Source organism: Microbacterium sp. GW821-FHT01D02, from assembly GCF_059422585.1.
The window spans coordinates 904,056-959,561 of record NZ_JBWKXB010000002.1 but is presented as its reverse complement, the minus strand read 5'-3'; the positions used below and the strand labels follow the sequence as shown (position 1 = coordinate 959,561).

Below are 55,506 nucleotides of genomic sequence, written 5' to 3'. Positions count from 1 at the left end.
GCGTCGAGGGTGGTGAAGCGGACCGCCTTGGCCCGACCGTTCTTGAGCACGGCGAGGTTCGTCGGCGTGATGCCGATCCGCTCGGCCAGCTCCCCGACACTCATCTTCCTGCGTGCCATCATCACGTCGATGTCGACCACGACCGGCATCAGATCACCTCGTTGTCGAGCTCGGAGCGCAGGGAGCGCGCCTCGGCGTCGCGATCGATCGCCTGCCGCAGCAGGGCCTTCATCACGACGACGAGCAGCGCCATCCCGGCGAGCACCACTCCGGCACCACCGATCAGCGCCACCATCCCCGGTGCGGTCGTCCCCGGCGCGAGGATCGCGGCCAGGACCCACGTGAGAGCGGCGGCCACGAGGATCGCGCCGATGATCACGTCCACGTACCGGAACGACGACTCCGAGAAGATCGACCCGCGCCGCACCTTGGTCAACAGCATCCACACGCACACACCGAACACCTGCAGCGTGCCGACACCCAGGACGACGATCGACACCAGGACGATCCGCCCCCACAGCTCGTCGTCGGCGAGGTCCAGCCACAGCAGCGGCACGATCAGTGCCTGCACCACCAGCGAACCGAGCAGCGCGATCGCGATCACGATGCGCAGCACGACGATCGTCGCCTTGCCCATGGCTCCACCTTTCATCGAAGAACAACAGGAATCTATCGTTATTCGTTCGATCAGGCAAGACGGATCAGTGGCGCCGGAGGGCACCGCGGAGTCGACGGACGGTGCGTCCGGCGAAGTCCTTCACGCGTCCGCCGGGCCATTCGCGGCGCAGCTCGACCGTCCCGTCGTCGCCCACCAGGACGTGGCAGGTGCGCCCGGCGAGGAAGGGGGAGCGCGCGGCTCGGGCGAGGGCTGCGGGGTCGGCCTCGAGCGGAGCCTCGAAGGTCCAGCCCGCACGATGGACCTTCACCGCGAGAGTTCCGCCGCGGGACTCGTCGCTCGCGTCGAAAGCCTTCAGGGGGTCGACCGCGACGGCGACTTTGCTGAGGTCGCGCAGGCACCGACCGCCGACGTAGCGCTCGCCGCCGGAGACGGTGGTGGGGGAGGCACCCGCGCGGGTCGTGTCCTCGCGGAGGAAGACGTCGACGCGGTCCTCGCGGAGCTCGCGGTCGACGACCAGGAGGCCGTCGGGCAGGCCGTCGAGCGACGACAGGGGCAGCGACGTCAGGCGGGTGGACTTCTTCCTGCCGGCGCTCTTGGCCGCGCTCTTGCCTCCGTCCGACGTCGCGCCGGAGTCCGGGCTCGGAGAGGCGACGCGCGACTCGAACACCAGCGCGTCCTCGCCGTCCCGTGTGAGGGTCACGCGGAGCGTGAGGTGCAGTCCGCCTCCCCGGGACCAGCTGGCAGCGGTCACGACGGCGCGGCAGTCGACCTCGGTCTCGAACTGCGCCAGGCGGAGGAGGTCGTCACGGCGGCCGGCTCGAAGCAGCGCGGCCCGGATCCGGTTCGGGAACCCGAGGCCGGCGTCCACGCCCGGTCCGAACCGGCGCTGGACGAGCGGCGTGACCACGTCGAGGAGCCGGTCGCGATACTCGGCCGGATACCGCACCATCTGGCGCCCGGTCACGCGCTTCAGGATCTTCCCGCGGAACCAGTGGCGGAGCAGGCGATCACGCAACCGCCCCGGTTCGGTGTGGGCCTCGACGACATCGAGCACCGTCTCCAGGTGCGGGAAGTAGGTCTCCGGATCGATGCGCGACGAACTCGCACTGCCCGGCTGCTTGATCCAGGCGTAACAGGGTTCGCTCGCCAGGATCGAGATGGTCGACGCCGCGAAGTACGCCTGCATCACGAACAGGTGGTCCTCGAGACGCACCTTCCCCTCGGGGAAGCGGATGCCGTTCTCGCGGAGGAATGCCGTGCGGAACATCTTGTGCGGGGTGAGCATCTCGAGCAGCGGGTCGGTCCCGAGGGTCGCGTGAGGGACGTCCTTGCGGAAGATCCGAGCGGGGAGGCGTCGGCCGATCCCCACCTCCTTGCCCACGATCACGTCGGAGCCGTTCGCGTCGGCGTAATCGCACAGCTTCTCGAGCGCGCCCGGGAACAGGCGGTCGTCCTGGTCGACGAACTGCACATAGGTCCCGCGAGCGGCGTCGACCCCGTGGTTGCGAGGCATGCCCGGCCACCCGGAGTGCTCGAGCGACAGCACGCGCACGTTCGGCCGGGTGCGAGCGACCTCCGCCAGGCGTGCGCCGGTCGGCTCGCCGGAGCCGTCATCGCAGAGGAGCACCTCGAACGCGGACGGATCGAGGGTCTGCTGATCCAGGGAGGCGATGAGGTCGTCGAACGACGGGCCGGGCCGGAACACCGGGACGACCACGCTCACGCGGATGGGGCCGGACCTGCTCGCACTGCTCGCGGGGGCGGGACCCTCTGCAGGCGTGTTCTGCGACGACGTGTTCTCTGGCATTCGGCCCCCCGGCACTGTGCGCTCCGACAATCCGTCGAGCTAAACACGACTTCCTGTGTGGGGCACCAGGGTTGCGCATCCGCCCGGGCGTGTGCAGGTGGCGGGCGCAGAGAACCCGAGGTGCACAGCGCGGGCGGAAGGAGGAGCGACCGGTCGCGGATCCGCTCGGAGCTCAGGAGGCGACGCGACGCGAATGGAGGTCTGCGGCGTGTGGGCCGACCTCTGCCCACACAGCGTCCAGCGAGAGGTCGAGGATGTCGGCGATCGCGGCGATCGTCGAGAAGGCGGGAGTGGCCACGCGGCCCGACTCGATCTTCCGCAGAGTCTCGGGGGAGATGCCGGCGTCGAGTGCGACGCTCAGCATCGACCGCTCGCCGCGGGCCTGGCGAAGCAGTGTTCCGAGTCGCTCGCCGCGCTCGATCTCGGCGGGAGTGAGCGGCATCCGAACCATCATGCGCCCATTCTAATACCGGGATAGTATTACCGGGATAGTTATTGGTCGGAATGGAAGAAGCCCATGATCGAGATCCTGAACACCGACGAGCTCGCCCGAGCGAGGGCGACCGGCGCACTCGTCGGCGACATCCTCCACGCGCTGAAGCAGCGCGCCGAGGTCGGCGTGAACCTGCTCGATCTCGACCGATGGACGCGGAAGATGATCGAGGATGCCGGCGCCGAGTCCTGCTACGTCGACTACGCGCCGTCGTTCGGCCGCGGCCCCTTCGGGCACTACGTCTGCACGGCCGTGAACGATGCCGTGCTGCACGGCATGCCGCACGACTACCGGCTCGCGGACGGCGACCTGCTCACCCTCGACCTCGCGATCACCCTGCGCGGCGTCTCCGCTGACGCGGCCATCAGCTTCGTCGTCGGTGAGGCCGCCGCGCCGGACGACCTCGCCATGATCGCGGCCACCGAGCGGGCGCTCGCCGCGGGCATCGCGGCGGCGCGCCCCGGAGCCCGCATCGGCGACCTGTCGCACGCGATCGGATCGGTGCTCGACGACGCCGGGTATCCGATCAACCTCGAGTTCGGCGGTCACGGCATCGGCTCGACCATGCACCAGGATCCCCACGTCGCGAACGACGGACGCCCGGGCCGCGGCTACAAGCTGCGACCGGGCCTCCTGCTCGCACTCGAGCCCTGGGTCATGGCCGACACGGATGAGCTCCGCACCGATGACGACGGCTGGACCCTGCGCAGCGCGACCGGATGCCGCACCGCCCACAGCGAGCACACGATCGCGATCACCGAGGACGGGGCCGAGATCCTCACACTGCCGACACGTGCCGGATGACGTCTAGCGGAGCACGAGCCCGATCTCGAACGACCGCCGCCAGGGCAGCGTCAGCTCCTCGATGCGCACGCCGTCGGCCGGCAGCATCGACTCCAGCAGAGCCGTCAGCTCCTCGCGGATGACCCGTTCCGCCGTCGTGACCAGCGCGTCGTCGGCCATCGGGTAGATGTCGGGGAACAGCGAGGGTCCGGTGTCGGTGCGCACGACGGACTGATACGCGAAGTCGTCGAGCAGCCGGGTGAGGAGGGCGACGCGGGTTGCGCGCTCGTCGAACCTCCCGGAGGCGCGTCCGACGACGGCGGCAGCCGCCACCGCGACGACGCTGCCGAGCGTGTTGCCCGCCGTGTTCCACCCGCCGAACGCCTCGAGCCGTCCGAGCAGGTCCGCCTCGGCCAGCGCGCGCACGAGCGCCTCATCTGCACCGTTCGGGAAGCGCACGTCCGCGAGTGCGACGTGCTCCCCCGCATCCAGGCGCTCGCGGACCAGCGCGACCGTACCGGCGACGGCATCGGCATCGACCTCGTCCGGCCGGCCGCGGAACATGTCGTGACGCGCGGGATCGGGGGCGTGCAGCACCAGGGTGACGTCGCCGCCCTCGGTGACCTCGGTCGCTCCGGCCGCACGGATCTGGCGGCTCGCCGATGCCGCGAGCGACATGTTCTCGTACGGCGGGATGCGGGTCATGCCCTCGGCGTCCGCGCACGCGACCGAGAACGAGGCGGTCCCCCCGGCGTCGGCGGCCAGCGCCCTGGCGACCAGCGCCGCCCCGACCTCGTCCGCGCCGGGATACATCAGCACGTTCCGTCCGGAGGGCAGCATCCGCATCCAGTGACGCAGCCATACCTGCTCCGCACTGCCGGCGGCGAAGGGGGCCGTATCGTCGGCGGTGATCGCCAGGAAGTCGAGCGTCGCATCCTCGACGAGTGCCAGCGTCGACAGGTTGACGATGTGGTTGCGCAGTCGTCGCGTCGAGTAGTCCGAGATGATCTCCGCCGGCACCGGCGTCAGTTCCGCCAGCGGCAGCACTTCGGACTCATCGAGCAGGCGATGTGCGTCCCCGCCGAGGGCGTGGATCTCCTTGCCGTGCTCCGTCCAGTACTCCGGCTCCTCGGCGGCGGAGTAGGAGTTGCTGGCTCGGGTCACCAGCGACACCGCTGAGATCGGCAGCTCGGGGCGTCGGCGGCGCACCTCGCGGAGCACATCGAGCCGCTCCAGCACCTCGCGCGTCGTGTCATCGCTCGTCCGGCTCGCGATGAGTCCGCCGTAGAGCAGCATGTCGATCGAGACGACCACGTGCACCGTCGCGGGGTCCGCGGCGCGCTCGAGCAGCCATGCTCCCAGCGCGGCGGCGTCGCCGGCGGTCCGATAGGAGGGCAGTACGTCGGCGGGCGGAACGTCGAGGACCACCCCGGCGACCGCCGCGACGTCACCGGGGAGCCGCACGTTCACCGGTCGGTCGTCGAGCGGGAGCAGGGCGATGCGCGGACGCGCGGTCGTGTCGGACACGGAGGGACTGCCTTTCATCGGGGGCGGGTCGAGGTCGGGTTGGGTCGGGATCAGAGGGACGAGTTCGGTCGGGATTCAGGGGCGTGAGATCGACACGAGGTACGAGTACCGGTCTCCGCGATACACCGACTCGGCGTACTCGATCGGGCGGCTGCGCGCGTCGTACGTCGTGCGCTTCACCAGGAAGGCGGGCGAGAACGGCGGCGTCTGCAGCGCGGCCGCCTGCTCCTCGTCGAGGACGACCGCGTGGATCTCCTGGTCCGCGCGCACGGCCGAGATGTGGAAACGGGTACGCAGGTCGTCGTAGAGGGAGTCGCCCACGATGCCGTCTTCGAGACCGGGCACGGCATCGGCAGCGATCGAGCAGACCTCGAGGCAGATCGGGATGTCGTCGGCGGTGCGGATGCGGCGGATGCGGACCACGGGCGACTGGGGGCTGAGGTTCAGCGCGTAACCGGCCGTCTGGCCGGCGGAGGCGGTGCCGACGTCGACCGACAGCGACCCCGGACGCATGTTGCGCAGATGCATGTCCTCCGAGAACGAGGTCAGCTCGAAGGTCTTGCTGATGCGCGAGGCGCTCACGAACGTGCCCGCTCCCTGCAGGCGGTAGACGAGGCCGTCCCGCTCCAGCTCATCGAGCGCGCGGCGCACGGTCTGACGGTTCACCTCGAGCGACTCGGCGAGGTCGCGCTCGGTCGGCAGCTTCTCGTGCGGGGCCAGTCCCTGCTGGATGACCTCCTCCAGATGCCGCCGCACCCGCTCGTGCTTCGTCACACCCTCGATCGACGACATGTCATCCCCCTCATTTGGACTAACCCAATCTTGACGATTGCCGCCGCATGTGTCAATGTCTGTTCTCAGCGGTTCCGAATTGGTCTATTCCAATCCTTTTGCAAGGTCAATGATGAGCGGAGAACTCCCATGCACACGAAGCAGCACATGCGCCGGCGCGCCCTGATCGCCGGCGCTCTGACCACAGCCACGGTCGTCGCCCTGACCGGATGCGGTGCGGGCGGCGGCGACGCCGACGGCCCCACCGAGATCACGTTCTCGTACCTCTGGGGCGGCGAGGAGGCCAAAGTCCTCGAGCAGATCATCGCCGACTTCAACGGCAGCCAGGACGAGATCGTGGTGAAGGGCGTCTCGAGCCCCGACACCCAGAAGCAGTTGACGTCGATGTCGTCCTCGAACGGGGCGTTCGACATCTCGGACAACTTCGGCAACACCGTCGGCGCCTGGGCGTCGAAGGGCATCCTCGCCCCGCTCGACGACGCGATCGCTTCCGAGAAGATCGACGTCGACGACTTCGTCCCCAGCGCCATGGAGCAGATGACCTACGACGGCAAGGTCTACTCGCTGCCGATCGCCATCCACAGCTTCCAGCTGCTCTACAACACGAAGCTCCTGGAGGAGGCGGGCATCACCCCGCCGACCACCATGGACGAGCTCGCGGCCGCGATCGAGAAGCTCACCGTGGTCGACGACTCCGGAAAGATCACGCAGCTGGGCCTCGGCTCGGCCAACGACAGCACCACGCTGACCACCCTCGGCTACGCGTTCGGCGGCACCTGGGACGGCGAGGACGGACGCACCCCGGCCGACGCCGGCAACCTCGAGGCGCTGCAGTGGTACCAGGACAACGTGGTCGAGCCCGTCGGTGCCGAGGCCATGGCGACCTTCGTCTCCGGTCAGGGCGAATACCTCTCCGCGCAGGACCCGTTCTTCAGCGGCAAGGTCGCGATGATCATCGACGGGGAGTGGCGCTCGGCCAGCGCAGCCAAGGTCGCGCCCGACTTCGACTGGGGCGTCACGGCCATCCCCGCCGCATCCCCCGCGCTGGAGAACAGCACGCAGGTCACCGCCAGCACGCTGTTCATCCCGGCGAACTCGAAGCACAAGGAGGAGGCGGCCACCTTCCTCGCGTACCTCGTGAGCCCTGAGCCGATGGAGAAGTTCGCCGTCGCCCTCGGCAACCTGGCCGGGCGCACCTCGCTCGCCGGCAGCGCCGCCTTCGACAGCCTGCAGGACTTCGACGTCTGGGCGGACGCGGCATCCTCGCCCAACGCGAAGTCGCTCTCGAGCCTCCCGTACAGCGCCGAGTACGCCACCGACCTCGCCACCGCCTTCGACGAGGTGGTCCGCCTGACGGCCACCCCGGAAGAGGCGATCGCGACGGTCGAAGAGCGCATGGCCAACTACTCGACGAAGTGATCGAGGCTCCGTGACCTCTGCAACAGCGCGCCGGGTCCGGCAGGAGAGCACTCCTGTCGGACCCGGCGGTCGCGCCCGACGGCGGCGCACCCGCCGGTCCACGCTGATCGGGCTCGCCTTCGCGTCCCCGTTCATCGTCGGATTCCTGTTCCTCTTCGCCTACCCGATCGCGGCGTCGGCGTTCTACAGCTTCACCGACTTCAACCTCTTCCAGTCCCCGGAATGGGTCGGCTTCGCGAACTACGTGCAGATGTTCAACGACGGCGTCTTCTGGAAGTCGCTCGCGAACACCGCGATCCTCACCGTCTTCGGTGTTCCCCTCGCGATCGGCATCGCGCTCGCCGGAGCCCACCTCCTGAACACCCCCGTCCGCGGGCAGCCGCTGTACCGGGCGCTCGTGTACCTGCCCTCGATCGTGCCCGTGGTCGTCGGCGGCTACCTGTGGCGCTGGCTGCTGAACGCCCAGTACGGCTTCATCAACTACTTCCTGTCGTGGTTCGGTATCGAGGGTCCCGCCTGGCTGCAGCAGCCGGAGTGGACCAAGCCGGCCATCATCCTGATGTCGTTGTGGACGGTCGGCGGGACCATGATCATCTACCTCGCCGCCCTCCAGGAGGTGCCGAAGGAGATGTACGAGGCCGCCGAACTCGACGGCGCGGGCGTGTGGCGCCGCTTCACCAACGTCACTTGGCCGACGGTCTCCCCGGTCACCCTGTTCCAGGTGATCGTGAGCATCATCGGATTCCTGCAGATCTTCACGCAGCCGTACATCCTGTCGCAGGAGCGGCTCAATCAGGCGGGGTCCGGCCCCGGCCAGTCGATGCTGTCGTACGCGATGTACCTGTATCAGAACGCCTTCGTGTTCCTGAAGATGGGGTACGCGTCGGCCATGGCCTGGACCCTGTTCATCGTCACGCTGATCGTGAGCCTGATCGTGCTCGCGACCTCGAGGAAGTGGGTGCACGATGGCACACGCTGATGTCACGGTCCTCCGCAAGCGCCCGCGGCGCGTACGCCGCACGGTGCGACGGGTCCGGCAGCAGGTGTCGGTGGCGCTGCTCGCGCTGCTGTTCCTGTTCCCGCTGCTGGTGATGCTGTCGACCGCGTTCAAGACGCCCGGCGACGTGTTCTCCTCCCCTCCCTCGCTGCTGCCGACCGACTGGACGATGGACAACTTCGCCGAGGCGTTCGAGCAGATCCCGGTGTGGCGCTACCTCGCCAACACGCTGTTCGTCTCGGGGATGAGCATCCTCGGCACGGTCATCTCCTGCCCGCTCGTGGCCTACGCGCTCGCCAAGGTGCGGTGGCGCGGCGCACGTCCGCTGCTCATCCTCGTGCTGGCCACGATGATGCTTCCGCCGCAGGTCACGCTCATCCCGCTGTTCCTCGTCTGGAACGGGTTGGAGGCGACGAACACCTACCTGCCGCTGATCGTCCCCGCGTTCCTCGGGACGCCGTTCTTCATCTTCATGATCCGGCAGTTCCTGCTGGCCGTGCCCGATGAGCTGATCGAGGCCGCACGACTGGACGGCGCCTCGGAGTTCCGCACCTACGCGACGATCGTGCTGCCACTGGCCCGACCCGCGATCGTGACCGCGGCGATCTTCCAGTTCGTCTGGGCGTGGACCGACTTCCTCAATCCCCTCATCTATCTCAACGACCAGTCGACCTATACGCTGTCGATCGGTCTCTACGCCTTCTTCGGTGAGAACGATGTGGCCTGGGGGCCGCTGATGGCCGCGTGCGTGATGTTCACGCTCCCGGCCGTGGCGATCTTCCTCCTCGGCCAGAAGTTCTTCATCGGCGGCGCCAGCGCAGGAGCTCTCAAATGACCCACGGCCCCCTCGAACTCATCACCGGTCGCCTGATCGCGTCCGTGCAGGCGCAGGCCGGAAGCCCGGTGCGCGACACGGAGGTGATCGCCGCGCTCGCCGAATCCGCGCTGCTCGGGGGTGCGAGCGGTCTGCGGCTGAACGGCCCCGGCGACGTCCGGCGGATGCGGGCGGCGACCACCGTGCCCCTCATCGGGCTCCACAAGGTGTGGGGCGGGGTGCGCAACATCATCACGCCCGACGTCGCGCTGGCGGTCGGCCTCGCCGAGGCGGGCGCCGACATCATCGCCGTGGACGCGACGGTGGAGCAGCTGGGAGGGAGCTTCGCGCTGCTGGGGGAGATCGCCGAGGCGACAGGCCGCCCCGTGATGGCCGATGTGTCGACCTTCGACGAAGGTGTGCGCGCCGTGGAGGCGGGAGCGGCGGTGGTCGGCACCACGCTGTCGGGATACACGCCCCAGTCCACGCCCGGAGAGGGGCCGGATCTGCGGCTCGTCGCGACGCTGGTCGAGGCCGGCATCCCCACCATCGCGGAGGGGCGCTATCAGACGCCGGAACAGGTGCGCGCCGCCTTCGACGCCGGAGCGCTCGCGGTGGTCGTGGGCGGTGCGATCACGGATCCGATCGCGATCACCCGGCGCTTCGTCGCGGTCACCCCGGCGGTGCGGACCACGGCATGATCATCGGCATCGACATCGGCGGCACGAAGGTCGCGGTCGCGGGCTTCGCGCTCGACGACGGGCCCGGGCGCGTCCGCGTCACCGAGGCGCACACGTTCCCCACGCCCGCGCGCGAGGGCGGCCCGGCCATCGTCCGCGCCGTCGTCGATGCCGTGCGCGTGGTGCGCGGCGGCGGCGTGGCGGATGCGGTCGGCGTCGGCACCGCGGGGGTCGTCGGTCCGGACGGTGCGATCACCTCGGCCACCGATGCGATCAGCGGATGGGCCGGATTCCGCCTGCAGGACGAGCTCGCGCACGCCCTCGGTGCGCCGGTCACGGTGATCAACGACGTGCACGCGGCCGCGGTCGCCGAGTCGGAGCAGGGCGCCGGGCGAGGGGCGGACGGGATGCTCATGGTCGCGGTCGGCACGGGAATCGGCGGGGCCGTGGTGCTTCCGGACGGACTGCGTCGCGGTATCACCGGGACCGCCGGCTCGGTCGGTCACATGGAGGTCGCGCTGCCGCCCCGTCTCGCCGAGCGACGCTGCCCGTGCGGCGGTCTCGGCCATGTCGAGGCGGTGGCCTCCGGACCGGGTCTGGAGCGGACCTACTTCGAGGAGAGCGGTGTCGCCCTCCCGCTGCGCGAGGTGCACGCGGCGGCCCTGCGTGGCGATGCGCTGGCCGAGCGGGTGATCCTCGACGGCGCCCGCTACCTCGGCCGCGCGCTGGCCGGCGCCAACGCGGTTCTCGACGTGGAGGTGATCGTGGTCGGGGGCGGTGTCGCCGAGGTCGGCGAGCGCTATCTGGCGGAGGTCGGTGCCGCGTACCGGGCGGCCGCCATGCCCGGGCCGTCGAGGGCCCGAGTGGTGTCGGCGCAGCGGGGGATCGAGGCGACGCTCACGGGGGCCGCACTCGTCGCGCGGATCGTCTGATCACCCCGGCCGCGTCCGTGGCGGCGAACGCGGCAGGGCTCTAGCATGGCTGCCATGCCCGAAGTCGTGCCTCGCGAATGGACCCAGATCGACCTGACCAGCCGTCGCGGCGTGTGGGGCCAGCGCTTCACGGCGGGCCTGCTGGTCGCGGCCGGGGCGATCGGCTTCGTCGTCGGCTTCCCCGCGCTGGCCTGGGGCTGGTGGCCCCTGGCCCTGCTCGCGTTCAGCTGTCTCCTCATGGTGGTGCTGGGGATCGGGCTCTGGATCAACGCGAGCCTGAACGGCAGGGAGACGGTCACCCTCAGAGACTCGGGGACCCGGGCAGACGCGCCTGTGGTCGGCGCGTTCGAGACGACGGACGAGGCCGTCCGCTACCAGCTGCGGCTGGAGCTTCCGGCAGTCGGCGGCGATGCCGACGGCGAGCGGCAGTACGTGGTGCATTCGTGCGGCGACCACCGCTGCGTGGCGGCGGGCAGGGCTGTGCCGAACGCCGCGCTGCCCATCCTGATCGACCCCGCGAAGCGCACCTGGGGCGTCATCCACGGGTCGAACGCGTCCTGAAACTCCCACCCCACCTTCAGGATGAACGATATATCGTTGAGTATCGTTCACCACAGCAGGAGGTCATCATGAACAACGCATTCCCCTCCAACCCGTTCGGCGGCGACGGCGGTTCCGGGAGCAACGGCGGACCCGGCGGGCTCTTCGGAGGATCCGGCTTCGGCACGGGCCCCGGCGGTCCGGCATCCGCGATCTTCGAGGCGATGGACCAGCTCCGCAAGTCGTTCGAGTCCCGCCCGTCCGGCGGCTCGCGCATGGCCCGCGGCGACGTCCGCACCGCCGTGCTCTCCCTGCTCGCCGAGAAGCCGATGCACGGCTACCAGATCATCAACGAGATCGCCGAGCGCAGTGGCGGCACCTGGAAGCCGAGTGCCGGCTCCGTGTACCCCACCCTGCAGCTGCTCGCCGACGAGGGCCTGATCGAGGCCGAGGAGCAGAACGGTCGCAAGACGTACTCGCTCACCGAGGCCGGTCGTGCCATCGCCGACGAGACCTCAGATACCCCCGCCCCGTGGGAGTCGTCGTCCGGCAAGGACGGACACCGCGACAACGCCCGGTTCAGTGCCCTCCCCAAGGCCGGTGTCGACCTCGCGGCCGCCGCGGCCCAGGTCGGTCGCAGCGGTTCGCCGGAGCAGGTGCAGCAGACGATCGAGATCCTCGATGAGGCTCGCCGTAGGCTGTACTCGATCCTCGCGCAGGACTGACCGCGCAGTGCGGCATCGAGTGGGGGCCTGCGAAAGGACCACGCGATGACGGATGCTGCGGCACAGGGCGTCCATCGCGCCAGGTACCGCCGCATCCTGTCGTTCGCGGGTCGGGAATTCCTCAAGATCTGGTGGTTCGAGCTCGTCCTCCCGCGCTTCGGGATGAGCAGGATCTCCGAGCGCACGCGTGGGCCGCGGATGCAGAGGTTCGCGCGTCGCTTCCACGTCCTCGCGGTCGAGCTCGGCGGCCTCATGATCAAGGTCGGACAGTTCATGTCGTCGCGCCTCGACGTGCTGCCCCCCGAGATCACGAAGGAGCTCGAGGGGCTGCAGGACGAGGTCCCCGCCGTGCCCACCCCGGCGATCCGCGCGCTCGCCGAAGCCGAGCTGGGCATCCCGCTCGAACGCGCCTACGCGTGGTTCGACGAGACCCCGGTCGCCGCGGCATCCCTCGGACAGGTGCACCGCGCCCGGCTCTCCGACCTCGATGCGGCCGACACCGGGCTCGAGGACGTCGTGGTCAAGGTGCAGCGGCCGGGCATCGACGAGATCGTGGCGGTCGACCTCGCCGCCCTCCGCCGCGTCGCCCGCTGGCTCACCCGGGTGCGCATCGTGGCCGACCGGGTCGACGCGCCCGCGCTGGTCGAGGAGTTCGCCGCGACCAGCCTCGAGGAGATCGACTACCTGCACGAGGCCGCGAGCGCCGAGCGGTTCCGCGAGAACTTCGCCGACGACCCGCGCGTCGACACCCCGGAGATCGTGTGGGAGCGGTCGACCCGTCGCGTGCTGACCCTGTCCGACGTGACCGCGATCAAGATCAACGACACCGACGCCCTCCGGGCCGCCGACATCGACCCGTCCGACGTCGCTGCGGTGTTCGCCGAGGTGATGTTCGACCAGGTCTTCACGCACAGCTTCGTGCACGCCGACCCGCACCCCGGGAACATCTTCGTCACGCCCGTCCCCGCGGTCGCCGGCCAGTCGGGGCGCGGGTTCCGCCTCACGTTCATCGACTTCGGGATGATGGCCGAGATCCCCACGAGCCTCCGCGACGGACTGCGGACCCTGCTCATCGCGGTCGCCGGGCGCGACAGCCGCGGCCTCGTCGCCGCCGCGCAGGAGATCGGGGTGCTGCTGCCGTCGGCCGACACCAACGAGCTCGAACGCGCCCTCACCGCCCTGTTCGCGCGCTTCGGCGGCATGGGCTTCGCGGAGCTCAGCAAGGTCGACCCGAGGGAGTTCCGCGACTTCGCCGAGGAGTTCGGCGACATGGTGCGCTCGCTTCCGCTGCAGCTGCCCGAGAACATGCTCCTGCTCATCCGCGCCGTCTCGCTGACGTCGGGCATGTGCAGCGGACTCGACCCCGCGTTCAACGTGTGGGATGCCGCGGAACCCTACGCCGGTCGACTGCTGCGCGATGAGAGCGGCAACATCGTGCAGGCGTTCGCGAGCCAGGCGATGGGCACGATGAGCACGACCTGGAATCTGCCGGGTCGCATCGACAGGATCATCACCCGGATCGACGACGGCAACGTCTCGTTCGACACCTCGCGCCTGGAGCGTCGCCTCGACCGGCTCGAGGGCATCGCCCGCCGCATCGCCTCGGGCGTGCTCTTCGCCGCACTGCTCATCGGCGGGGCGCTGCTCGTCCCGGCCGTACCGCCGCTGGGCATCACCCTGGTCTGCGTCTCGGCCCTCCCGCTGCTGCACTCCCTGTTCGGCGGGCGCCGCTCGCGCTAGACGCGGCACGCCCGGGAAACCCGGGCCATCCGGCATCCGTCCGGCGCGCCGTGCGCCGACACGCCGCGGATCGCGCGGATCGTCTGGGTTTTCGCCTCCGTGTGCGGCCGCCTGCCGTGACAGGATGGTGTGCCATGGAGACCCCTGACGAGAAGCCCCCCACACGCTCCCCAGGAACGACTCCTCCGCGCTCCCACACGGACGCCGCCGGCACGGGAGCGAACCGCCTTCCGACCAAGGCCACCGAGACAGCGCGCAAGATCGTCCGCGACATCGCCGCCGTCCCGCCGCGCAGTGTGCATCCGGCCCTCGTGCCCGGCGTCTCGGTCGAGGAGACCGGGCGCACCTACCGCACCGACCCGCTTGTTTTCGGCGTGGCGGTCGCCCTGACCCTGGCGTTCATCGCCTGGGGTGTGTTCGCGGGTGACAACCTCGCCGGCACCACCCGCACGGTGCTCGACTGGGTCGTGGAGTACTTCGGATTCTTCTTCACCACCATCGCCACCGTCATCCTGGTGTTCATGCTGTTCGTCGGGTTCAGCCGCTACGGCCGCATCCCGCTCGGCCGCGACGACGAGGAGCCCGAGTTCTCCATGTTCTCGTGGATCTCGATGCTGTTCGCCGCGGGCATGGGCATCGGCCTGGTGTTCTGGGGCGCGGCCGAGCCGCTGACGTTCTTCGAGAACCCGCCGCCCGGCACCGTCGAGGCGAACACCCTCGACGCCATGCACACCGCGCAGGCCCAGGTTCTCTACCACTGGGGTCCGCAGGCGTGGGCGTTCTACGCGCTCGTCGGCGGGGCCATCGCGTACGGAGCCTTCCGCCGCGGACGCACCCCGCTGATCTCCTCGATCTTCGCGCCGCTCCTCGGCGAGGGCCGCACGACCGGACCGCTCGGCCGCACGATCGACATCTTCTCGATCATCGTCACGCTCTTCGGCACGGCCGCATCCCTGGGACTCGGTGCCCTGCAGATCGGCCACGGCGTCGAGATCGTCAGCGGCGCCGGTCCCCTCGGCAACGGCGTCCTGATCGCCGCGATCGCCGTGCTCACCGCCTGCTTCATCGCCTCCGCGGTGTCGGGCGTCTCGAAGGGCATCCGCGCGCTGTCGAACATCAACGCCGTCGTGGCGCTGCTGCTGGCCTTCTTCGTGTTCTTCGTCGGGCCGACGCTGCTCATCCTCAACGTGATCCCGTCGGTCGCGGTGCAGTTCCTCGGCGACCTGCCCCAGATGATCGGCCGCTCCGCATCGCAGGGTGAGGCGGCGCAGACGTTCCTGTCGAGCTGGACGATCTTCTACTGGGCGTGGTGGATCTCCTGGTCGCCGTTCGTGGGCATGTTCATCGCGAAGATCTCGCGCGGTCGCAGCCTGCGCCAGTTCGTCTCGGTCGTGATCGTCGTGCCGTCCGCGATCTCGCTCGTCTGGTTCGCGATCTTCGGCACCACCGCCATCCAGCAGCAGATGGACGGCGCGAACCTCACGGTCGATCCGCCCGAGGAGGTGCTGTTCGGGGTGCTCGAGAACCTGCCGTTCTCGCTGATCACGAGCATCGTCCTCATCCTGCTGATCGCGATCTTCTTCGTCACCGGGGCGGACTCCGCCTCGCTCGTGATGGGCACGCTCTCCCAGCAGGGTCGACCGGAGCCCGCGCGCTGGGTCGCGGTCGTGTGGGGTGTGCTGGTCGGCGTGATCGCCGCCGTGCTGCTCGTCACCGGTGAGGAGGGGAGCGGTCTGCGATCACTGCAGAACGTGACCATCATCGCCGCGCTGCCGTTCGCGATCATCATGACGTTCATGATGATCGCCTTCATGAAGGATCTCCGGCGTGATCCGCTGATCCTGCGCGAGCGCTACGCCCGCGCCGCGGTCCGGCACAGCGTCATGGCCGGTCTCGAGGAGTACGGCGACGACTTCGCGCTCGTACCGGTGGAGTACGACCACTCCGAGGACGACCTCGACTGGATCGACGAGTCGACCGTCGACGACTCGCTCGCCGAGGTGTACGAGGCGGCGACCGAGGCGATCGACATCATCCCTCCCGCTGAGGTGGATGCGGTGGTCGACGCGGCGCTGGAGGACGGCCCGACCGCGCCGGACGACGTCGATCCGAGCGACCCGGCGGAGCCCCGCACGGACTGACCCCCGCCCCGGCCCCTCCGGTCGTTGAGCGAGCGCAGCGAGACGAAACGTCCACCCACGCGTTTCGTCTCGTCGCAGGCTCCTCGCTCAACGACCGAGGTCCTGCATCACACGGGGTCGCTCGTCGTCGTCCCGGCACCCTCCGCGGCGGCGGTGATCCGTGCTGCCATGCCCGCGAAGATCAACCCGTGGAAGGGCAGCACCGCCAGCCAGTACAGCCGTCCGGTGAGGCCCCGCGGGAAGAAGATCGCGCGCTGCTCGTAGCGGGCGCCGGCGCCGTCGGGCACCGCCCGCAGCTCGAGCCAGGCGTCTCCCGGCACCTTCATCTCGGCGCGGAGGCGCAGCAGCGACCCGGCATCCGTCGTCTCGACGGCCTCGACGCGCCAGAAGTCGATCGCGTCGCCGACCCGTGCGGCGGTGCGGCTGCGACGCCCGCGACTCAGGCCCACGCCGCCCACGATGCGGTCCATGAAGCCGCGCACGGCCCACAGCAGCGGTGACGAGTACCAGCCGTTCTCACCGCCGATGCCGAGGATCACGCGCCACAGCTCCGCGACCGACGCCGTGGTCGCGACCGAGCGTGCGTCGGTGAAGACGGTGCGCCCGGCCCACTCCGGGTCGCTCGGCAGGGGATCGCTCGGGGCGCCGGAGACCTCGGAGTCCTGCCAGCTCGTCTCGATCGTGTCGGCCTGCAGCCGTCCGAGCGCCAGTCCGACGGCCCGGCGATAAGGCGTCAGCCCTCCCGCGGGGCGCGGGATCAGCTCGTCGACCGCGTGGTCCTTCATGATGCACTCGTTCTGCAGGGACGCGACGAGCGGTCGGGCGATCGATCGCGGGACCGGGGTGACCAGGTTCACCCAGTGCGAGGCCAGGCCCGGGGTGAGGACGGGGAGGGCGGCGATCGCACGCTGCCGGAGCCCGGCTTCGACCGCGTAGCCGTTCATCATCTGGCCGTAGCGCAGCACGTCGGGGCCGCCGATGTCGACGGCGCGGTTCACGTCGGCGTCCACGCGGGCGGCGCCGAGCAGGTAGTGCAGCACGTCGCGCACGGCGATCGGCTGGATGCGGTTGCGCACCCACTTCGGTGCCGGCATGTACGGGAGCACGTCGGTGAGGTGGCGGATCATCTCGAACGACGCCGACCCCGATCCGATCACGACGCCGGCCTGCAGCACGAGGCTCGGCACGCCGGAGTTCAGGAAGATCTCGCCCACGTGCACGCGTGAGCGCAGGTGCGGCGACAGCTTCACGTCGTCGGGATGCAGGCCGCCGAGGTAGACGATGCGCCGGACTCCCGCCCGGGCGGCGGCCTCCGCGACGGTCGTCGCCGCGCGTTCGTCGCTCTCCTCGAAGCCCTTGCCCGCCGACATCGAGTGGATCAGGTAGTAGACGACGTCCACGTCGTCCATGGCCTCGGCGACGGCATCCGCATCGTCGGCCGACCCCTCGACGATCTCGCAGTCGGCGCCCCAGGGGAAGGATGCCGCGCGCACGGCGTCGCGCGCGAGGACGCGCACCCGGTAGCCGGCGTTCAGGAGCCGCGGGGTCAGCCGTCCGCCGATGTAGCCGGTGGCACCGAGCACGAGCGCGCGGGGTGCGGATCCGTCGTCGCGGGGAACGGCGCGCAGTGCCTCTTCGCGGCCGGTGGGCTGGGTGAGCTCGGTCATGGCACGAGCGTATGGCCGCCCGGGCGGGGGAGGAACGGGGTTGCGGGCGTCGTCGTCGATGGGTAGGCGGGCCCGGGGCGCGCGTCAGCCGACGCGGGTGATCCGCTCGATCGCGATGCGGGCGACCTCGGGATCGTGCGGAGCGGTGTCGAGGGCGCGGTGCAGGGTGAGGCCCTCGATGAGCGCGTCGATCAGGCGGGCGGTCAGCGGGTCGAAGTGGCGCTCGAGGGCGGCGCGGCTGCGCGCCATCCAGGAGCTCGTGAGGTCGCGGTATTCCTCGTCGCGGGCGGCGAGCGTGTACAGCTCGTGCAGCAGCACCAGGTCGCGGTCGGTGCCGAGGACCACGTCGGTGATGAGGGTCACGACGGCGGCGCGCGCCTCGTCGACGTCGGATGCCGCCTGCATCCGCTCCTCGAACTGCGCGGACACCGACTCGGCGTAGCGCGTGAACGCCGCGCGCAGCAGCTCGTCGAACCCGTCGAAGTGATACGTCATCGAGCCGAGGGGGACGCCGGCGGCTGCGGCGACCTTTCGGTGCGAGGTGCCGGCCAGCCCGTGCTCGGCGATCACGTCGAGGCAGCTGTCGATGATGCGATCGCGCCGCGTGGGGTCGTGTCGGGGGTTCGTCGCGCGACGTTCGTCGACTCCGTTCACCACGCACCCCTCTCCACATGTACGATCGTACACATGTCATCCATCGAATCGATTCGACGACCTGCGCCGGACCGGGCATCCCGGCGCGCACGCATCGCTGTCTCCGCCCTGTTCCTGACCAACGGGGCGCTGTTCGCGAACATCCTGCCGCGGTATCCGGAGATCAAGTCCGCGCTCGGGCTCGACAACCTCGGATACGGCTTCGCGATCGCCGCATTCCCCGCCGGGGCGATCGCGGCCGGTCTCCTGGCGGCCGTGCTGATCCGTCGGTTCGGTTCGGCGCGCATCGCGGTCATCGGGACGGTTCTCACGAGCCTCGGGCTGCTGTCGGCGGCCCTCGCGCCGTCAGGGGTGCTGTTCGCCGTCGCGCTGTTCCTCGGCGGCGCGTCCGACGCGATCACGGATGTCGCGCAGAACGCGCACGGACTCCGCGTGCAGCGGCGCTACGGCCGCTCGATCATCAACGGCTTCCACGCGATCTGGTCGATCGGCGCCGTGCTCGGCGGGGCGATGGCCGCGGTCGCGATCGCCCTGCAGCTGCCGCTGGGCGTGCACCTCGGCATCTCCACTGCCGTGTTCGCGACCGTGTCGCTGGTCGCTCTCGGCTTCTGCCTGCCCGGCCGTGACGACGAGGCCGAGGCGGAGGTCACGGCCGAGCCCGCCGAGCTCACCGGGGCGGTGCGCCGCGGGCTGAGCCCCCGGACCGTGATCGCGATCGTCGCGCTGACGCTCATCGCCATGGCCGGAGCGGTCGCGGAGGATGCCGGCAACTCGTGGGCGACGCTCTACCTCGCCGACTCGCTCGGGGCTGCGGCGGCGGTCGCGCCTCTCGGCTTCATCGCCCTCGTCGGGGCGCAGTTCGTCGGCCGCATCATCGGCGATCCGCTCACCGACCGGTTCGGCCAGCGATGGGTCGCACGGGTCGGCGGGGTCATCGCCGCCGTGGGCATGACGCTCGCGCTGGCCTTCCCCAGCGTGCCCGGCACGATCCTCGGGTTCGCGGCGGTCGGCTTCGGCATCGCGACCCTGATCCCGGCGGCGATGCATGCCGCCGACGAGCTCCCGGGGCTCCGAGCGGGCGTCGGGCTCACCATCGTGTCGTGGCTGCTGCGTCTCGGCTTCCTGCTGTCGCCGCCGTTCGTCGGATACATCGCCGAGAACGAGAGTCTGCGAGCCGGACTCCTCGTGGCGCCGGTCGCCGCTCTCGTCGCCGTGCTACTCGCCGGGTTCCTGGGGAAGCGCCGCCCGCGGAGCTGAACTGCAACTTACGGGTTGCTTTTGATGGTCATGAGTGCAACCCTGGGATTGCAGTTGGTCGACCGGCCGGCATGCACGAGATCCCGAAAGGACCCATCATGGTGAGCATGACCCACAACGACGCATCCGTCGTCGACGAGGAGACCTTCTCCGTCCGACGCAGCATCCAGATCGCGGCATCCGTCGACAAGGTGTGGCGCGCGGTGGCCGAGCCCGAGCACGTGTCGCGCTGGTTCGGACGCACGGTGCTCGACGGCGTCGGCGTCGGTGCGACCGGCACGATGACCTTCCCCGACTACGACGTGATCCCGCTGCGGGTCGAGGAGTGCGACGAGCCGCGGCGCATCACCTACCGCTGGAACAACGACGATGCGCTCGGCACGTTGCCCGACGGTATCGACGAGGCGACATCGACCGTCTTCACTTTCACGCTCGAGGAGTCCGACGGCGGCACGCGCCTCACGGTCGTGGAGACCGGCTTCGAGCGCACGTCCGACCCGCGCGGCAACCTCGAGTCGCACCGCACCGGCTGGGACCTGGAGCTCGACAAGATGGTCGTCCTGGTGGAAGGCGAAGCGTGACCGCAGAGACCCTCATGCCCATGTTCGCGGCGCTCGCGGACGAGACGCGCTGGAGCATCCTGGAGGCTCTCGGCGAGGGGGATGCGTCGGCATCCGCCCTCGCCGGGCGCCTTCCGGTGTCGCGACAGGCGATCGCGAAGCACCTCGCCGTCCTGCAGGAGGTCGGCCTCGTCGAACCCGTGCGGGTGGGGCGCGAGGTGCGCTTCCGCGTGGTCGGTGCCGAGCTCTCCGCCACGGCGGCGAAGCTCGACGTGATCGGCCGCGAGTGGGACCGTCGCCTCGCCGCGATCAAGGAGATCGCGGAGGGGCTGTAGGCCTCAGAGGGCGGTGTAGCCGCCGTCGACCAGGTGGTAGCTGCCGGTGATGAAGCTCGCGGCGTCGCTGGCGAGGAACGCGACGAGGTTCGCGACCTCGTCGGCCTGACCCAGGCGTCCGATCGGGTGCTTGCTCACGAGGAACTCCTTCGCCTCATCGCCCATGTTGGCGAGCAGCGGGGTGTCGATGAAGCCGGGGCCCACCGAGTTCACGCGGACGCCCTTGGCGGAGTACTCGAGCGCGGCCGACTTGGTCATGCCGACCACGCCGTGCTTGGCGGTGACGTAGGCCGGGGATCCGGCGAAGCCGACGCTGCCGAGGATCGACGCGATGTTCACGACCGATCCGCCGCCGTTGGCGAGGATCGAGGGGATCTGCGCCTTCATATTGCGGAACACCGCGTTGAGGTTGATCGCGATGACCTTGTCCCACGCCTCGTCCTCGTACTCGGCGGTGGGGGCGGATGCGCCGCCGATGCCGGCGTTGTTGACGCCGATGCGCAGCGGGGCGAGCGAGTTCGCGAGCTCGATGGAAGACGCGATCCAGGCTGCATCGGTGGCATCGCCCACCGAGGCCTCCGCCGTGCCGCCGGCCGCGCGGATCTCTTCGACGACCGCGTTCGCGTGCTCGGCGTTCAGGTCGTTGACCACGACGGATGCGCCGTTCTTCGCCAGCAGGAGGGCGGTCGAGCGTCCGATTCCGCTGCCCGCTCCCGTCACGATCGCCGAGCGGTTCGAGACGTCGTACTGAGCCACGAGGGACTCCACTTCCGGGCGGGCACGGTGCCGGGAGATCTTCTCGGACGGTCCGTCCTTCCCTCCACCCTACGCCCGAAAGGGCGGGGTGGATTCACCTGAATGGACCTCTTGACAGGTGTTCTCCGCGGGCATAACGTACAACCAAATGGTTGCACAAAGAGAACTGAGCGAAGCGGAGGTCGACCGTGTCTTCCATGCACTGGCGACGTCGACCCGGCGCGACATCCTGCGTCGGACGATCGAGCGGGAGCAGTCCGTCTCGACCCTCGCCGCCGACTACGAGATGTCGTTCGCCGCGGTGCAGAAGCACGTCGCCGTGCTCGAGGCCGCGAACCTCATCGTCAAGCGCGCCGAGGGACGCGAGCGGCTCGTCCGCGCGAACCCCGAGATGATCGCCCGCGCCCGGGCGCTCCTCGCCCGATACGAAGAGCTGTGGCGGTCGCGCATCGCCCGGCTCGACGACCTGCTGGCCGAGACTCCTCGGTCCGGCTCATCCGACAACAGCGATACCGACAAGAACGAGCAAGGAGACTGAAATGCCTGTCACCGACGTCACCACCGATGCCGAGAACCTCACCATGACCGTGGTCGCCGACTTCGCGGCTCCGATCGATCGCGTCTGGAACGCGTACACCGACCCGGAGCAGCTCAACCGCTTCTGGGGTCCTCCCGGATGGCCGGCCACCTTCACCGCCTGGGATCACACGGTCGGAGGGCGCGCCGTCTACTCGATGAACGGTCCGCGCGGCGAGAAGTCGTCCGGCGCCTGGGAGTTCGTGTCGATCGACGCGCCGAACGGCTTCGAGGTCATCGACTCCTTCGTCGACGACGAGGGCAAGCCGCTCGAGGGTTTCCCCGCGCAGCGGATGTCGTTCGCGTTCGAGCCCACCCGCGAGGGCACCCGCATGGTCACGACGAGCCACTTCGACTCGGTCGACGCGCTGGAGCAGGTCGTCGAGATGGGCCAGGTCGAGGGCATCAAGATGGCGATGGCGCAGCTCGACACCGTGCTGCAGGACCTCCGCGAGTACGCGCAGGGCAAGGGAACCAGGGTAGAGCTGCTGGACGACACCCACGTGCGCATCACGCGTCTGGTCGAGGGGCCGCGCGAGCTGGTCTGGCGCGCCCACTTCGAGCCCGACCTGATCCGCAAATGGATGCTCGGCCCCGACGGCTGGGAGATGACGGAGTGCGTCGCCGCCACCGAGGTGGGGCAGTCGTACCGCAACTCCTGGGCGCCGGTCGGCGACACCGAGGGGCAGCCGTTCGGATTCGAGGGCGAGGTGCTCCTGGTCGAAGCCCCGCGCCGCGCGGTCACGACCGAGCGCATGCAGGGCATGCCGACCGAGACGCTCAACGACCTGAACCTCTACGAAGAGGACGGCGCGACCCTCGTCACGCTGCTCATCGAGTACCCCGACAAGGAGACGCGCGACATGATCCTCGCCACCGGCATGGCCGACGGCATGGAGTCCTCGTTCGCCCGCCTGGAGCGGGAGCTGCTCACGGTCTGACGCCGTCGCCGCATCCGCTGCATCGGCACCGCCGACGCCGGGCCGGGCAGATCTCCTCGGAGACCGCCCGGCCCGGCGTTTTCGTCCGCACGGGCGGGGCCGAGTCGCCGTCCGCCGACGCGGAACCCGCCGGGCGGGATAAAGTGGCGACACGATGAGGATCACGCGCCGCACTCTGCTCCTCGGCGCCGGAGCCGGCGTCGCCTCGGTGCTTCTCGCCTCCTGCACCCCGGAGCCCGCGCCCACCCCGACGCCCACCCGCACGCGTGAGCCCGAGCCGCCGCCGGGTGTGCCGGCCCCGGCCGCCAGCATCCGCAGCACCTGGACCAGCGACCCGTTCGCCCTCGGCGCCGCCAGCTTCACGCCGGTCGGAGTCCTGGGCGCGACCCGCACCGCCCTGGCACGACCGATCGACGACCGGCTGTTCTTCGCGGGGGAGGCGACCGACGAGGATGCTCCCGGCACGGTGCGCGGCGCGATCAGCTCCGGCACGCGTGCGGCGGAGGAGCTCATGGGCCCCGGAGTCCCGGGGGAGCGGGTGGCCGTGGTCGGCGCCGGCCTCTCGGGTGCGACCGCCGCCGCGCTGCTCGCCGCCCGCGGCATGCAGGTCACGGTGTTCGAGGCGCGGGACCGCGTCGGCGGGCGCGTGTTCTCCCGCGTCGACGACGCGTGGCCGGTGCCGGTGCAGCTCGGAGCCTGGCTCTTCGGCGAGGATGACGCCGACGTGCTCGACCGCCTGACCAGCGGCGAGGTCGGCATCCTCGACCTGGCGGGCGAACTGTGGCGCACACCGGACGGAGACATCGATCCGGTCGACCCGAAGCCGTTCACCGCAGCCCTGACCGCGGCGCAGGCCGCTCCGGAAGATTCCTCGGTCGCCGACGCGTTGACCACTGCCGGTATCGATCCGGCCGATCCCGGGACAGCTGCGCTGCTCGCGATCCTCGCCGCCCGCACCGGTGCCGACGCGGACGAGCTCTCCAGCTGGTTCTCCCCGCCGCTGCCCACGGGAGACCCCCGGGCCGCGGGCGACAGTCTCACTCCCTTCGTCGAGCACGCGCTCGACGGGGTGCAGGTCGGCCTCAGCTCGCCGGTTGCCCGAGTCGCGTACGACGACACGGGCGTGAGCGTGCGACTCGGCACGGGGGAGGCTCTCTCGTTCGACCGCGTCGTCGTGACGGTGCCGCTGGGCGTGCTGCAGGAGCGCAGCATCGAGTTCGACCCGCCGCTGCCCTTCGCCAACCGCGGCGCGATCTCGGCCCTCGGCATGGGCGCGATCGAGACCGTCTGGCTGCGGTGGGACGAGCCGTTCTGGGACAGCGAGGAGTCGATCTGGCACGCGGTCGGCGGCCACGTCATGATCCCGACCTGGATCAACCTGCGCCCGGCGACAGGGGAGAACGTGCTCGCGGGCATCGTCGGAGGCGCGTCGGCCGCGGCTTTCGCGGAACTCGACGAGGATGCGGCGCTCGACGCGGCGCTCGCCTCCCTCTCGATCTATGTCTGACCGCGCCCGCCGCGGGTGCGCAGGGGCACCGGGCCGCTAGGCGCGCACCGGGGTCTTCTCCCGCGCGCCCTCCGGCTCGCGATCTCCGTCCACCGTGGGGTCCTCCTCCGGCGGGCCGGGCGTCTCGTCGGCGTCCGCGCGCAGCCGTCTCGGCAGCGGCATCCGACTGATCAGCACCAGCAGAGAGGCGACCGCCGCGAAGGTGCCGAGCGCGATGCCGGACGAGACCAGGAACTCCAGCGGCCCGCTCACCTGTCGCGGGTCGAGGAAGTAGTACGGGTACCAGCCGATCAGCGGCCCGCGGATCATGGTGGCCACGCCCCAGAGGATCGGGTACGCGAGCGTCACCGGAACCACGCGCCACGGCACGGACCGGTGCCCCGGCGCCAGCGCCCAGGCCGCGACCGTCACGGCCGGCAGCCAGAAGTGCAGCACCTGATCCGACCAGGGCACGTCGATGCGGATGCCGCGGACCCCCGCCTGCCAGACGAGGATCGCGAACACCAGCCCGGCCGTGATCGTCCACGTCAGCACGAGCGCCAGCGCCACGGTGAGCCAGCGCGGATCCCTGGCGCGGCGCAGGGCGATGATGCCGGCGACCGTCAAGAGCACCACGAACGCGATGTTCGACTGGTTCGTCAGGTAGGCGAAGAAGTTCTGGCTCGCGACCGTGTGCGAGGCGAGCCCCCAGCTGAGCCGGTGGATGAGTGCCACCAGGCAGACGGCGGCCGCGCTGAGGCGGAGCAGGCCGAAGACCGTGCGGGCCTTCACCGCCGCGTCACCGCCCATTCCCTCATCCGCCGAGTCTACGGATCCGGCGCTGCACGGAGCCTCAGATCAGGCGGCGGAGCGCCTCTTCCAGCGTGACACCCTGGGCTTCTGCGCGGTCGCGCAGTCGGGCGTGCTCGTCGCTGGAGAGCGGCAGGCTGAGGACGATCGGGTCGTCCTCCGGCGCATCGAGGCCGTCGAGCAGGTCGGAGGCCTCGGCCCACAGCGGCTCCGCGAGCGAGGATGCCGCGGGGGACGGCGCGGATGCCGCAGCCGCGGCGACCGATGCGCCGGACCCGCGCGCCTGACCCGACACCGCGGCGGGTGCGGACGCGGCGACCGGTGCGGAGGCCGCCACCGCAGCGCCGGCATCCGTCCCGAGGGTGAAGCCCGGCCCCCGGCGCGGCTCCTGCTTCGCCTGGTACGCCTTCGCGGCGGCGTTCGCACGTTCGTCGGCGGCTTCGTTCAGCGGGTGCCCGGCGTGGCCCTTGACCCAGGAGAACTCCACGTCGCGCCCGCGGATCGCCTCGTCGATGCCCTCCAGCAGGTCGCGGTTGAGCACGGGGCCGCCGTCGGACTTGCGCCAGCCCTTGCGCTTCCAGCCCGGCATCCACTTCGTCACGGAGTCGATCACGTAGCGGCTGTCGCACTCGATCAGCAGCTTCTCGTCGGTGCCGGCCGTCGCGCGCAGCAGTTCGAGCACGGCACGCAACTCGCCCTGGTTGTTGGTGCCGTGCGGGGAGCCGCCGGCCGCCCAGTTGTCGTCGTCGATGTACCAGGCCCAGCCGTTGGGGCCGGGGTTGCCCAGGGCGGAGCCGTCTGCGGCGGCGGTGATCGTCATCCCTCCACCGTAACGGTGGGGGAACCGCTGCCCCGTCGCCGGGCGCGGACGATCGCTCAGTCGTCCGCGGGCTCGTCGTCTTCCGGCTCGGTGTCGGCTGTCGACGCGGCCTCCGGTGCGGGAGGCGCCACCGGGAACAGCACCGAGCTCAGGTCACCGCTGGCTTCTGCGCCGAGGCCGATCGACAGCGGGTCGACGACCGGGGCCGTGTCGAGGACCTCCGACTCGGAGCGCTCGAGCGGCTCAGAGGGCAGCACCCACTGGTTCTCTTCTTCTTCCGACTTCTGCTGGAACAGTCCCATGGGTTCCATTGTGAACCCGCGCTCGCCGGGGAGCGCCGGATTCACACGGGATTGATCGGATGCGTCGCCCGCGCCTGCCGTCAGGCGGAAGCCGCGCGCACCGCTTCGACGAGCGCGCGCCACGGGCCGTCGAGGGCGGAGTCGGGCAGCTCGCGCTCCCGGCGCTCCGACGGTGTGCGGGCACGGATGCTCCACACGAACCGGTCGGCGCCGGCGTCGGCATCCAGGTCCTGGTCCCAGGGGCAGCGGTCGATCAGGTCGATCCACTCCACCGCCTCGTCGGGTGCCGCCTCCACGCGCCACTGACGGCGGATACCGGCGATCCCACCGGTGCGCACCACCGCGATCACGACCTGCGTGTCAGTCGGTGGAGGGGACTCGCTCATCTCCATAGACTCCCACGGTCGCCCAGGCGCGTCGAGCCGCGTCGGCGGTGGCGGCGTCGATCGCGGTCGCGGCGGCGACGGTGGCATCGGCGAACTGCGTGAAGGTCGCGGTGCTCGACAGGCCGCCGGTGAGTGCGCGGTACCAGACCGTTCCGGCTCGCTCCCAGGCCTCGCCGCCGAGGTCGATCGCGAACAGGGCGAACGCGCGGTTGGGGATGCCGGAGTTGATGTGCACCCCGCCGTTGTCCTCCGTCGTACGGACGTAGCCGCTCATGTGGTCGGGCTGAGGGTCTTTACCGAGCTCGTCGTCGTCGTACGCGGTGCCGGGCGCGATCATGGAGCGCAGGGCCGCGCCCTCGACCGCGTCGGTGAAGATCTCCGCGCCGATGAGCCACGTCGCCTGGTCGGCCGTCTGTCCGAGCGCGTACTGCTCGGTCAGGGCGCCGAACACGTCGGCGATCGACTCGTTCAGCGCGCCGGGCTGTCCCTGGTACTCCAGGTTCGCGGTGTGCTGCACGACGCCGTGCGCGAGCTCGTGCCCGATCACGGTGAGCGAGCCGGTGAAGTGCTGGAAGACCTCGCCGTCCCCGTCGCCGAACACCATGCGCTCGCCGTCCCAGAACGCGTTGTCGTAGTCGACGCCGTAGTGCACGGACGCGTCCAGCGGTGCGCCGGCATCGTCGAGGGAGTTGCGGGCGAAGGCGGCGAGCAGCATCTCGAACGTGGCCCCGAGACCGTCGAAGGCCTCGTTGACCGCGGTGTCCTCCACGGGCGCGTCGTCTTCGCCGCGGACCACGGCGCCCGGGAGCTGCTGCGTGTTCCCGGCATCGCTGATCGTGCGGTTCGGCGCGTCCGACAGCTGCGCCACGAGGTCGCCGTTCTCGTCGATCGACAGGTCGATCCGGGCGCGGAACGGCGGACGGCCCGCGGTGAGCGTCTGCCGTGCGGCGGCGGCCGCCTTGGGGAAGCGACCCGACTCGGCCAGTCGCGCGAGCAGATAGGACGGAACCACTCCATGACGTCGTGCGGATGCTGTGCTGCTCATGGTGCGACCCTACGCCGGGCTGCCGACGTTCAGGCCGACCGGCCATGGGCGCATGGAGCGCTCTCGACTTGATAACGAGAATCGTTCTCAATAAGGTGAGATCGTCATGAACCTTCGCTCCCCTCGCGCCGCCTCCGCATCCCGCACCGCCTCTGTCGCCGCCGCGGTCGGGCTGCTGCTGGGGATCACCGCCTGCGCGCCGGCCGCTCCCACGGCACCGGCGACATCGGCCGCTCCCGACGCGCACGGCATCGACGCGGGCGACGCCGCCGAAGTCGCCGCCCCAGCCCTCGCCCTCGTCATCGCGGACGGTCGCGGCGAGCTCACGCTCCTCGACCTCGACACCGAGGAGCGCTCGACTCTCGCGCCGGCACGCGAGGATGTCACCGGCCTCTTCGGCGACGGCCGCCTCGTCTACCGCGCACACGACGCGGAGGGCGGCACCGCGGTCGAGGTGATCGACTCCGCGCGCTGGACCGTGCCGCACGGCGATCACACCCACTCGTTCCGGGGCGGCCCCCGCGCCCTCGGCACCCTCGAGGGCGAAGGAGAAGTGCGGGTCGTCGCAGGGGCGCAGCGGGCGACGGTCACCTTCGCGAGCGGAGAACTGGTCCTGCTCGTCCATGACGCTCTCGCCGATGGACTGGATGCCGCCCCGCGCGCGACCGTCGATGCGTCCGGCCCCGTGGCGTTCCTCGCCGACCATCGTCTCGTGCCGACAGCCGGCGCCGGGATCGAACTGCTCGACCCCGCGGGCTCCCCGGTTCCCGGCGCTGTGACTCCGTGCACCAACCCCTCCGACGCCGACCTCACTCGTGTCGGCGTCGTGTTCAGCTGCACCGAGGGGGCCGTGCTCTTCACCCGCGAGGTCGGCGGCGCCATCGCTGCCGAGACGATCCCGTATCCCGCGGCGGTCGCCCCCGTGACCAGCCTCGCCGGCCGCACCGACCGCCCCGACCTCGCCGGAGTCGCGGGCGAGCAGGGTGCTGGGCTGCTCGATGTGCGACAGCGACAGTGGATGCTGCTCCCCTCGGATGTGCCCCTGCTGCGCGCGGCCGCCCTCGGCGACGACGACAGTCGCACGGTCGTGATCGATGCCGACGGCCGCGTGCGGGTGCTCGCGTCGGACGGCGAGGTGCTGGCCCGCACGGAGCCGCTGCTGGCGGCATCCGTCGGCGACCCCGCCCTGCGCGAGAGCGTGCAGCTGCTCGTCGACGCCCAGCACGCCTACGTGACCGACCCGGCGACCGGGGTCGTGCACGAGATCGACCACCGCGACGGCACCGTCACCCGAACCTTCGCCGACCTCGACCCCCGGTTCGTGCAGCAGGTCGGCTGAGCCCTCGACGACTCCGGTCGTCGTCGCGCATCCCGCGCACCCACCCAGAAGAAAGAGAGACGATCCATGTCCCGACCCCGCAGCCGCCTCGCGATCGGCGCCCTCGGCGTGATCGCCGCCGTGGCGCTCGCCGGATGCGCGAACTCAGGTCCCGCCGCCGAGAACACCGCAGGTTCCCCGCCCGACGACCATCACGAGGGCGACACCCGCATCGCCGTGACCTACGACGGCGGAGTGCTCGTGCTCGACGGCGAGACCCTCGACGCCGTCGGGCGGGTCGAGCTCGGCGGCTTCCTGCGCGTCAACGGCGCCGGCGACCACGACGGCCACGTCTTCGTCACCGCTGAAGACGGATTCCACGTGCTCGACTCCGGCCTCGCGTCCGGCACGGTCGAGTTCACCGGCGAGGTGTTCGAGGCCGAAGCGGCCGGTCACGCCGTCCCGCACGCAGGGCGCACGGCCCTGTTCGACGACGGCACCGGCGAGGTGCGGATCTTCGACACGGATGCCGTCGGCACCGGCACGCTTCCCGAGGCCGACACGATCACCTCCGAGGCCGCGCATCACGGGGTGGCACTCGAGCTCGCCGACGGCAGCATCCTCGCGACGATCGGCACGGCCGAGGCGCGCAGCGGAGTCCGGCACCTCGCGGCCGACGGCACCGAGCTCGCCCGCAACGAGCAGTGCCCGAGCGTGCACGGCGAAGGGGCGCTCAACGGCGAGGTCGTGATGTTCGGCTGCGAAGACGGGGTGCTGCTCTTCGACGCGGGGGCCTTCACCAAGATCGACGCGCCCGACGAGTTCGGTCGCACCGGCAACGCGTACGTGAGCGACGCCAGCGCGATCGCCTTCGGCGACTACAAGACCGACCCCGACCAGGAGGGATACCTGCTGTCGCAGCTCGCGCGCATCGACACCGCGGCGCAGGCGATCTCGATCGTCGACCTCCCGGAAGGTGTGGAGTACACCTGGCGCGGGGTCGGGCGCGACGCGCACGACAACGTCGTGGTGCTCGGGGCCGACGGCAGCCTGTCACTGCTCGACGAGTCGGGCGAGCTCGTCGACACCTGGGATGTGATCGACCCGTGGGAGAGTCCGACCGAGTGGCAGCAGCCGCACCCGGGCCTGCACGTGGTCGGCGACATCGCCTACGTGACCGAGCCGGCGAAGGAACGCATCCTTGCGGTCGACCTGCGCACCGGTGAGGTCTCGGCCGACGCGACGCTGGATGTCGTGCCGAACGAGTTCGTGGTGGTCGGCGCCGCTGGGCACTGAGCGAGAGAAGGAGGGCGGGGCCGCGCGCGGGCTCGCCCTCCTTCGTGCGGGGCTCAGTCCTGTTCGATGCTCAGCACGGTCGTGCGCATGCCGTCGGCCTCGTACTGCACCGGCATCCCGGGGTGGTCGACCGAGAACCAGAAGACGCCGTCATCGGTGTCGTAGCGACGGCACGTGAGCTGCCCGAGCGGCGTCGTCAGTGCCACCGTCGACACGCTCGTCGTCCCCGCATCGAACGCGGCGTGGCCCTGCAGCTCGGCCCACGTCACGCGGTTCGAGACGACGGCGTTCGGGTCCTCGACGGCCCAGCGATCGAGGGTCGCGCCCTCGTCGTCGGTGTCGCGGAAGCGGTTGACGTGCTCGCCGAGAGGGCCGTCCGGGCCTTCCAGCAGCAGATGGATCACCTTGCCCGTTCCGGTGGCGTCGCGGATCTCGGCGGCGGTGAAGGGGGTCGGCAGGAGTCCGGGGCCGAGCAGATGCGGATCGGTTTCGGTCATGCACCCAGTCTGCGCCCCCGGGCAGCGCCGACGGTATCGCCGGCATGAGTCGTCGCGCGGCGCGAGGGGGATGACACCTCTCCCGTCTGGGGCTATCTTTGTTTGACTACCGAAACAAGATGATTCGAGGACACCGTGGCGCCGGCTACCCAGACCGTACATTCCGAGGGTGAGATCTTCCGGCTGGTGCGCACCGGAGCGGCGCAGTCCCGCGCCGACCTCGCCCGCCTGACCGGGCTCTCCCCGTCGACCGTCGCCCTCCGGGTGGAGGAGCTGATCGCCCACGGATACATCGAGGAGAACGGCGAGGGCGAGTCGCGCGGCGGCCGACGACCTCGCGTGCTCACGGTGAAGGCGGGCGGCAGCGTCGTCGCCGGCGTCGAGCTCGGCGAGCAGCACGCGACCGTCGCGCTGTTCGACCGCCGGGCCGAGGTCGTCGCATCGACGGTCGCCCAGGTGTCCCTCCTCGACGGCGTCGAGAGTGTCGTGAGCCAGGTGTGGGAGTGCGCGCAGGGTCTCGCGAAGGACAACGGCGGACTGCGGCTCGAGGGCATCGCGATGAGTCTCCCCGGACCGGTGGACTCGCGCACCTCGCGCCTGCTCGCACCGATGCGGATGCCGGGCTGGAACGGCGTCGACGTCGGCGAGGTCCTCGGCTCGGTCACGGGGCTGCCGTTCCTGATCGACAACGACGCGAACGCCATGGCCGTCGGCGAGTTCATCGAGCGGGGCGGCGAGCAGGAGCAGCTCGTGTTCGTGAAGGCCGGGAGCGGCATCGGCTGCGGCATCATCCTCGAGGGCGCCGTCTATCGCGGGTTCCGCGGGGTGGCCGGCGACATCAGTCACGTGGCGCTGCACAACGCCCCGCCCATCATCTGCTCGTGCGGACGCGTCGGCTGCCTCGACGTGGTCGCGAGCGGGGCCGCGATCGTCGACGCCTTGAAGGAGGCGGGCGTGGCCGTGGAGTCGCTCGACGACGTGCTCGCGCTGGCGCAGGACGCGCACCCCAAGGCCACGTCGGCTCTCCGGGAGGCGGGCGCACGAACGGGCGAGGTGCTCGCGACCATCATCAACTTCTTCAACCCGCAGGCGCTCGCGCTGGGCGGGCGCCTGGCCACGGCCGACGCGTTCGTGGCGGGCGTCCGCCAGGCGCTCTTCACGCTCTGCCTGCCGATGTCGACGGATGCGCTGGAGATCGGGGTGAGCCGGGCCGGTGCGCTGGCGGGGGCGCGCGGTGTCGCCTGGGAGCTGCTGGAGCGGATGCTCGACCCTGCGAGAATCGATGAGGAGCTGCGCAGCGCCGCCTAGTAATTTCGGCAATCGGCTCAAGTTTGTACCGATTCGGAACAAGTTGCCTGGTTTGCTTCGACGTGCGATCTAGACTCGGAGCATGACCGAGACCTCCACGCTCCCGCGCATCGCCATCGCCGGCATGGCCATCGAGTCCAGCACCTTCTCGCCGCACCGCGCCGGCGAGCGGGACTTCCTCCGCCTGGAGGGCGAGGACCTCGTCACCCGCTACGACTCGCTGCGCGACGGCGAGATGCGCGGCCGCGCGGAATGGCTGCCGGTCTATTACGCCCGGTCGATCCCCGGCGGTGCGGTGCTGCGCGAGGTCTACGACAGCATCAAGGCGCGGATCTGCGACGGGCTGCGGGCGCTCGTCGCCGACGGCGAGAAGCTCGACGGGCTCTTCTTCGACATCCACGGCGCGATGAGCGTCGTCGGGCTGGACGACGCCGAGGGCGACCTGATCACCGCGATCCGCGAGGTGATCGGATCCGACGTCGTGGTCTCGGCCTCCATGGACCTGCACGGCAACGTCTCGCGCACCCTGATCGAGAACGTCGACATCATCACCTGCTACCGGTTGGCCCCGCACGAGGACACGTGGGAGACCCGCGACCGCGCGATCCGCAACCTCGTCGAGGCGCTCGAGAGCGGCGTCACGCCGCGCCGCGCCTGGGTGCGGGTGCCGATTCTGCTCCCCGGTGAGAAGACCAGCACGCGCGTGGAGCCGGCGAAGAGCCTCTACGCCCGCATCCCCGAGATCGAGTCGCGCCCCGGCGTCACGGACGCGGCGATCTGGATCGGCTACGCCTGGGCCGACGAGCCGCGCTGCCACGCGACGGTGGTCGTGACCGGCACCGACGACGAGGCGACCGCGGCCGCGGCGGCCGAGCTCGGCCGCGCGTTCTGGGACGTGCGCGACGAGTTCGAGTTCGTGGGCCCTCCCGGCACCCTCGACGAGGGCGTCGCGGCCGGTCTCGCCGCCACCGACACCCCGTACTTCATCAGCGACTCGGGGGACAACCCCGGCGCCGGCGGCACGGGTGACGTCACCTGGACCCTCGCCCAGCTGCTGCAGAAGCCCGAGCTGACGGCCGATGACGCGCCGGTCACGCTCTGCGCCTCGGTGTTCGACAAGGGCGCCCTCGACATCCTCCGCGGCCACGCCGTGGGTGAGCGGGTCTCGGTCGAGGTCGGCGCGCGCGTCGACAGCGGTCCGCACGGGCCCGTGCTCGTCGAGGGCGTGCTGCACAGCCTGCACGAGGGCGACGTGGATGCCGGCGGGATCGCGGTGATCCGCGTCGGCGGTCTGCACGTGATCGTCACCGAGTTCCGCAAGGCGTACCACGACGTCTCCGACTTCACCTCGATCGACCTCGACCCGACGGCGGCGCAGATCGTCGTCACGAAGATCGGCTACCTCGAGCCGGAGCTCTACGCGATCATGCGCGGATGGACGCTCGCACTCACCCCCGGCGGCGTCGATCAGGACCTGGAGCGCCTCGGGCATCACCGCATCCAGCGCCCGATGCATCCGTTCGACGCGTTCGAGGTCGCGCCCGATCTCATCGCCGAGATGGTCGGCTGAGGCACCTGCCCTGCTTTTCGCTGGAATCGAAGGAAGTTAGTTACTTAAACGTAACAAGAGCGACTTCTGTCCCTGACTTTGTTCGGGCATGATTCAAAGTACGTCATAAATCGGACGAACGCTTCGGGTGACGGGGCGTTGAACAAGGAGGTTTACATGCGATCTCAGTCGCTGCGCCGCCGGCTGCTCGCCCCCCTGGGTGCGCTCGCCGTCGCGACGCTCGCCCTCACCGCCTGCCAGGCCGGCACCTCGGGCGACAACGGGGCAGGCGAGAAGGACACCGTCAGCTTCGCGCTCCAGGTCGGCACCGGACCCAACTGGATCCTGCCGATCTCGTCGCCGGACAAGATGGCCACCCACAACAGCGCCATCAAGGCGACGATGTGGCCGCGTCTGTTCGAGTACAACGGCGTCGACGGGGAGATGGGCTGGGACGAGCTGGCTTCCGCCGCCAAGTCCTACGAGTTCTCCGAGGACCGCAAGACCATCACGATCACGCTGAACGACCTCGACTGGTCGGACGGCGAGCCCGTCACCTCGCGCGACGTGGAGTTCTGGTACAACCTGGTGCGCTTCAACGGCGAGAAGACCGGTGGCTACTCCGCCGGCCTGATGCCGGACAACATCACCGAGTTCACCACCATCGACGACAAGACGTTCTCGCTGACGATGGACAAGGTCTACAACGAGGAGTTCCTCCTCGGCAACCAGCTCAGCCTCATGTACCCGATGCCGCAGCACGTCTGGGACAAGACCAGCGCGGACGGCGAGATCGGCGACCACGACCGTGACGCCGCGGGTGCCGCCGACGTCCTCGACTACCTCTTCTCCGAGGCCGAGGACATGAAGACCTACGCGACCAACGACCTGTGGAAGACCGTCGCCGGTCCCTACACGGTCAAGAGCTGGTCCGACTCGGGTCTCGTCGAGCTCACCGCCAACGAGAAGTACACCGGCGAGGACAAGCCGAAGATCGACAACGTGCGGTTCCTCCCCTTCACCTCGGCCGACGCCGAGATGAACGTGGTGCGCTCGGGCGACGTCGACTACGGCTACGTCACCAGCTCGCAGCTCACGAACGAGAAGCAGTTCACCGACCTGGGCTACAGCATCGAGCCGTGGGCCGGCTGGTCGATCACGTACATGCCGTACAACTTCGCCAACCCGGAGAAGGGCTCCTTCTACAAGCAGCTCTACGTGCGCCAGGCGCTGCAGCACGCCGTCGACCAGGAGACCATCTCCGAGGTCGTCTGGCACGGCGCGGCGACGCCGGACTACGGTCCCATCCCGCAGACGGCCGACTCCAGCGGTCTGTCCGACGTGCAGAAGGACAACCCGTACCCGTTCGACCTGAAGAAGGCCGAGAAGCTCTTCACGGACAACGGCTGGGTCAAGGGCTCGGACGGCACGCTCGAGTGCGCCGACGCCGGTGCCGGTGCGGGCCAGTGCGGTGAGGGCATCGCCGCCGGTTCGAAGGCCGAGATCGTCGTCACCACGCAGAACGGCTCGCAGGAGACCGACAACATGATGGCGGAGATCCAGTCGTCGCTCGGCAAGATCGGCGTCAAGATGACGATCGACTCCAAGCCGCTGGACACCGTCCTCACGCAGGCGCAGGAGTGCAAGACCGGCAGCGCGTGCACGTGGGAGCTCGTCTTCTTCGGCACCGCGGGCAGCTGGTACTTCCCGCCCTACGCCACCGGTGAGCGCGTCTTCGCGAAGGACACCAAGTGGAACGCGGGCCAGTACGACAACCCCGAGGCGGAGGAGCTCGTCCAGGCGATGGCCTTCTCGACCGACCCGGAGATCGCGAAGAAGTACTCCGAGTACCTCGCGACCGACCTCCCGGTCATGTGGATGCCGAACCCGGTCTACCAGGTCTCCGTCGTCCGTGACGGACTCGACATCGCCCACCAGGACCCGGGTGCGTCGTTCCTTCCGCAGCGTTGGTCCTGGACCAAGTAACAGGCAGGTGACATGAGCGTGGTGGAAGCAGCGCAGAACGCGCAGCAGCAGAAGAAGGAGAGGGCCGGCGGCCCGCGGTTCTGGTGGTACCTGTTGCGACGGGTCGGCCAGGGCGGGATCGTCATCCTCATCGTGACGCTGATCGTGTTCGCGCTGCTCCACCTCGCCATGCCGCAGGGGCCGGCCGCCGGCATCCTCGGCATGCAGGCCTCGCAGGAGCAGATCGACGCCTTCAACAAGGAGAACGGCTTCGATCTGCCCCTGTGGCAGCAGTACTTCCACTTCCTCGGGCAGCTCGTCCAGGGCGACCTCGGGGACTCCTTCAAGCTGAACCGACCGGTGGCGGACGCCATCGGCCAGCGTCTCCCGAAGACGCTGATCCTCGCCCTGATCTCGATGCTGTTCGCCCTGATCATCGCGATCCCGATGGGCATCTTCCAGGCCGTACGCCGCGGCAAGGCCGCCGACTACGCGCTCACCACCTGGAACTTCATCGTCTACTCGACGCCGTCGTTCTTCCTCGGCCTGATCCTCGTGATCGTGTTCGCGCAGTGGCTGCGGCTCGTCCCGGCCCAGGCGCCGCAGGGAGAGACGGTGGGCGACGTGCTCGCCAACCCGGCCGGCCTCGTGCTGCCGGTGCTCACCGCGGCACTCGGCATCATCGCGACCTTCTCGCGCTACATGCGCTCGGCCACGATCGACAACCTCTCCGAGGACTACGTCCGCACGGCGCGTGCGAAGGGGACCTCGGTGCCGGTGGTGATCACCCGCCACGTGGTCCGCAACTCCCTGACCCCCGTGATCGCCATGCTCGGCTACTACCTGCCGGTCATGTTCGGCGGCATGATCGTCGTCGAGTCGCTCTTCAACTACCCCGGCATGGGCCTGCTGTTCTGGACCTCGGCGCAGACCTCCGACTACCCCGTGCTGATCGGCTGCATCCTGGTGATCGCCCTCGCGACCGTCATCGGATCGCTCCTCGCCGACATCATCCAGGCGCTGCTCGATCCGCGCACCCGAGAGGAGCTCTCGTGAGCACGACGACCATCGTGATGCGCACGCTGACCCCGCGTCAGCGCGGCATGCGCCGCTTCCTGCAGAACAAGCTCGCGGTCTTCGGCATCGTGACGATCGTGCTGTTCCTGCTGTTCTGCTTCCTGGGGCCCCTGATCCACCCGACGGACCAGATCCACACCGACCTGCGCAGCACGATGCTGCCCCCGGGAAGCCCGGGCCACCCTCTCGGCACGGACGACGTCGGATACGACGTGCTCGGACGGCTCATGATGGGCGGTCAGATCTCGATCCTGATCGGACTCGCCGCGGGCATCCTCGCCACCGTCATCGGCACGCTCTGGGGCGCCATCGCCGGATACGTCGGTGGTGCCGTCGACACCGTGATGATGCGCGTCGTGGACGCGGGCATCGCGATCCCCGCGACGTTCCTGCTGCTGATCCTGTCCGCGATCCTGCGCCCGAGCGTCCCGCTCATGATCTGCGTCATCGGCCTCGTCTCGTGGCTGGTGCCCGCCCGTCTGGTGCGCGCCGAGTCGATCTCGCTGAAGTCCCGTGAGTACGTGCTCGCGCTGCGCGCCATGGGCGGTACCCACTCCCGCGCGGTGCTCAAGCACATCGTCCCGAACACGGTCGGCACGATCGTCGTGAACGCCACCTTCCAGGTCGCCGACGCCATCCTGCTCGTCGCCTACATCTCGTTCCTCGGGATGGGCCTGCAGAAGCCGGCCACCGACTGGGGCGCCATGCTCACCAGCGGCATCACCTACACCTACGCGGGCGCCTGGTGGCTGATCTTCCCCGCCGGATTCTGCATCGTGCTGACCGTCTGTGCCTTCAACAGCATCGGCGACGGCCTCCGCGACTTCTTCGACGTGAAGGGGCGTGCCGCATGAGCGACGCACTGCTGTCGATCTCCGACCTCCGGGTCACGTTCCGCACCGAGGACGGCGCGGTCGAGGCCGTCAAGGGCATCGACCTCGAGGTCAAGCCCGGCGAGGTGCTGGCCCTGGTCGGCGAGTCCGGCTCCGGCAAGTCCGTCACGGCCATGGCCATCCTGAAGCTGCTGCCGAAGTCGGCGACCGTCACCGGATCGATCCGTCTCGCCGGCCGCGAGCTGCTGCCGCTCCCGGAGAGCGAGATGAACGCCGTGCGCGGCGCCGAGATCTCGATGGTGTTCCAGGAGCCGATGACCGCGCTCAACCCGAGCATGCGGATCGGCGACCAGATCACCGAGGCGATCCTCAACCACCGTCAGATCTCGAAGGCCGAGGCGTGGGAACGCGCCGTCGAGATGCTCCAGCGCGTGGGCATCCCCGATCCCGCACGGCGGGCGAAGAGCTACCCGCACGAGCTTTCCGGTGGTCAGCGCCAGCGCGTGGTCATCGCGATCGCGCTCGCGTGCGAGCCGCAGCTGATCATCGCGGACGAGCCGACCACCGCGCTCGACGTGACCGTGCAGGCCGAGATCCTCGACCTCATCCGCCGCCTCGCGGCCGAGTCGGGCACCGCGTTCCTCCTCGTCACGCACAACATGGGCGTGGTCGCCGACATCGCCGACCGGGTGGCCGTGATGTTCCGCGGCACGATGGTCGAGGTGGGCGACACCCGCACCGTGCTCACCGCACCGCGCGAGGACTACACGAAGAAGCTCCTCAGCGCCGTGCCCTCGCTGCCGGACATCGCGAGCGTCGTCGAGCGGGACGAGGAGCCGGAGCCGGCGGCCGCCGTGCTGGAGCTCGATGCCGCGAGCGTGACCTACCGTCGCGGAGGGCGCCCGTTCCTCGCGCTCGACGGCGTCAGCCTGCGCATCGCCCCGGGCGAGATCCTCGGCCTGGTCGGTGAGTCGGGGTCGGGCAAGTCGACCCTCGGCCGTGCGGCACTCGGACTCCTGCCGCTGTCCAGCGGTGGCATCACGCTGTTCGGCGAGAAGGTCGGCCGTGGCGGCGTCTCCGGACGTCGGGAGCGCGAGCTGCGCGGTCGTGTCGGCGCCATCTTCCAGGACCCGGGTTCGAGTCTCGACCCGCGCATGACGGTCGGCGAGGCCATCGCGGAACCGCTCCTCGTGCAGCGCCGGCGCTTCCCGACGAGCGGCAGTCAGCGTCGCGCCCGGGTGGCCGAGCTGCTGGAAGCCGTCGAGCTGCCGAGCACCTACGCCTCGCGGTACCCGCATGAGCTCTCCGGTGGCCAGCGCCAGCGCATCGGCCTCGCCCGCGCCATCGCCCTGGAGCCGGAGCTGATCATCGCCGACGAGCCGACCTCCGCGCTCGACGTCTCGGTGCAGGCCGCGGTGCTGGAGGTGCTGCGCACCCTGCAGGCGAAGATGCACTTCGCGTGCCTCTTCATCAGCCACGACCTCGCCGTCGTCCACGAGATCTCCGACCGGGTGGCCGTGATGCTGAAGGGCGAGATCGTCGAGACCGGATCCGCCGACGAGGTGCTCCTGGCTCCGCAGCATCCGTACAGCCGGCGCCTGCTGGCGTCTGTTCCGGTGCCGGACCCCGACAAGCAGGCTCTGCGGCGGGAGGCCCGCGCGGCCGCGCGGGTGGCCACCCCGTGACCCGGGGCGAGCCGACCCGATCGACCAGGAGAGTGCAGGAAGGCGCCCCCGTCGTGCTCGGGCTCGACGTCGGGGGCTCGAGCGTCAAGCATCTGCTCGCGTCCGCGCGCGCATCGCTGGACACCCCGCCGAAGCCCCTCGATCGGGGCCGACACGCGACGCCCAAGTCGTCTCCCGTGGAAGGGCTCGCCGCCATCGCGTCGTCGCTCCGCGGTGATGCCGACCTCGAGCGCGTGGTGCTGTCGATCCCCGGACTCGTCGACGAGGCGGCCGGCGTGGTCGTGCGCTCGACCAACATCCCGGCGCTCGACGGCCGACCGCTGGGCGCACAGCTCAGCGCCGAGCTCGGCATCCCCGTCGACGTGATCAACGACGGGCATGCGGCCGCCGTCGCCGAGGCCTCGTGGGGTGCGGGTGCGGGCGTCGACGACGTCTTCGTGCTCGCGCTGGGCACGGGCATCGCCGGCGCGCACGTGGCGCACGGACAGGTCGTGCCCGGAGCGCATGGCTCGGCGGGGGAGCTCGGACACATCACGATCGAACCCGAGGGGAGCGTCTGCTCCTGCGGGCGCCGCGGCTGCCTCGAGACCATCATCGGCGCTCCCGCCCTGCGCAGGGCATGGGTCGCGGTCGGGGGCACCGGCGGGCCGGAGGGGCTGCTCGCGGCGCACTCCGCGGGGGATGGCGCGGCCACGGCCATCGTCGAACGGGCGTCGTCGGCGCTCGCGGAGGCGATCCTCACCCTGTGCGCGCTCGTCGATCCGGGCTGCATCGTGATCGGCGGCGGACTCGCCCAGGCGCCGCATCAGCTGGTGACCCTCGCCGAGCGCTACGTGGGCGAGCGGGCCTCGTTCCACCGGGTGCCGCCCATCGTCCCGGCCACGCTCGGCGAGTGGGCCGGCGCGAACGGCACGGTCCTCACCGCCCTCCGCCGCCGCTGACCCCCCACCCCTACTTCCCCCCCCCCACCCCCACCCCCCCCCGGTCGAGAGCACGGGATCTCGCCGAGTGCACGGCTCTCCGACGTCGATGCGCCGTGCGCTCGGCGAGATGCCGTGTACTCGGCGCCAGCGCTGGCACCGTGTGACGGCGGATGCCCAGGACACTCGCGTAAAATCGGCACAATGACCGACGCGCCCCTCGAACCCACCGACCCGGGTGCCGGTATCGACCCCGACGATCTCGCCACGACGCTGCGCGTGCTGGCCGAGCTGCATGAGATCGACAACGAGCACCCGGACTTCGTCGCCGTGCGCCATGCGACCGCGGCGATGTTCAAGGCCGTCAAGCGCGTGCGTCGCAAGGAGATCCGCGACGCGATCGCCGAGGCCGACAAGGCCGTGGTCGCCCGCACCGCCACCGGGGCGCCCGACCGCATCGACGACGAGACTCGAGGCAACGACCTCGCCACCAGCGTGGTGGACGCCCCGATCGCGGGCGAGCTGCTCAAGCCCCGCAACTGCTACATCTGCAAGCAGCCGTACACGCAGGTCGACGCGTTCTACCACCAGCTGTGCCCCGACTGCGCGCGCTTCAGCCACGGCAAGCGCAACGCCCGCACCGACCTGACGGGCAAGCGCGCCCTGCTCACGGGTGGCCGCGCCAAGATCGGCATGCACATCGCGCTGCGGCTGCTGCGCGACGGCGCCCACACCACGATCACGACCCGCTTCCCGCGCGATGCCGTGCGGCGCTTCTCGGCTCTGCCCGACTCGGCCGACTGGCTGCACCGGCTGCGTGTCGTCGGCATCGACCTGCGCGATCCGGCCCAGGTGATCGGTCTCGCCGACTCGGTCGCGGCTCAGGGCCCTCTCGACATCCTGATCAACAACGCCGCGCAGACCGTGCGTCGCTCGCCCGGCGCTTACTCGCTGCTGGCGGATGCCGAGCTGCAACCGCTGCCCGACGGACCGCTGCCCGAGATGGAGACCTTCGGTCACACGGCCGACCCGCACCCGCAGGCGCTGCAGGCATCCGTCGACGCGCATCCGCTGCTGTCGGTCGCGGCCCTCGGCGGCACGGTCGCCGAGCAGGGCGGACAGGCCCTCACGGCCGAAGACCTCGCGCGGCTCGCCATGGCCCCCGGGTCGTCGTCGCTCGAGAAGCACGCCGACGGCACCGCGATCGACGCCGGCGGACTCGTGCCGGATGTGAACCGCGTCAACAGCTGGGTGCAGTCGATCGAGCAGGTCGACCCGCTGGAGATGCTCGAGGTGCAGCTCGCGAACACCACGGCGCCCTTCCTGCTGATCAGCCGCCTGCGCGCGTCGATGGCGGCGTCCGACTCGCACCGCAAGTACGTGGTGAACGTGTCGGCCATGGAGGGGCAGTTCTCCCGCCGCTACAAGGGTCCGGGGCATCCGCACACGAACATGGCCAAGGCCGCGCTCAACATGCTCACCCGCACCAGCGCGGGCGAGATGCTCGAGAAGGACGGCATCCTCATGACCGCCGTCGACACCGGCTGGATCACCGACGAGCGTCCGCACTACACGAAGGTGCGCCTCGCCGAGGAGGGCTTCCACGCCCCGCTCGACCTGGTCGACGGCGCCGCCCGCGTGTACGACCCGATCGTGCGCGGCGAGGCCGGCGAGGACATCCACGGCGTCTTCCTGAAGGACTACGAGCCCAGCCCCTGGTGACGCTCGCGGGTCAGCCCAGCGGGCCGTACCGCACGATGCCGCTCGGCACCTTCCCTCCGAAGAGGGCGTCGACCGTGACGAGCGCGAACCCGCGATCGCGGAGACCGGCGACGACCCGGTCGAAGACGCGCGCCGACCCGGCCTGGATGTCGTGCATGAGCATGATGGTCGACACGGCGGGCCGCTCGATCGCGTAGCGGGCCAGGTCGTCGTCGGCGGGCTTCTCCCAGTCGCGGGTGTCGACGCTCCACAGGATCGCCGGCTCGGCGGCGATCTCGATGACGTCGGCGTCGACGAACCCGCCGGGCGGGCGGAACGTGCGCACCGGCTGACCGGACAGCGTGCGCAGCAGTGCGGCCGTGCGGCCGAGCTGGTCTTCGATCTGCTCGTCCGTCAGATCGGTCAGGTACGGATGGCTCCACGTGTGGTTGCCGACCTGGTGTCCTTCTGCCGCGACGCGTCGGACGGTGTCAGGGTGCTGCTGGGCGTTCTGGCCCAGCATGAAGAACGTCGCGGCCGACTGCTCGTCGCGCAGCACGTCGAGGAACTGCGGGGTCAGCGTCGAGGGGCCGTCGTCGAGCGTGAGCGCCATGCACGGGACCAGATCGCACGGGATGCGCTCGAAGCCCGCTCCCGCGGAGGGCGTGCCGACGAAGTCCCCCTCCGCGCGGGTGATCGCCTGCGCGAAGGGAGTGAGCGCGCCCGCGGCCCGGGCGGCGCTCAGCGCGACGGCCGACGGATGCTCGGGCGACCGCTCCCGCCATCCGGCCAGGCCGTCGAGCTCGGGGGCCGACAGGTCCGCCGGAACGGGGATGACCAGTTCGCCGGCGTTCAGGTCGCTCGACAGCAGGGCCTCGCGGAGGACGTCGAGCTGGGCGTCGGTGGGCACGTCGACGGGAACGAGGCTGAGGCTGCCGGCGTCACGACGCAGGGTGTCGATGTAGGCGGGCCACAGCGACGCCACGTCCGTGAAGAGCTCGGCCTCCGTCGCGACCTCGCCCGTGGCGACATCCGTATAGATCGTGGTCGTGGTATCCGCCGCCCCGTCGGTCGACGCCGAGACGATGCGCAGCCGTTCGCCGAACAGCGATCCGCGGGCCAGGACGATCTCGCAGACGACGACGGCCCCGGTCCGGTCGCCGAGGATGTCGGCCGCGGGGGCGGTCGTCGCTCCCGGGGAGCATCCGCGGTCGCCGAGGCCGGCACCGGTCTCGTGCGCCGTCGGGCGGTAGGTGTGGCCGCTGAGGCGCGACTGCGTCGTGACGGCCTCGCGCACGACCGCTTCGACCGCCGTGTTGAACGGCGAGGTCCCCGGCAGCGCGGCCCAGCGCGCGTCGATGCCGACCTCGTCGTTCCGCAGTCGCATGTCGACGGTCGGCGACTGCTCCGGTCCGGGTGGGGCCGCAGCCGGCACGATCGTGCCGCTGACGGACCACTGGCGCGGCTTCCAGCCGCTGACCGGTTCCGGTGCGCATGCCGAGAGCACGAGCGCCGCCCCGAGGACCGCGGCGAACAGGCGGGCCGACTTCGGTGCGTTCATCGCGTCACCTCGACCGTGGCCAGGAGGTCGGCGAGTTCCGCATCGTAGGCGGGCGACGGGGTGGCGCGGAAGGTGAGGATGACCGGGCCCTCGGCGATGGCGCCCACGACGGTCTCCTGGTCCACCACGCGGGCGTGCAGGACCGTTCCGACGCCGGCGGTGCCCGGGGACAGCGTCTCCTCGCTGGTGGGTCCGAGTGGGCCGGGGGCCACGCGGAGGAGGGCCTCCGGCACATCGGAGCCGGAGACGAGGGACAGCTCGACGGTCATGAGGCGATCGGGGCTGCCGGCCACTCCGCGGGACTCGTCGCCGAAGTGGCTGCGCCACGACCAGCCGCCCGGCAGCAGGAGCGTGGCCTGTGCGGTCTCGTTCGTCAGGCGGACCGTGCGCTGCTCCGCGGAGACCGTGGGGGTGAGGCCTCGGACGACCACCGGCACGACCATCACCGCGAGCAGTCCGAGGGTGACCAGCACGGTGATCACGACGACCGGAAGCAGTCGCCGTCGTGGCGGATGCGGCCGCGGCGGGGACACCGTGTCGGTCGGCAGGGAACCGGTCATGTCGTACGGAGCCTTTCTGCGAGAAGGGTGCCGATCCCTCGCAGACAGCGGCCCCCCGACCAGCTTCGAGCCTACTCCGGAGTGCGCCGCGCACCCCGAGGACACAGCGCGCTCGGGTACAGCGCCCCGGGCAGGAGAGCCGCGGTCAGACGGTGCGGTGCTCCAGGTTCGCGGACGCCCATCGCCCGAGCTGATCGAGGATCGGCAGCAGTCCGCGGCCGCTCGGGGTGAGGGCGTACGACACCGTGATCGGCGGACCCGCGTCGACCGTGCGAGCCACCAGGCCGGTGTCGGCGAGTTCCGCGAGACGGTCCGAGAGCACGGTGTCGCTGATGCCGGCGACCGCGCGGCGCAGCGCGACGAAGGTGGAGGGACCGCTGCCGAGCGCGGACACGATCATGCCGTTCCACCGTTTGCCGAGCACGCTGAAGGCCAGTGTGACGGCGGCGTCGCACATCTGGATCTCTTCGTGGACCTCGGCCATGACCCCATCCTACCCGTGCTACGTTAACCGATGTCGCTAAGAAAAACCTAGCGACTACGAAAACGAGAGGTAGGCCCATGTCCCTGTTCCGCCTGGATGCCAGCATCCTTCCCGCGTCGTCCGCCAGCCGTGAGCTCGCGGACCTCGTCGAGGCCGAGTGGACCGCATCCCACCCCGACTCGACCGTCACCCGCCGCGACCTGGCGAGCGACCCGGTCCCCGCGACCGCGTGGGCGGATGCCGTGACCGGCGGTTTCGTCGACGAGGCCCAGCGCACCCCCGCGCAGAACGACGCCCGCGCGCTCGCGACCCGGTTCGCGGACGAGCTGATCGGCGCCGACGCGCTGCTGTTCGCGGTGCCGCTGTACAACTACGGCGTCTCGCAGCACTTCAAGACCTGGTTCGACCTGGCCTACACCGACTCGCGCATCGACCCGTCCGGTACCGCGCTGCAGGGCAAGCCCGCGACCCTGGTCACCGTGCTCGGCGGCAACTACGCGCCGGGTTCGCCCAAGGAGGGCTGGGACCACTCCACCGGCTGGCTGCGCCGCGTGCTGGCGGATGTGTGGGGCCTCGACCTCCGCGTCGTGCAGCGTCCGTTCACGCTCGTGGGCGTGAACCCCGCGCTCGACGCGTTCGCCGACACCGCGCGCGAGCTCAAGGAGAACGCCGAGACCGACGCCCGCACCTTCGGCCGCGAACTCGCCGCGACGCGCGAGCCCCGCGTGGCCTGAGACCCGGCATCCGCCCCCGGACGGCGTCAGCCCAAGGGGGGCGGGTACGGATGCGGCAGCCACACCGTCACGATCAGCCCGCCGTCCGCGCGCGGGGTGAGCACCAGGGTGCCGTTGTGCGCCTGCGTGATGCGGTCGGCGATGGCCAGGCCGAGACCCACCCCGGCATGGTCGTCGTCCCGCGTGCGCTCGGACCCGCGCTGGAACGGCTCGGTGAGCATCGCGGCGCGGTGGGAGGGGATCACGTCGCCGGTGTTCTCCACGACCAGCGCGACCGCGTGCGGCATCGCGTACGTGCGCACCGCCACCGCACCGCCGGACGGCAGGTTGTGCACGATCGCGTTGAGCACGAGGTTCGTGACCAGCTGCGGCAGGAGCGCCGCGGACCCGAGCACGGGAGCCGGGGCACCGCCCACCTCCATGGCGACGCCGCGACGGTCGGCGAGGGGGAGCAGGCTCTCCACCGCCCCCTCCGCCAGGAGCGAGAGGTCGACGATCTCGCGCGTGAAGGTGCGGCGATCGGCACGGCTCAGCAGCAGCAGCGCCTCGGTCAGGTCGATCGCCCGGGTGTTCACCTCGCGCAGACGGGAGATCAGGGCATCGACGTCGCGGTCGGGATCGTCGCGGGCGACCTCGAGCAGGGTCTGCGAGATCGCGAGCGGGGTCCGCAGCTCATGCGAGGCGTTCGCGGCGAACCGCTGCTGCTCGGACACGTGCGACTCCAGCTGCTCGAGCATCGAGTCGAAGACGTCGGCGAGCTCGCGGAACTCGTCACGCGGCCCCTCCAGCGAGACCCGGTGCGACAGGGAGCCCTGCGCCGCGAGCCGGGCGGCATCGCCGATGCGCTCCAGCGGTGCCAGCATTCGTCCGGCGAGCAGCCATCCGACGCCGAGCCCGAGGGCGAGCAGGACCACCATGACCATCGCGGCGACCGGCACGAAGGCCCGGATCAGGTCACTGCGGTTCGGCACGAAGAACTCGGTGACGGGGATCTGCACGTCCGGCACGTATCGGAGCAGATACGCGGCCACCGCGGCGAGCAGCAGCCCTCCCGACACGACGACGACCGCCGCGTAGCTCAGCGTCAGCTTGAGACGGGCGCTCATCCCGCGGCGGCGCCTACGCATCGGCATCCGTCCCGATCCGATAGCCGACGCCGGGGACGGTGAGGATCAGCCACGGCTCGCCCAGGCGCTTGCGCAGCGATGACACCGTGATGCGCACCGCGTTCGTGAACGGGTCGGCGTTCTCGTCCCAGGCGCGCTCGAGCAGCTCCTCGGCGCTGACCACCCCGCCCTCCGCGTCGACCAGCACCTCCAGCACGGCGAACTGCTTGCGGGTGAGGGCGACGTAGCGGTCGTCGCGGTACACCTCGCGGCGGAACGGGTCCAGCCGCAGGCCCGCCATCTCCAGGACCGGCGGGCGGCTGCGCTGTCGACGACGGTCGAGCGCGCGCAGACGCAGCACCAGCTCCCGCAGCTCGAACGGCTTCGTCAGATAGTCGTCGGCGCCGATCTCGAAGCCCGACGCCTTGTCGTCGAGGCGGTCGGCCGCGGTGAGCATCAGGATCGGGATGCCGCTGCCGGAGGCCACGATCCAGCGGGCGATGTCGTCGCCGGAGGGGCCGGGGACATCGCGGTCGAGCACGGCGATGTCGTAGGCGTTGATGCTCAGCAGCTCGAGGGCGGTGTCGCCGTCGCCGGCGACATCGGCCGCGATCGCCTCCAGCCGCAGACCGTCCCTGACTGCGTCGGCGAGGTAGGGCTCGTCCTCGACGATCAGTACACGCATGGCTGCGATCCTACGCAGTGCGGTATATCGGGAGCGTATGGAAAAGCGCATACGCCCCGGCAACCGACGCTCTTCTTCACTGGGAGCATGAACACCAGCACCATCCCCCTCCCGCCGCGGAAGCGTCGTCGTCGCCGGTTCACCGTCGTGGTCGTCGCGCTCGCGCTGGCCGTGATCGTCGTCTTCGCGGTGCAGCAGTCGCTCTCCGCGGCTTTCGCCGATGTCCCTCGGGGCCTGCCGTCGCCGGGGTCCGGACAGGCGGCGGCCGGCGAGATCACGGGACCGGTCTCCGCCCCGAGCGAGGCCGACGGCGTGATCCGCGACGGCGACCAGCCCACCGTCTTCGACGTGGACCGGGTCGCCGTCGGCAACCTCGACCCGGCACTGCTCGCGGCGCTGCAGCGAGCAGCCGGCGATGCCGAGCACGACGGCATCACGTTCCGCGTGAACAGCGGATGGCGCACGCCCGCGCTGCAGGAGCGGATGCTGCAGGACGCGATCGTCCAGTACGGATCGGAGGCGGAGGCCCGGCGCTGGGTGGCCACCCCGGAGACCTCGGAGCACGTGACGGGCGATGCGGTCGACCTCGGCCCGTTCCCCGCGCTCGACTGGCTGGCGCAGCGGGGCTGGCGCTACGGCCTGTGCCAGATCTACGCCAACGAGTCCTGGCACTACGAGCTGCGGCCCGAGGCGGTCGACGACGGCTGCCCCGAGATGCTCCCCGACCCCACCGCCGACCCGAGGACCCAGCGATGACCGCTCTTCTCGCACCCGAGCGTGCGACCCTCTCCCGCCTGCACGCGCCGACGCTGTGCACCCTCCCGGATGCCGTGGCGGAGAACGTCCGTCGCGTGCGGACGGTGACCTCCGCGCGCATCATGGCCGTGGTCAAGGCCGACGGCTACGGACACGGGGCCGTCCCCGTGGCCAGGGCCGCGGTCGCCGCCGGTGCCGAGTGGCTCGGCGTGACCGACGTCGCTGAGGCCACCGCGCTCCGCGAGGCCGGACTCGCGGTGCCGATCCTCTCGTGGCTGAACCCGGCGGGCGTCGACGCGGCGACCGCGGCGGAGCACGACATCGACATCGCGGTCGGCTCGGCCGAGGAGCTGCGCCAGCTGGTCGCGGATGCCGAGGATCCGGTGCGCGTGCACCTGCATCTGGACACCGGCATGGCCCGGGGCGGGAGCCCGCTCGACGAGTGGCCCGAGCTGTTCGCGGTCGCGAGGGCGGGTCGCGGCCGCGTCGAGGTGGTGGGGGTGATGGGGCATCTGCCCCGGGCGGACGAGGGCGACCCCGAGGCGAACGCGGCCGCCGTGCTGCGGATGCGGCAGGGGAGGGACGCGGTGCTGCGGGCAGGGCTCGGTCCGGTGCTCGTGCACCTCGCCGCCACGTCCGGCGCACTGACCGACCCGGCGACGCACTTCGGCATGGTGCGGATCGGCGCGGGACTCGTGGGCATCGACCCCTCGGAGCGGACCGTGCTGACCGGAGCCTCCCGGTGGACGGCGCCCGTCGTGCACAGCGCGCTCGTGCCCGCGCGGACGGCGGTGGGTTACGCCGGCGCCTACGTCACCGACCGGGAGACGCGCCTCGTCGTCGTCGGCGTCGGGTACGCCGACGGCATCCCGCGCGAGCTGGCACCGGAAGCCGGAGTCGAGATCGGGGGGACGCGGCATCCGATCGTGGGGAGGGTCTCGATGGACCAGATCGTGGTCGACACGGGGGAGGCGGGGTTCCCCCGCGGCACGATCGCGACCGTGTTCGGGCCGGAGGGCGGCGCGGTGCCCTCGGTGCAGGAGTGGGCCCGGTGGGCGGACAGCATCCCGCACACCATCGTCACCGGCATCGGAACACGCGTGCAGAGGAGTGTGGCATGACGACGAACGTCCTGGTCATCGGCGGCGGACAGAACGCCGAGCATGAGGTGTCGCTGGCCTCCGCGGCCGCCGTCGCCGCAGCCCTCCGGATGGGGGACCACGAGGTCACGACCGCGACCATCGACCGCGACGGCATCTGGCGTGTCGACGGTCGCCCGAACGGGGCATCGGCCGCCGAGTCGCTGGCGCTCGCCCTGCCGCTGCTCACCCGCACCGACGTGGTCTTCCCGGCCGTGCACGGCACGCTCGGGGAGGACGGCGCGCTCGCGGCGCTGTGCGCGCTCGCCGGGGTGCGCGTGGTGGGCTCGGGGCTGCGCGCCGGGGCCATCGGCATGGACAAGTGGACGACCAAGCTCGTGGCGGACGCCGTCGGTCTCGGCACCGCCCGGGGGCGTCTGGTCGCCGCGGACGACATCGGGGATGTGGAGTTCGACGGCGCGGTGGTGGTGAAGCCGGTCTCGGCCGGATCGAGCCACGGGGTGAGTCTCGTGAGCGAGGAGGGCGAGCTGCTCGCGGCGCTGCGGGAGGCGGCGCGCTTCGACCGCCGCATCCTGGTCGAGGAGGTCGTGCGGGGGCGGGAGATCGACGTGGCGGTGCTGCGCGAGAAGGGCGGCATCCGATGGGCGGCCCCGCCGCTGGAGATCCACGCGACCGGCTTGTTCGACACGGCCACGAAGTACGACGGCAGTGCACGGTTCACGGTCCCGGCCGAGCTCGATGCGGCGGAGGTCTCGTCCCTCAAACGAGCCGCGATCGCCGTGTTCGACGCCCTCGGCTGCGACGGGGTCGCACGGATGGACTTCTTCCTCACGGACCGCGGTCCGGTGCTGAACGAGGTCAACACGATGCCGGGGCTGACGGCCGCGTCGCAGGTGCCGCGGATGTTCGCGGCTGCGGGCGTGACGTACGTCGACCTCGTGTCGCGGCTCGTGCGCGCGGCGTCGTGACCGGCGCGGAATCGTCGCGCGTCGGGTGGCCCGACGTCGCGAAGGGCATCTGCATCATCCTCGTGGTGCTGTGGCATGTGGTCACGAAGGTCGCGATCCACATCCCGGGTGCAGGGCCGGTGACCGACGCCTGGGCGATGCTGAACGCCCAGCTGCTGCCGCTGCGGATCCCGCTGTTCTTCCTGGTGTCCGGGATGTTCGCGGCGCGGGCGGTGCTCGGCCGGGACGCGACTTCCTGGCGGCGGCGGGCGGGACGGCTCGCGCTGCTGTACATCGTGTGGGTGCTGATCCAGACGTTCGTCCTGGCGATGACGCCGGACTTCGACACCGCCAGGGCGACCGACGGGTGGGAGCTGCTCGCGCAGCTCACGATCAGTCCGACGAACCTCTGGTATCTGCTCGCGCTCGCGGCGTACCTCGCGATCGGGCGGCTCACCCGGGGGCTCCCGACCGTGGCGGTGCTGGCGGTCGCGTTCGTCATCGCGGCGGTCGCCGGGGCCGGGGTGATCCCGGATCTCGGCAATCTGTGGCAGCTGGTGCAGAACCTGTTCTTCTTCCTCGTCGGGCTCCGACTGCGTGCCGTGATCGAGCGGTTCACGAGGAGCGTGGGCATCGGCGGGGCACTCGCGCTCGCGGCCGTCTACGTCGGGGCGCTCGCGGCCGTGGCGGCGCTCGGCATCCGCCTCCTGCCGGGGGTGTGGCCGGCGCTGGCGCTCGTCGCCGTGGCGTTCGGGGTGGCGCTGAGCGTGCTCCTCGACCGGCACGCGGGGGTCGTCGCGCGACCCCTGCGCTGGATCGGCCGGCGGACCCTGCCGATCTACGTGCTGCACATGATGCCGCTGGCGTTCGTCGGCGCGGGGCTGGAGGCCGTCGGATGGCGGCCGACGCCGGTCCTGGAGGGCATCGGCCCCGTGGTGCTGACCGCGGTCGTCATCGCGACCTGCCTGGCCGTGCACGCGCTGCTGGTGCGCTGCGGCCTCGGGGCCCTGTTCGACCCGCTGCGGGTCACGGACCGTCTGGGGCGGGGCCATCGCCGCACGGCCGAGCCTCGCGCGTGAAGGCCTCGACAATCGGCCCGACGCGGCGGATGCTGGAACCATGGCGGCCTTCACAGCGGACAACGCATTCAGCGGATTCAGCGTCGACGACATCGACGCGGCGAAAGAGTTCTACGGCACGACCCTCGGGCTCGACGTCGGAGTCAACGCGATGGGGTTCCTCGACCTGCGGCTGCCCCGCGGCGGATCGATCCTCGTGTACCCGAAGCCGAACCACACGCCCGCGAGCTTCACCATCCTGAACTTCCCGGTGGCGGATGTCGACGCCGCGGTGGACGAGCTCATCGAGCGCGGCGTGCAGACCAAGATCTACAGCGACGACGAGTTCCCCTCCGATGCGCGCGGCATCGTCCGCGGCAACGGCCGGGGCCCGGACATCGCCTGGTTCCGCGACCCCGCGGGGAACGTGCTCGCTGTGATGCAGGCCTGACGCGGGGCGTGAGTTTCCGTCGATGAAGGGGTACGCGCTCGCGTCTACGACCCAGCCGGTCGCCGTCAGCCGTTACGAACTGACAGATGACGCGCAAAAAGCGCTTCCCGATGAAGACGTGATCACCCGGGCCTTCGCCGACGAGTTGTCCCGCAGCGCCTAGGATCCGAGCGGAGTCGGAGCGCTACAGCCGATCCACTCCGGTCACGGTGACGACGGCCTGGCCGGCCTCGTCGGAGGCGGCGAGGTCGATCGTCGCGGAGATGCCCCAGTCGTGGTCTCCGGCGGGATCGTCGAAGATCTGCCGGGCGGTCCACGCGGTGGTGCCCTCGGTGAGGATCAGCAGCTTCGAGCTGCGGGCGTCCGCACCGGTGAGGATGTCGTCGTGCTCCGCGAAGTACCCGTCGAGCGCGTCCGACCAGGCATCCGCCCCGAAGCCCGGATCGAGCTCGGCGAGAGCGGCGACGTCTTCCCGCGCGGCGAGCTGCACGCGACGGAACAGCTCGTTGCGCACCAGGATGCGGAAGGCGCGGATGTTGCTCGTGAGCCGCTTGGGGGCGGGGGGCACGATCGGCTCGTCGGGGGCGTGCGGGTCGAAGCGGCCGTTGTCGGTTCCCGCGACCAGCTCCTCCCACTCGTCGAGCAGGCTGGAGTCGACCTGGCGGACGAGTTCGCCGAGCCACTCGATGAGGTCGCGCAGATCCTCGTCCTTGAGCTCCTCCGGGATGGTCTGCGACGCCGCCCGATAGGCGTCTGAGAGGTAGCGCAGCACCACGCCCTCGGAGCGGGCGATCTTGTAGTACGCGACGTATTCCCCGAACGACATGGCCCGCTCGTACATGTCGCGCACGACGGACTTCGGATGCAGCTCGAAGTCGCGGATCCACGGCTGCGCGGCGCTGAACGTCTCGAACGCGGCGCTCAGCAGCTCGTCGAGGGGCTTCGGATAGGTGATCTGCTCGAGCAGCTCCATCCGCTCGTCGTACTCGATGCCCTCCGACTTCATCGCGGCGACCGCTTCGCCGCGGGCGAGGAACTCCTGCTGGCTGAGCACGGCGCGCGGGTCGTCGAGGGTCGACTCCACGATGGAGATCATGTCCAGGGCGTAGGAGCCGGTGCCGGTGCCGGCGGCCGGATCCGGGTCGAGCAACTCGAACGCGGCGAGGGCGAACGGTGACAGCGGCTGGTTGAGGGCGAAGTTCGGCTGCAGGTCGACCGTGAGGCGGATATCGCCCTCGGGCCTCTTCTCGACGATCCCGGATTCGCGGAGCGTGCGGTAGATGCCGATGGCGCGCAGAGCCAGTTCACGCTGTCGCTTCCGCGGTTCGTGATTGTCATATACCAGTGAGCGCATATTGGCGAAGACGTCGCCGCCGCGGGCGATCACGTTGAGCATCATGGCGCTCGTGATCTGCATGTGCGAGGTCAGGGTCTCCGGCACCGCATCGATGAGTTTGCGGAACGACGGTTCGCCCCACGACACGAAGCCGTCCGGTGCCTTCTTGCGCACGATCTTGCGCTTCTTCTTCGGGTCGTCGCCGGCCTTCTTGACCGCCGCGACGTTCTCGCTCTCGTGCTCCGGCGCCTGCGCGACGACCGTGCCCGCGGTGTCGTAGCCGGCGCGGCCGGCGCGACCGGCGATCTGATGGAACTCGCGGGCGTTCAGCTGCCGCATGCGGGTGCCGTCGAACTTGGTGAGCGCGGTCAGGAGCACGGTGCGGATCGGCACGTTGATGCCGACGCCGAGGGTGTCGGTGCCGCAGATGACGCGCAGGAGTCCGCGCTGGGCGAGCTGTTCGACCAGGCGACGGTACTTCGGCAGCATCCCGGCGTGGTGCACGCCGATCCCCGCGCGCAGGAAGCGCGAGAGCGTCTTGCCGAACGCGGTGGTGAACCGGAACTCGGCGATCAGTGCCGCGATCTCGTCGCGCTGCTCGCGGGTGGCGACCTTGGTGCTGGAGAGCGCCTGTGCCCTCTCCATCGCGGCGGCCTGCGAGAAGTGCACGACGTAGATCGGCGCCTGGCCGGTGTTCAGCAGGTCGTCGATCGTCTCGTGGATCGGCGTCGTCTCGTAGAAGAAGTGCAGGGGGACGGGGCGCTCGACGCCGGTGACGGTCGCCGTCTCGCGGCTCGTGCGGCGGGTGAGGTCGGCGGCCAGCTCGGTGACGTCACCCAGGGTCGCCGACATCAGGATGAACTGCGCCTGCGGCAGCTCCAGCAGCGGCACCTGCCACGCCCATCCGCGGTCGGGGTCCGCGTAGAAATGGAACTCGTCCATCACGACCTGGCCCACGTCGGCGTCGGTGCCCTGCCGCAGCGAGAGGTTCGCGAGGATCTCGGCGGTGCAGCAGATGATCGGGGCGTCGGCGTTGACCGAGGAGTCTCCGGTGACCATGCCGACGTTCTCGGCGCCCAACACGTCGACCAGTGCGAAGAACTTCTCGCTGACGAGGGCCTTGATCGGAGCGGTGTAGTAACTCCGGCGTCCGGCGACGAGGGCGCTGAAGTGCGCGCCGATCGCGACGAGCGACTTCCCGGTGCCGGTGGGCGTCGAGAGGATCAGGTTGTTGCCGGAGACGATCTCGATGACCGCCTCGTCCTGCGCGGGGTACAGGCTGATGCCGGTGGACTCCGCCCATTCGACGAACGCGAGGTAGACGGCATCCGGATCCGCGGCGTCCGGAACGAGGGCGGGGTCGAGCCGCGGAGTGGAAGTCATGATCCCTCGATCATCCCATCCGGGGGCGGCGCCGACCTGCGCCCCCGTTCAGGCGGTCGCAGCGCGCAGGGCGATGCGGATCATGTCGCCGAAGGTCTGCTCGCGCTCCTGGGCCGTGGTCTCCTCGCCCGTCACGATGTGGTCGCTGACCGTGCAGATCGCGAGGGCGCGTCGACCGTAGTACGCCGCGAGCGTGTAGAGCCCGGCGGCCTCCATCTCGACACCGAGGATGCCGTGCTGCACGAACGGCTCCGTGAGCTCGGGGCGGGTGCTGTAGAACTGGTCGCTCGAGAACAGCTGCCCCACATGCACGGCCGACTCCAGGGGCTCGGCCTCGCTCGCCTCGACCGCGGCGCGCAGCAGCGAGAAGTCCGCTACGGGCGCGTAGTCGAGTCCGTGGAAGCGCACCCGGTTGATCCCGGAGTCGGTGCTCGCGCCGTTCGCGATGATGATGTCGCGGATCTTGACCCGCTCGGTCAGGGCTCCGCACGAGCCCACCCGGACGATCGTCTGCACGTCGTAGGAGTCGAACAGCTCGTTCGCGTAGATCGCCATCGACGGCTGGCCCATGCCCGAGCCCTGCACCGAGACGCGGTGCCCCTCCCAGGTGCCGGTGAAGCCCAGCATGCCGCGCGTCTCGGAGTACAGCTCCGCCTCGTCGAGGAAGGTCTCGGCGATCCACTTCGCCCGCAGCGGGTCGCCGGGGAACAGGACGATGGGGGCGATCTGGCCGGGCTCTGCGGCGATGTGCGTGCTCATGGCCTCAGCGTAGCCAGCCTGGTCATGCGCCGCCCGAGGGCTCATCCCGGAGTCCCGGTGAGCCCCAATGCGGTGATGAGCTCGTACGCGGCGGAGCGCGCCTGCACGATCACGGTGCCGATCTGCACCCCGGTGGCCGACACCGACAGGAGCAGCTGGCCGTAGGGGGCGAGGATGAAGCTGAGCAGTGACGTCTGGCTCTCGGCGATCGACACCGAGACGACGGCGGACAGGCTCGGCGCCCCGCCGCCGGGGATGATCTCTGCCTCGGCTCTGGCGACCCCGAACAGCGAGCCGTTCATCGCCGCCAGACGGTCGCCGGTCTCGCGCACGACGCCGACCGAGGCGATCTGGAGCCCGTCCGCGGTCGACAGCACGGCCGCGGTCATCTCGGGGAACCGCTCCTCGAGATGGCGCAGTCGCGTCGCCGCGGCCTGCCCGACCACACCCGACCAGACCGTCCAGTCGGCTGCGAGGTCGGGATGCATGAGTGCCGGGTCGGTTCCGGGCGTGGAGTCCTTCGAGATACCCGATGCATCGGGTCGGATGGGTGCTGTCACGACTCTTCCTCCGGAAGGTCAAGGGCCACGCAGGCGACGCGCATCACGCAGGCGCGGTCGCGGGCGTCGGCGGTGAGAACGCGGGTGGAGGGGATGCCGTACCGATCCAGCAGGCAGGCAAGAGATCGCCGCACGGCGTCGAGGTCGTCCTCGGCGCAGTGGCTGACGGCGATCACGAGACGGTGGCCGTCTTCCGCGAACCGCGGGATCCAGTCGCCGGCGTCGGCGACGAGGTTCTCGCGGTCGGCGCGCAGCCAGAGCAGGATGCGCGTG

General features: G+C 70.5%; 57 protein-coding genes (2 of these 57 running past the window's edge). 33 read left to right on the top strand and 24 right to left on the bottom strand.

Features of this window, described 5'->3' with window-relative positions:
* The 4 genes from AC07VM_RS13375 to AC07VM_RS13360 form a co-directional block, all read right to left on the bottom strand.
* On the bottom strand, positions 1-149 hold the 5' portion of the coding sequence (locus tag AC07VM_RS13375; protein ID WP_494911672.1) for a helix-turn-helix domain-containing protein. Its footprint begins 85 nt before the window's first position; the window shows 149 of its 234 coding nt (coding positions 1-149); the start codon lies at positions 147-149; the stop codon falls past the left edge of the window.
* Entirely contained in the window at positions 149-637 is a 489-nt protein-coding gene (locus tag AC07VM_RS13370) for a DUF2975 domain-containing protein (protein ID WP_267416888.1), read from the bottom strand. The genes AC07VM_RS13375 and AC07VM_RS13370 overlap by 1 nt, the downstream gene beginning before the upstream one ends.
* A 64-nt stretch (positions 638-701) precedes the next feature.
* The gene (locus AC07VM_RS13365; RefSeq protein ID WP_494911670.1) at positions 702-2,426 is read right to left on the bottom strand and encodes a glycosyltransferase family 2 protein; all 1,725 of its coding nucleotides are present in this window, start codon (positions 2,424-2,426) and stop codon (positions 702-704) included.
* Between the two features lie 172 nt (positions 2,427-2,598).
* On the bottom strand, positions 2,599-2,877 hold the full coding sequence (locus tag AC07VM_RS13360) for a helix-turn-helix transcriptional regulator (protein WP_267418503.1): 279 nt from the start codon (positions 2,875-2,877) through the stop codon (positions 2,599-2,601).
* Between the two features lie 66 nt (positions 2,878-2,943).
* Between AC07VM_RS13360 and map the strand changes: the two genes are divergently transcribed.
* Positions 2,944-3,723 carry a type I methionyl aminopeptidase gene (gene map, locus AC07VM_RS13355; RefSeq protein WP_494911668.1) on the top strand — a complete coding sequence of 260 codons (780 nt, stop codon included), beginning with the start codon at positions 2,944-2,946 and terminating at the stop codon, positions 3,721-3,723.
* 3 nt (positions 3,724-3,726) lie between these two features.
* On the opposite strand, the gene AC07VM_RS13350 is transcribed toward map, so the two are convergent.
* The gene (locus tag AC07VM_RS13350) at positions 3,727-5,229 is read right to left on the bottom strand and encodes a DUF4127 family protein (RefSeq protein ID WP_494911666.1); all 1,503 of its coding nucleotides are present in this window, start codon (positions 5,227-5,229) and stop codon (positions 3,727-3,729) included.
* A 75-nt stretch (positions 5,230-5,304) separates the two neighbouring features.
* Positions 5,305-6,021, bottom strand: coding sequence for a GntR family transcriptional regulator (locus tag AC07VM_RS13345; protein ID WP_267416893.1), 717 nt, complete (start codon positions 6,019-6,021; stop codon positions 5,305-5,307).
* A gap of 129 nt (positions 6,022-6,150) precedes the next feature.
* Between AC07VM_RS13345 and AC07VM_RS13340 the strand changes: the two genes are divergently transcribed.
* The 9 genes from AC07VM_RS13340 (at position 6,151) to AC07VM_RS13300 (ending at position 16,009) form a co-directional block, all read left to right on the top strand.
* Positions 6,151-7,440 (top strand): ABC transporter substrate-binding protein, encoded by a 1,290-nt coding sequence (locus AC07VM_RS13340; RefSeq protein WP_494911664.1) that lies wholly within the window; start codon positions 6,151-6,153, stop codon positions 7,438-7,440.
* Between the two features lie 10 nt (positions 7,441-7,450).
* Positions 7,451-8,419, top strand: coding sequence for a carbohydrate ABC transporter permease (locus AC07VM_RS13335; RefSeq protein WP_267416895.1), 969 nt, complete (start codon positions 7,451-7,453; stop codon positions 8,417-8,419).
* Positions 8,406-9,272: a carbohydrate ABC transporter permease gene (locus AC07VM_RS13330; RefSeq protein WP_494911662.1), complete on the top strand. Its 867-nt coding sequence runs from the start codon at positions 8,406-8,408 to the stop codon at positions 9,270-9,272. The genes AC07VM_RS13335 and AC07VM_RS13330 overlap by 14 nt, the downstream gene beginning before the upstream one ends.
* Entirely contained in the window at positions 9,269-9,952 is a 684-nt protein-coding gene (locus AC07VM_RS13325; protein ID WP_494911660.1) for an N-acetylmannosamine-6-phosphate 2-epimerase, read from the top strand. Before AC07VM_RS13330 ends, AC07VM_RS13325 begins: the two co-directional genes overlap by 4 nt.
* Positions 9,949-10,863 (top strand): ROK family protein, encoded by a 915-nt coding sequence (locus AC07VM_RS13320; RefSeq protein ID WP_494911659.1) that lies wholly within the window; start codon positions 9,949-9,951, stop codon positions 10,861-10,863. The genes AC07VM_RS13325 and AC07VM_RS13320 overlap by 4 nt, the downstream gene beginning before the upstream one ends.
* A gap of 54 nt (positions 10,864-10,917) precedes the next feature.
* Positions 10,918-11,424 carry a hypothetical protein gene (locus AC07VM_RS13315; protein WP_267416900.1) on the top strand — a complete coding sequence of 169 codons (507 nt, stop codon included), beginning with the start codon at positions 10,918-10,920 and terminating at the stop codon, positions 11,422-11,424.
* 68 nt (positions 11,425-11,492) lie between these two features.
* Positions 11,493-12,128: a PadR family transcriptional regulator gene (locus AC07VM_RS13310; protein WP_494911657.1), complete on the top strand. Its 636-nt coding sequence runs from the start codon at positions 11,493-11,495 to the stop codon at positions 12,126-12,128.
* 45 nt (positions 12,129-12,173) lie between these two features.
* Positions 12,174-13,868 carry an ABC1 kinase family protein gene (locus tag AC07VM_RS13305; RefSeq protein WP_494911656.1) on the top strand — a complete coding sequence of 565 codons (1,695 nt, stop codon included), beginning with the start codon at positions 12,174-12,176 and terminating at the stop codon, positions 13,866-13,868.
* A gap of 134 nt (positions 13,869-14,002) precedes the next feature.
* Positions 14,003-16,009 carry a BCCT family transporter gene (locus AC07VM_RS13300; RefSeq protein ID WP_494911654.1) on the top strand — a complete coding sequence of 669 codons (2,007 nt, stop codon included), beginning with the start codon at positions 14,003-14,005 and terminating at the stop codon, positions 16,007-16,009.
* 107 nt (positions 16,010-16,116) lie between these two features.
* Here the strand turns inward: AC07VM_RS13300 and AC07VM_RS13295 are convergent, their stop codons facing one another.
* Both AC07VM_RS13295 and AC07VM_RS13290 read right to left on the bottom strand, forming a co-directional pair.
* Positions 16,117-17,676 (bottom strand): SDR family oxidoreductase, encoded by a 1,560-nt coding sequence (locus AC07VM_RS13295; protein WP_494911653.1) that lies wholly within the window; start codon positions 17,674-17,676, stop codon positions 16,117-16,119.
* A gap of 84 nt (positions 17,677-17,760) precedes the next feature.
* Entirely contained in the window at positions 17,761-18,330 is a 570-nt protein-coding gene (locus AC07VM_RS13290; protein ID WP_494911651.1) for a TetR/AcrR family transcriptional regulator, read from the bottom strand.
* Positions 18,331-18,363: 33 nt separating this feature from the next.
* Here AC07VM_RS13290 and AC07VM_RS13285 point away from each other — a divergent pair, with 33 nt between their 5' ends.
* From AC07VM_RS13285 to AC07VM_RS13275, 3 genes are all read left to right on the top strand, one after another.
* On the top strand, positions 18,364-19,587 hold the full coding sequence (locus AC07VM_RS13285) for an MFS transporter (RefSeq protein WP_494911649.1): 1,224 nt from the start codon (positions 18,364-18,366) through the stop codon (positions 19,585-19,587).
* A 107-nt stretch (positions 19,588-19,694) separates the two neighbouring features.
* On the top strand, positions 19,695-20,168 hold the full coding sequence (locus AC07VM_RS13280) for an SRPBCC domain-containing protein (protein WP_267416908.1): 474 nt from the start codon (positions 19,695-19,697) through the stop codon (positions 20,166-20,168).
* Positions 20,165-20,482, top strand: a complete 318-nt coding sequence (locus AC07VM_RS13275) for an ArsR/SmtB family transcription factor (protein ID WP_324170124.1) — start codon at positions 20,165-20,167, stop codon at positions 20,480-20,482. The genes AC07VM_RS13280 and AC07VM_RS13275 overlap by 4 nt, the downstream gene beginning before the upstream one ends.
* A gap of 3 nt (positions 20,483-20,485) precedes the next feature.
* Here AC07VM_RS13275 and AC07VM_RS13270 read toward each other — a convergent pair whose 3' ends face one another.
* The gene (locus AC07VM_RS13270) at positions 20,486-21,238 is read right to left on the bottom strand and encodes an SDR family NAD(P)-dependent oxidoreductase (protein WP_267416909.1); all 753 of its coding nucleotides are present in this window, start codon (positions 21,236-21,238) and stop codon (positions 20,486-20,488) included.
* A 148-nt stretch (positions 21,239-21,386) separates the two neighbouring features.
* Here AC07VM_RS13270 and AC07VM_RS13265 point away from each other — a divergent pair, with 148 nt between their 5' ends.
* From AC07VM_RS13265 to AC07VM_RS13255, 3 genes are all read left to right on the top strand, one after another.
* A complete protein-coding gene (locus AC07VM_RS13265; protein ID WP_267416910.1) occupies positions 21,387-21,776 on the top strand; it encodes an ArsR/SmtB family transcription factor in 390 nt (129 codons plus the stop codon).
* Between the two features lies 1 nt (position 21,777).
* Positions 21,778-22,755, top strand: coding sequence for an SRPBCC family protein (locus AC07VM_RS13260; protein WP_494911646.1), 978 nt, complete (start codon positions 21,778-21,780; stop codon positions 22,753-22,755).
* 154 nt (positions 22,756-22,909) lie between these two features.
* Positions 22,910-24,262, top strand: a complete 1,353-nt coding sequence (locus AC07VM_RS13255) for a flavin monoamine oxidase family protein (protein WP_494911644.1) — start codon at positions 22,910-22,912, stop codon at positions 24,260-24,262.
* Between the two features lie 36 nt (positions 24,263-24,298).
* On the opposite strand, the gene AC07VM_RS13250 is transcribed toward AC07VM_RS13255, so the two are convergent.
* The 5 genes from AC07VM_RS13250 to AC07VM_RS13230 form a co-directional block, all read right to left on the bottom strand.
* Positions 24,299-25,051 (bottom strand): Pr6Pr family membrane protein, encoded by a 753-nt coding sequence (locus AC07VM_RS13250; RefSeq protein ID WP_494911643.1) that lies wholly within the window; start codon positions 25,049-25,051, stop codon positions 24,299-24,301.
* A 43-nt stretch (positions 25,052-25,094) separates the two neighbouring features.
* Complete coding sequence (locus AC07VM_RS13245) at positions 25,095-25,871, bottom strand: ribonuclease H family protein (RefSeq protein ID WP_494911641.1); 777 nt, start codon at positions 25,869-25,871, stop codon at positions 25,095-25,097.
* 56 nt (positions 25,872-25,927) lie between these two features.
* Positions 25,928-26,173 (bottom strand): hypothetical protein, encoded by a 246-nt coding sequence (locus AC07VM_RS13240; RefSeq protein WP_267416914.1) that lies wholly within the window; start codon positions 26,171-26,173, stop codon positions 25,928-25,930.
* Between the two features lie 80 nt (positions 26,174-26,253).
* Positions 26,254-26,559 (bottom strand): protealysin inhibitor emfourin, encoded by a 306-nt coding sequence (locus AC07VM_RS13235; RefSeq protein WP_494911638.1) that lies wholly within the window; start codon positions 26,557-26,559, stop codon positions 26,254-26,256.
* Positions 26,534-27,604, bottom strand: coding sequence for a M4 family metallopeptidase (locus tag AC07VM_RS13230; RefSeq protein ID WP_494911637.1), 1,071 nt, complete (start codon positions 27,602-27,604; stop codon positions 26,534-26,536). The genes AC07VM_RS13235 and AC07VM_RS13230 overlap by 26 nt, the downstream gene beginning before the upstream one ends.
* Positions 27,605-27,710: 106 nt before the next feature.
* On the opposite strand from AC07VM_RS13230, the gene AC07VM_RS13225 reads away from it, so the two are divergent.
* Positions 27,711-28,943 (top strand): hypothetical protein, encoded by a 1,233-nt coding sequence (locus AC07VM_RS13225; protein WP_494911636.1) that lies wholly within the window; start codon positions 27,711-27,713, stop codon positions 28,941-28,943.
* A gap of 66 nt (positions 28,944-29,009) precedes the next feature.
* Positions 29,010-30,218, top strand: a complete 1,209-nt coding sequence (locus tag AC07VM_RS13220; protein WP_494911635.1) for a hypothetical protein — start codon at positions 29,010-29,012, stop codon at positions 30,216-30,218.
* A 53-nt stretch (positions 30,219-30,271) separates the two neighbouring features.
* Here the strand turns inward: AC07VM_RS13220 and AC07VM_RS13215 are convergent, their stop codons facing one another.
* Positions 30,272-30,715, bottom strand: coding sequence for a hypothetical protein (locus AC07VM_RS13215; RefSeq protein WP_494911633.1), 444 nt, complete (start codon positions 30,713-30,715; stop codon positions 30,272-30,274).
* 135 nt (positions 30,716-30,850) lie between these two features.
* On the opposite strand from AC07VM_RS13215, the gene AC07VM_RS13210 reads away from it, so the two are divergent.
* The 8 genes from AC07VM_RS13210 (at position 30,851) to AC07VM_RS13175 (ending at position 41,774) form a co-directional block, all read left to right on the top strand.
* Positions 30,851-32,023 carry an ROK family transcriptional regulator gene (locus AC07VM_RS13210; protein WP_267416921.1) on the top strand — a complete coding sequence of 391 codons (1,173 nt, stop codon included), beginning with the start codon at positions 30,851-30,853 and terminating at the stop codon, positions 32,021-32,023.
* Between the two features lie 82 nt (positions 32,024-32,105).
* Positions 32,106-33,593: a M81 family metallopeptidase gene (locus AC07VM_RS13205; protein WP_494911632.1), complete on the top strand. Its 1,488-nt coding sequence runs from the start codon at positions 32,106-32,108 to the stop codon at positions 33,591-33,593.
* A 156-nt stretch (positions 33,594-33,749) separates the two neighbouring features.
* The gene (locus AC07VM_RS13200; RefSeq protein ID WP_267416923.1) at positions 33,750-35,558 is read left to right on the top strand and encodes a peptide ABC transporter substrate-binding protein; all 1,809 of its coding nucleotides are present in this window, start codon (positions 33,750-33,752) and stop codon (positions 35,556-35,558) included.
* A 12-nt stretch (positions 35,559-35,570) separates the two neighbouring features.
* Positions 35,571-36,593, top strand: coding sequence for an ABC transporter permease (locus AC07VM_RS13195; RefSeq protein WP_494911631.1), 1,023 nt, complete (start codon positions 35,571-35,573; stop codon positions 36,591-36,593).
* A complete protein-coding gene (locus AC07VM_RS13190; protein WP_267416925.1) occupies positions 36,590-37,468 on the top strand; it encodes an ABC transporter permease in 879 nt (292 codons plus the stop codon). Before AC07VM_RS13195 ends, AC07VM_RS13190 begins: the two co-directional genes overlap by 4 nt.
* On the top strand, positions 37,465-39,132 hold the full coding sequence (locus tag AC07VM_RS13185) for an ABC transporter ATP-binding protein (protein ID WP_494911630.1): 1,668 nt from the start codon (positions 37,465-37,467) through the stop codon (positions 39,130-39,132). Before AC07VM_RS13190 ends, AC07VM_RS13185 begins: the two co-directional genes overlap by 4 nt.
* A 32-nt stretch (positions 39,133-39,164) precedes the next feature.
* Positions 39,165-40,073 (top strand): ROK family protein, encoded by a 909-nt coding sequence (locus AC07VM_RS13180; RefSeq protein WP_494911629.1) that lies wholly within the window; start codon positions 39,165-39,167, stop codon positions 40,071-40,073.
* 183 nt (positions 40,074-40,256) lie between these two features.
* Positions 40,257-41,774, top strand: coding sequence for an SDR family NAD(P)-dependent oxidoreductase (locus AC07VM_RS13175; RefSeq protein WP_267416928.1), 1,518 nt, complete (start codon positions 40,257-40,259; stop codon positions 41,772-41,774).
* A 10-nt stretch (positions 41,775-41,784) separates the two neighbouring features.
* Here the strand turns inward: AC07VM_RS13175 and AC07VM_RS13170 are convergent, their stop codons facing one another.
* The 3 genes from AC07VM_RS13170 to AC07VM_RS13160 all read right to left on the bottom strand — a co-directional run bounded on the left by AC07VM_RS13170 (position 41,785) and on the right by AC07VM_RS13160 (position 44,358).
* The gene (locus AC07VM_RS13170) at positions 41,785-43,314 is read right to left on the bottom strand and encodes a polysaccharide deacetylase family protein (RefSeq protein ID WP_494911628.1); all 1,530 of its coding nucleotides are present in this window, start codon (positions 43,312-43,314) and stop codon (positions 41,785-41,787) included.
* A complete protein-coding gene (locus AC07VM_RS13165; RefSeq protein ID WP_494911627.1) occupies positions 43,311-43,874 on the bottom strand; it encodes a hypothetical protein in 564 nt (187 codons plus the stop codon). Before AC07VM_RS13165 ends, AC07VM_RS13170 begins: the two co-directional genes overlap by 4 nt.
* Positions 43,875-44,019: 145 nt before the next feature.
* Positions 44,020-44,358 carry a winged helix-turn-helix transcriptional regulator gene (locus AC07VM_RS13160; RefSeq protein WP_494911626.1) on the bottom strand — a complete coding sequence of 113 codons (339 nt, stop codon included), beginning with the start codon at positions 44,356-44,358 and terminating at the stop codon, positions 44,020-44,022.
* Between the two features lie 77 nt (positions 44,359-44,435).
* Here AC07VM_RS13160 and AC07VM_RS13155 point away from each other — a divergent pair, with 77 nt between their 5' ends.
* Positions 44,436-45,092: an FMN-dependent NADH-azoreductase gene (locus tag AC07VM_RS13155; RefSeq protein ID WP_494911624.1), complete on the top strand. Its 657-nt coding sequence runs from the start codon at positions 44,436-44,438 to the stop codon at positions 45,090-45,092.
* Between the two features lie 26 nt (positions 45,093-45,118).
* On the opposite strand, the gene AC07VM_RS13150 is transcribed toward AC07VM_RS13155, so the two are convergent.
* Together AC07VM_RS13150 and AC07VM_RS13145 are read right to left on the bottom strand one after the other, a co-directional pair.
* Positions 45,119-46,198 (bottom strand): sensor histidine kinase, encoded by a 1,080-nt coding sequence (locus AC07VM_RS13150; RefSeq protein ID WP_494911623.1) that lies wholly within the window; start codon positions 46,196-46,198, stop codon positions 45,119-45,121.
* Positions 46,199-46,211: 13 nt separating this feature from the next.
* Positions 46,212-46,883: a response regulator transcription factor gene (locus tag AC07VM_RS13145; protein ID WP_267416934.1), complete on the bottom strand. Its 672-nt coding sequence runs from the start codon at positions 46,881-46,883 to the stop codon at positions 46,212-46,214.
* 87 nt (positions 46,884-46,970) lie between these two features.
* Between AC07VM_RS13145 and AC07VM_RS13140 the strand changes: the two genes are divergently transcribed.
* Genes AC07VM_RS13140 through AC07VM_RS13115 form a run of 6 tightly spaced genes read left to right on the top strand, consistent with a single transcriptional unit; the run spans position 46,971 to position 51,358 of the window.
* Positions 46,971-47,639, top strand: a complete 669-nt coding sequence (locus AC07VM_RS13140; protein ID WP_494911622.1) for a M15 family metallopeptidase — start codon at positions 46,971-46,973, stop codon at positions 47,637-47,639.
* Entirely contained in the window at positions 47,636-48,760 is a 1,125-nt protein-coding gene (gene alr, locus AC07VM_RS13135; RefSeq protein ID WP_494911620.1) for an alanine racemase, read from the top strand. The genes AC07VM_RS13140 and alr overlap by 4 nt, the downstream gene beginning before the upstream one ends.
* Positions 48,757-49,707: a D-alanine--D-alanine ligase family protein gene (locus AC07VM_RS13130; RefSeq protein WP_267416937.1), complete on the top strand. Its 951-nt coding sequence runs from the start codon at positions 48,757-48,759 to the stop codon at positions 49,705-49,707. Before alr ends, AC07VM_RS13130 begins: the two co-directional genes overlap by 4 nt.
* Positions 49,704-50,765, top strand: a complete 1,062-nt coding sequence (locus tag AC07VM_RS13125; RefSeq protein ID WP_494911618.1) for an acyltransferase family protein — start codon at positions 49,704-49,706, stop codon at positions 50,763-50,765. Before AC07VM_RS13130 ends, AC07VM_RS13125 begins: the two co-directional genes overlap by 4 nt.
* 40 nt (positions 50,766-50,805) lie before the next feature.
* Entirely contained in the window at positions 50,806-51,195 is a 390-nt protein-coding gene (locus AC07VM_RS13120) for a VOC family protein (RefSeq protein ID WP_494911616.1), read from the top strand.
* A gap of 22 nt (positions 51,196-51,217) precedes the next feature.
* The gene (locus tag AC07VM_RS13115; protein ID WP_494911615.1) at positions 51,218-51,358 is read left to right on the top strand and encodes a hypothetical protein; all 141 of its coding nucleotides are present in this window, start codon (positions 51,218-51,220) and stop codon (positions 51,356-51,358) included.
* A gap of 21 nt (positions 51,359-51,379) precedes the next feature.
* Here the strand turns inward: AC07VM_RS13115 and AC07VM_RS13110 are convergent, their stop codons facing one another.
* The 4 genes in view from AC07VM_RS13110 to AC07VM_RS13095 are tightly spaced (at most 48 nt apart) and all read right to left on the bottom strand, a layout consistent with a single transcriptional unit that may run on beyond the window.
* Positions 51,380-53,914: a DEAD/DEAH box helicase gene (locus tag AC07VM_RS13110; RefSeq protein WP_494911613.1), complete on the bottom strand. Its 2,535-nt coding sequence runs from the start codon at positions 53,912-53,914 to the stop codon at positions 51,380-51,382.
* 48 nt (positions 53,915-53,962) lie between these two features.
* The gene (gene deoD / locus AC07VM_RS13105; RefSeq protein WP_267416941.1) at positions 53,963-54,673 is read right to left on the bottom strand and encodes a purine-nucleoside phosphorylase; all 711 of its coding nucleotides are present in this window, start codon (positions 54,671-54,673) and stop codon (positions 53,963-53,965) included.
* Positions 54,674-54,714: 41 nt separating this feature from the next.
* Positions 54,715-55,233 (bottom strand): roadblock/LC7 domain-containing protein, encoded by a 519-nt coding sequence (locus tag AC07VM_RS13100; RefSeq protein ID WP_494911612.1) that lies wholly within the window; start codon positions 55,231-55,233, stop codon positions 54,715-54,717.
* Positions 55,230-55,506, bottom strand: the end of a protein-coding gene (locus AC07VM_RS13095; RefSeq protein ID WP_494911611.1) for a GTP-binding protein. The gene runs 374 nt beyond the window's last position; the window shows 277 of its 651 coding nt (coding positions 375-651); its start codon lies off the right edge, out of view; it ends in the stop codon at positions 55,230-55,232. Before AC07VM_RS13095 ends, AC07VM_RS13100 begins: the two co-directional genes overlap by 4 nt.

Bases quoted from the DNA above. Each gene is read 5' to 3' on its own strand.
- AC07VM_RS13370 (WP_267416888.1), bottom strand. From the start codon at position 637: ATGGGCAAGGCGACGATCGTCGTGCTGCGCATCGTGATCGCGATCGCG.
- AC07VM_RS13365 (WP_494911670.1), bottom strand. From the start codon at position 2,426: ATGCCAGAGAACACGTCGTCGCAGAACACGCCTGCAGAGGGTCCCGCC.
- AC07VM_RS13360 (WP_267418503.1), bottom strand. From the start codon at position 2,877: ATGGTTCGGATGCCGCTCACTCCCGCCGAGATCGAGCGCGGCGAGCGA.
- map (WP_494911668.1), top strand. From the start codon at position 2,944: ATGATCGAGATCCTGAACACCGACGAGCTCGCCCGAGCGAGGGCGACC.
- AC07VM_RS13345 (WP_267416893.1), bottom strand. From the start codon at position 6,021: ATGTCGTCGATCGAGGGTGTGACGAAGCACGAGCGGGTGCGGCGGCAT.
- AC07VM_RS13340 (WP_494911664.1), top strand. From the start codon at position 6,151: ATGCACACGAAGCAGCACATGCGCCGGCGCGCCCTGATCGCCGGCGCT.
- AC07VM_RS13330 (WP_494911662.1), top strand. From the start codon at position 8,406: ATGGCACACGCTGATGTCACGGTCCTCCGCAAGCGCCCGCGGCGCGTA.
- AC07VM_RS13325 (WP_494911660.1), top strand. From the start codon at position 9,269: ATGACCCACGGCCCCCTCGAACTCATCACCGGTCGCCTGATCGCGTCC.
- AC07VM_RS13320 (WP_494911659.1), top strand. From the start codon at position 9,949: ATGATCATCGGCATCGACATCGGCGGCACGAAGGTCGCGGTCGCGGGC.
- AC07VM_RS13315 (WP_267416900.1), top strand. From the start codon at position 10,918: ATGCCCGAAGTCGTGCCTCGCGAATGGACCCAGATCGACCTGACCAGC.
- AC07VM_RS13310 (WP_494911657.1), top strand. From the start codon at position 11,493: ATGAACAACGCATTCCCCTCCAACCCGTTCGGCGGCGACGGCGGTTCC.
- AC07VM_RS13305 (WP_494911656.1), top strand. From the start codon at position 12,174: ATGACGGATGCTGCGGCACAGGGCGTCCATCGCGCCAGGTACCGCCGC.
- AC07VM_RS13300 (WP_494911654.1), top strand. From the start codon at position 14,003: ATGGAGACCCCTGACGAGAAGCCCCCCACACGCTCCCCAGGAACGACT.
- AC07VM_RS13295 (WP_494911653.1), bottom strand. From the start codon at position 17,676: ATGACCGAGCTCACCCAGCCCACCGGCCGCGAAGAGGCACTGCGCGCC.
- AC07VM_RS13285 (WP_494911649.1), top strand. From the start codon at position 18,364: ATGTCATCCATCGAATCGATTCGACGACCTGCGCCGGACCGGGCATCC.
- AC07VM_RS13280 (WP_267416908.1), top strand. From the start codon at position 19,695: ATGACCCACAACGACGCATCCGTCGTCGACGAGGAGACCTTCTCCGTC.
- AC07VM_RS13265 (WP_267416910.1), top strand. From the start codon at position 21,387: ATGGTTGCACAAAGAGAACTGAGCGAAGCGGAGGTCGACCGTGTCTTC.
- AC07VM_RS13260 (WP_494911646.1), top strand. From the start codon at position 21,778: ATGCCTGTCACCGACGTCACCACCGATGCCGAGAACCTCACCATGACC.
- AC07VM_RS13255 (WP_494911644.1), top strand. From the start codon at position 22,910: ATGAGGATCACGCGCCGCACTCTGCTCCTCGGCGCCGGAGCCGGCGTC.
- AC07VM_RS13250 (WP_494911643.1), bottom strand. From the start codon at position 25,051: ATGGGCGGTGACGCGGCGGTGAAGGCCCGCACGGTCTTCGGCCTGCTC.
- AC07VM_RS13245 (WP_494911641.1), bottom strand. From the start codon at position 25,871: ATGACGATCACCGCCGCCGCAGACGGCTCCGCCCTGGGCAACCCCGGC.
- AC07VM_RS13240 (WP_267416914.1), bottom strand. From the start codon at position 26,173: ATGGGACTGTTCCAGCAGAAGTCGGAAGAAGAAGAGAACCAGTGGGTG.
- AC07VM_RS13235 (WP_494911638.1), bottom strand. From the start codon at position 26,559: ATGAGCGAGTCCCCTCCACCGACTGACACGCAGGTCGTGATCGCGGTG.
- AC07VM_RS13230 (WP_494911637.1), bottom strand. From the start codon at position 27,604: ATGAGCAGCACAGCATCCGCACGACGTCATGGAGTGGTTCCGTCCTAT.
- AC07VM_RS13225 (WP_494911636.1), top strand. From the start codon at position 27,711: ATGAACCTTCGCTCCCCTCGCGCCGCCTCCGCATCCCGCACCGCCTCT.
- AC07VM_RS13220 (WP_494911635.1), top strand. From the start codon at position 29,010: ATGTCCCGACCCCGCAGCCGCCTCGCGATCGGCGCCCTCGGCGTGATC.
- AC07VM_RS13215 (WP_494911633.1), bottom strand. From the start codon at position 30,715: ATGACCGAAACCGATCCGCATCTGCTCGGCCCCGGACTCCTGCCGACC.
- AC07VM_RS13205 (WP_494911632.1), top strand. From the start codon at position 32,106: ATGACCGAGACCTCCACGCTCCCGCGCATCGCCATCGCCGGCATGGCC.
- AC07VM_RS13200 (WP_267416923.1), top strand. From the start codon at position 33,750: ATGCGATCTCAGTCGCTGCGCCGCCGGCTGCTCGCCCCCCTGGGTGCG.
- AC07VM_RS13195 (WP_494911631.1), top strand. From the start codon at position 35,571: ATGAGCGTGGTGGAAGCAGCGCAGAACGCGCAGCAGCAGAAGAAGGAG.
- AC07VM_RS13185 (WP_494911630.1), top strand. From the start codon at position 37,465: ATGAGCGACGCACTGCTGTCGATCTCCGACCTCCGGGTCACGTTCCGC.
- AC07VM_RS13175 (WP_267416928.1), top strand. From the start codon at position 40,257: ATGACCGACGCGCCCCTCGAACCCACCGACCCGGGTGCCGGTATCGAC.
- AC07VM_RS13170 (WP_494911628.1), bottom strand. From the start codon at position 43,314: ATGAACGCACCGAAGTCGGCCCGCCTGTTCGCCGCGGTCCTCGGGGCG.
- AC07VM_RS13165 (WP_494911627.1), bottom strand. From the start codon at position 43,874: ATGACCGGTTCCCTGCCGACCGACACGGTGTCCCCGCCGCGGCCGCAT.
- AC07VM_RS13160 (WP_494911626.1), bottom strand. From the start codon at position 44,358: ATGGCCGAGGTCCACGAAGAGATCCAGATGTGCGACGCCGCCGTCACA.
- AC07VM_RS13155 (WP_494911624.1), top strand. From the start codon at position 44,436: ATGTCCCTGTTCCGCCTGGATGCCAGCATCCTTCCCGCGTCGTCCGCC.
- AC07VM_RS13150 (WP_494911623.1), bottom strand. From the start codon at position 46,198: ATGAGCGCCCGTCTCAAGCTGACGCTGAGCTACGCGGCGGTCGTCGTC.
- AC07VM_RS13145 (WP_267416934.1), bottom strand. From the start codon at position 46,883: ATGCGTGTACTGATCGTCGAGGACGAGCCCTACCTCGCCGACGCAGTC.
- AC07VM_RS13140 (WP_494911622.1), top strand. From the start codon at position 46,971: ATGAACACCAGCACCATCCCCCTCCCGCCGCGGAAGCGTCGTCGTCGC.
- alr (WP_494911620.1), top strand. From the start codon at position 47,636: ATGACCGCTCTTCTCGCACCCGAGCGTGCGACCCTCTCCCGCCTGCAC.
- AC07VM_RS13130 (WP_267416937.1), top strand. From the start codon at position 48,757: ATGACGACGAACGTCCTGGTCATCGGCGGCGGACAGAACGCCGAGCAT.
- AC07VM_RS13120 (WP_494911616.1), top strand. From the start codon at position 50,806: ATGGCGGCCTTCACAGCGGACAACGCATTCAGCGGATTCAGCGTCGAC.
- AC07VM_RS13115 (WP_494911615.1), top strand. From the start codon at position 51,218: ATGAAGGGGTACGCGCTCGCGTCTACGACCCAGCCGGTCGCCGTCAGC.
- AC07VM_RS13110 (WP_494911613.1), bottom strand. From the start codon at position 53,914: ATGACTTCCACTCCGCGGCTCGACCCCGCCCTCGTTCCGGACGCCGCG.
- deoD (WP_267416941.1), bottom strand. From the start codon at position 54,673: ATGAGCACGCACATCGCCGCAGAGCCCGGCCAGATCGCCCCCATCGTC.